The sequence below is a fragment of the Vreelandella janggokensis genome, assembly GCF_031451615.1.
Lineage (GTDB): Bacteria > Pseudomonadota > Gammaproteobacteria > Pseudomonadales > Halomonadaceae > Vreelandella > Vreelandella janggokensis.
On record NZ_JARWAJ010000007.1, the window covers coordinates 167222 to 224892 of the forward strand.

A 57671-nucleotide genomic window follows, 5' to 3' on the forward strand; every position below is an offset into this window, starting at 1 on the left:
CGGACCGGTCATCGAGCAGCGCTGGAACCTGCTACTGGTTGGCACCAACGAGCGGTTGTCGATGCCTGACACCCCGTTCTTTGAAATTAGCCGTGACGGTAGCGTGCGTGGCCACGATGGCTGCAATCGTTTTACCGGTGAAGCCACACTGGGTGGCAACCAGCGTATCGAGTTCAGCGAGCTGGCCACTACCCGTATGGCCTGTCCGCAAATGGGCGATGCAGAGAAGGTGACCGATATGCTGGAGACCGCTTATCGTTACCTGATCGACCATGACCGGCTGGTATTTTTCGGTCCGGACAGTCGCGTGCTGGGCGGCTGGCGCCAATCGAACTGATTTAATCAGTCCTCAAAAGGCGGGTTGAAGCGGCCGATAAAGCGCGCATCAATCCGCTTCTTCCAGTGCCATACCCACCTCCCGGAAACGCCCATGGCGCCCCGGCTGGCAATGGCCCGGCCACCACCGGTGCCGATCAGCGCCAGCACACGTTTGGGTGGCTGCCAGGCTGACAAGGTTTCTCCGCGGCATGCCGCACGCAGGTTACCTGCCAGGCGTGATCCCATACGTACTGCATAAACGCCCGCGTTGGGTAACGGCGGATCAAAGGCGGTGCAGTCGCCGGCCGCCAAGATGGTCGGGTGGCCGACCACTGCCAGGGTCTTTTCCACCTGAATAAACCCCTGCGTATCCAGCGGCAGTCGGGTATCAGAAAGCCAGCGGTGGCCGACAGCCCCGGTGGCCCAGAGCACGATATCCGCCTCGATGTGTTTGCCTTCGTGAGTCACTACGCCGCCGTCCACCAGCGCTTCGCCGCGTACGCGGGAGTGAATCCGAATGCCTGTCTTGGCTAACGCCCGTTGCATCAGCCAGCGTGGCAAGCGCCCAGCCTCGGGGAGCAGCTTTGGCGACGCGCTGAGCAGATGACCCTGCCAGCTAACGTCCGGGCGCTGATGGCGGAGTTGTTCCATCACGCTCATCAAGGTTTCGCAGCCCGCCGCGCCGCCGCCTACGCCTACCACCCGCTGGCTTGCGCCGGGGGGCAGCTGTTCGACATCATCGCGCAATGCCTGCCAGCGGTAATGGAGTGAGCTGAGCGGGCGCATGGCCAGCAGCTGGGGTAGGTGTTGGCCATGCTGCTCGGGGAGTGTCAGCGTCGACCCCACATTGAGCGAGGCCACGTCAAAGTGCAGTACATCGCCGTTGGCCAGGGTGACCTGACGTGCCGACGTGTCCAACGTCACCGCCGGAGAGTCGATAAAACGTGCCCCGGCCCGCTGGCAAAGTGCTGCCACGTCAATCTGTGTCTCGCGCAGTGTACATTCGCCAGCCAGCCAGGCCGGTACGCTACCGGAATAGGCCGCCAGCGGACTGTCGCTGACCACGGTGATGGCGAGCTCGGCTTCTGGCTGTTTGGCAAAGGCTTCCAGCACAAAGGCGTGGGCATGCCCCGCACCGATCAGTAAAAGATGCTGCATGCCAATGGCCCTCAAAACGCGAGTGTATTGAAACGATATGTTGTCTTAACAGATCATAACCTGATTTTTACCCGCTGTTTTAGCAAGATACATGCCCTTATCCACTCGCTCTAACAATTGACGGGGGCTCTCATCTGTTCGAATGGTCGTAAGCCCTGCACTGATGGTCACGGAATCCGGAATCGCAAACGAGTGTTGTTCGATATGACGGCGGAGTCGTTTGGCGATGCAAACCCCTTCGTTCAGTGTCACGTCAGCAATGATCACGATAAACTCTTCTCCGCCCCATCGGCCCAGGTGGTCGTTGCTGCGCAACGTTTGAGTCGCTAAACGTGCGATTTCTCGAAGTATGTCGTCTCCCGTGGGGTGGCCATAGGTATCGTTGATACGTTTGAAGTCATCAATATCAAACATCAACACCGCACAGGTCGCGTTGGAAGCGCACAATTCGTCAATAACGAACTCGGTATAGTAGCGATTCCAGCATCGAGTGAGCAGGTCGGTGTGAGCAAGGCTTTCCAGTCGCTGATTGGTTTTGCGCAACTGGCGGTTAACGTTTACGACGTCCAGGGCCGTAATCGCAACGGCCAGGTCATCGGCGAGCTCCAGCACCATGGACGCTTCAATCGGCAACCAGAAAGTGAGCTGGGCGATAGAGGTGACGTCACCGGGCGTCACCATGGCGTGTTGTCGGAAAATCAACAACCAACCCAGGTGGTTACTGGTCAGGTTTAAAGGGGCGGCAAGCCCTCCCTGGCAATCACCGTCTAATTCGATCGTGCTGTCCTGATCGGTTGTCGTATCCAGGTCCCCCAGTTGCTGAAAAATCTGCTGGCGATCTGGGCATTCCCCGAAATAATAAAGCTCGCCCTTGTGGGTCAAGGCGATACCGTTTGCTTGAAAGATGTCACACCAGCCGTGACCATGACGCTGTAAAAAATCGGCAAGGCTCGTTAGCCGTTTTATGTCACGAGACAGTAGACGGCGGCGAGCTTTGAGCCCAAGCTGACGCTCGGCCATGTGTTTTGCCTTCAGCAGGTTCAGCCGCTGAGCGGCGATATCGATAAGGACGGTTACCCACTGCAAGGCGTCTTCCGGTGGGGCAGTCGGGAGTCCTATGTAACCCCAGACGTCATGCTCGCCTTTTAATTCATAATGGTGATAGTGGGACGTCCGTAATTCATCCTGTGAGCGAAAGGTAAGCAGTTGCCCGTGAGACGCCATGGTACTGACTGCGGGGTAACAATAGGTCAGGCGAAGCTCTCCTGAATCTAATCGTCGGTAAAGCGCGATGGGTTGGTGGTCCGCCAACTCATGGAGCGTTTTAGTAAGCCTTTCAAAAAGCTCCTGAGGCGTTTTCGATGAGCTGATGAGGTCTAATGCGAGACACAGATCATCGAATGTACTGCCTGGTTTATTGGCTGGTGTAGAAGGTACGCCACTCATACGGAATGACTCCTAAAGCACGGTGCCCCCCTAACCGCCAGGTCGTGCCTTGGTATGGGTGAAACGATGGGCTGGAATTGAAGTATCGATTCAATCAAAAGGTTAACCGTTATTCAACTATTATTGAATAATCGCTTCACATTGGCGGCATGAATGAAAAACAGATGTTCGCCGAGCGATTGAAAAACGCCATGCAAGCTGCCGGGTACGATGTACGCTCCTCTGTTCTGGAGCGTGAATTCAACCTGCGCTATTGGGGAAAGCCGATTACGTATCAGGCGGTCAGACGCTGGCTGCGCGGCGATTCCATTCCCAGCCAGGAAAAACTTCAGGTATTGGCGCATTGGCTGGCCATTGATCCTCACCAATTACGCTATGGAGCTGGGGGACAAGCGTCCATCAAGGAGCCGTCTGGTGTTTGGGAGACTTCTTCCAGCAACGAAGAGCGGCGCTTATTAGCGTTATATCGCCGCTTGCCCTCCGAGCAACGTAAGGTCGTTCTAGAAGTGATGGATACGTTTGCGAAAGCCTATTCAACGACAGATAGCCCGACTAAATAGGTGGTGTCTTGAGCGATCTTCCGCTACGACTCACCGCGTCGCCAGTTGAAGTAGCGCTTTAACAAACTGAGCACCCGTTCGGGTTTGTGGGCGTTCTTCCACACGCCCGCCGTCGCCTTGGCGGCTTCGCCCAGGGTCGGGTAAGGGTGGATGGTGCCCAACAGCTTGTTTAGACCCAGGCCGTGTTTCATGGCGAGGGTGAACTCACCCAGCCATTCGCCGGCATTTTCGGCCACGATGGTCGCGCCAAGAATCCTGTCTCTGCCCGGCACGGTGAGCACCTTGATAAACCCCTGGGTGGCGCCTTCGGCAATCGCCCGGTCACTGTCTGCCATGGCGTAGCGGGTTACCTCGAAGGCGATGTTTTTCTCCCTGGCTTCCTTCTCGTTGAGGCCGACTCGCGCCACTTCGGGCTGGACGTAGGTGACGGCGGGCATAAAGCGGTAATCCACGGCAAAGCTTTTCAACTCGCCAAACAGCGCGTTTACCGCTGCGTGCCAGGCCTGGTGAGCGGCCGCGTGAGTCAACTGGTAGGGCCCGGCGAGATCCCCGCAGGCCCAGATATTCGGCAGTCGGGTTTGCAGTCGCTCGTTAAGCTCCAGTGTACCGGAAGGGGTTGTGGAGACGCCCAGTGCCTCAAGGCCCAGCCCTTCAATGTTGGCTTGGCGGCCGACACTCACCAGCAGATAGTCAAAGGCCAGTATCGAGCGCTCTCCCTGATGCTCCACGGCAAGCTGGTAGCCTGACGTGTCGTTGAGAACTTCCAGTGCCTTGGTGTCGGTCATCACCGTCACCCCTTCGTCCGTCAGGGTGTTTTCGACGGCTTCGCCGACCTCCTGGTCCTCCCGACCCAGCAACTGGTGCATGCCTTCTACCAGCGTGACCTGGCTGCCCAGGCGGGCGAAGCTCTGGCTAAGTTCACAGCCGATAGCGCCGCCACCGAGTACCACCAGGCGTTTAGGCAGTTCTGTCAGTGACCATAGGTTTTCAGAGGTGAGTACGGGCGCGTGCTCAATGCCCGGTAGCGGCGGCACCTTGGGGCGGGCGCCGGTGGCCAGCACGATATGGCGGGCAGTAACGGTTTGAGCACCGATTTGAACTTCCCAGGGCGACGTCAGAGTGGCGTGGTCCTGATACACCTCAACGCCCAGATCGGTATAGCGCTCGACGCTGTCGTGGGGTTCGATATCGCGAATAGCCTGATGCACATGCCCCATGACCTTGGCGAAATCAATCTGCGGTTCGCTTGACGTCACGCCAAAGCGTGGTGCAGTGCGAATCTCGTGGGCGGCGCGGGCGGCCCGAATCAGTGCCTTGGACGGTACGCAGCCAGTATTCAGGCAGTCGCCACCCATCTTGTGTTTTTCAACCAATGCCACCCTGGCGTTGACGGCGCTGGCGATATAGCTGGTCACCAGACCGGCCGAGCCGCCGCCAATCACGACAATGTCGTAGTCAAAATGTGCTGGCCGATTGAACTCTTTGTAGGCTTTTCGTTTCTGTACCAGCAGGACAATGCGCCGCGCGATCCAGGGAAAAATCGCCAGGAGTGCAAAGGACGCCAGCAGCGTTGGTGAAATAATGCCGCCGAGGCTCTCAAGCTCCCCCAACTGGCCGCCGGCATTGACGTAAATGGCAGTGCCGGGAAGCATGGCGACCTGGCTCACCCAATAAAACGTCACGGTCTTGATGCGCGTCAGGCCCATCACCAGGTTGATCATGAAAAACGGGAACACTGGCACCAGACGCAGGGTGAAAAGGTACAGGGCACCGTCCCGCTCGACCCCGCGGTTCACCGATTCGAACTGACGCGGAAAGCGCTTTTCAATCGCCTGGCGGAATAAAAAGCGCGACAGCAAAAACGCCAGCGTAGCGCCCAATGTGCTGGCAAATGAGATGATCAATAGCCCCCAGCCGAGCCCGAACAGCGTGCCACCCAGTAGTGTCAGCAGCGTTGCCCCGGGCAGCGACAGCGCGGTCATCACCACATACACGGCGAAAAAGATGCCCGCTACCTGCCAGGGGGATTGACTGAACGCCGCCTGAAAGTCGCTCTGGTAGGCTTTGAGGGTATCGAGGGTGAACCACTGGTGGGCACCGGTCAGAAAGAAAGCCCCGATGGCCACGATCAGTAAGGCTGCCATCAGTATACGTTGTCGGGTCACGGTCATCTCCAGGAAAGCGTTTCAGGGTAGAGGTCAGTGGGCGTGCAGCGTGTTTCCTTACACTGGCGCGCGGGTAGCTTGCCAGCGCTGCCAGTCTTCCGGTCGGTCAACGTCCCATACGGTGGCGGGGTAACTGGCGTGAAGGCCGAGTGCTTCAATCCGTTGCCGGGTCGCGCTAAGCACCCTGTCATTGCCCCAGGGAATCAACTCAAACAGCCCCGGATAGTCGCGGTGGGTGCCGATCAGCCCATAGCCGCCGTCCTCGGCGGGCAGCATGACCACGTCATGCGTGTGGAGCTGCTGCGCACAGGCCGTGATCAGATCGCTGGTGATGCTCGGGCAGTCACTGCCCATCACCATGGCGGGGCCTGACGCGCTGTTCAGTGCGTGACGGATGCGTGTCCCTAAATTGCCCTCCGGCTGGGGGGCGAGCGTCACGCCAAAGTGTTCGTAAAGCTCGCCAAACAGTGGGTGAGTATGGTCGAGTGCCGTCCACAGCGTGATGTGGTCAGCAGGTAGTGCTTTGCAGGCATTGGCCACACAGTGGCGGACCAGTTGTGCATGGGCATCCGCGGCACCCTCTGGGCCGAGCAACGGCGCCAGGCGTGTTTTAGCCCGCCCTGGCAGCGGCGCCTTGGCCAGCAGGTGCAGGTGGAGCGTTTCACCGGGCATCGCGATACTCCCTGGCCAGTTGGGTGGCGCTAACGCCGCGCCAGTAGCGATAGCGCAGCCGCCACATCAGGCGGATGGTCGACCAGGCACCGTGTTGGTCCCAGCGCCTGCCTGAGCTTATCACTTTGCTGCGTAGACAGGCAGGATGCGACAGCTGTTTGAGCCGTTTAGACAGCTCAATGTCTTCCATCAGCGGCTGATCGGGAAAACCGCCGACTGCCGTGAAGGTGCTCGCGCGCACAAAAATGCCTTGGTCGCCGGTGGCGATGCCAGTGAGCCGAGAACGCAGATTCATCATCGTGCTTACCACGGGCAGCCAGCGGCTGCGGCCTGAGAGGTTGATGGCGAAGTGTCCCCAGGCATGGCGGCCAAGCGCCTGGGTTATCTGCTCAACGGCGTTCCCGGGCAGTTGAGTATCTGCATGCAGGAACAGTAGCGCCGGGGCGCTGGCATGCTGTGCGCCGAGATTCATTTGCCGCGCCCGCCCCGGTTGACTGGCTATCACTCTATTCGCCAGCGGCCGGGCGATGTGAACGCTTGCGTCGCTACTGCCGCCATCGACGACGATGATTTCAACACCTTGTTCGCCAAGCGATGACAGTGCCGTTAAATGGTCCGCCAAAGAGGCTTCCTCGTTGAGCACTGGGATGACGATGCTGAGGCGAGCGGTTGGGTCAGCCGAGTTCAATGATCGGCCCTCCCGCGGCGTCGGCATCGGCGTGGTCGTGGGTGACCAGCAGCGCGGGGAGGCCTGCGTCGCGTAGCTGGCGGAATACCAACGAGCGCATTTCCTGGCGCAGGGCCATATCCAGCTTGGAAAATGGCTCGTCGAGCAGCACCGCGTGTGGCTGTGAGAGCAGCAGGCGCATCAAGGCCACGCGGGCTTGCTGACCGCCGGAAAGCGTTGCCGGGTCGCGCTCCTCATAGCCTGCGAGCCCCACCTGGTGAAGCGCCTGGGCCACCTTCGGCTGTTTGTTGGCGGTGTGTTGGGGAATGCCAAAGTGCAGATTGCCGCCCACGCTGAGGTGAGGAAACAGCAGTGGATCCTGAAATAACAGCCCGAGTCCGCGTTTTTCGGCAGGCAGGGTGTCCAGCCTTGTGTCGGCCAGAAAGATTTGCCCCTGGGCTTTGAAGGCAGGCGATATGAATCCTGCCAGGTAGGCCAGCAGGGTTGATTTACCCGAGCCGGAGGGGCCCATGACGGTGAGCACCTCGCCGGGGGCAATGGTCCGATCGATGGCCAGCAGCCTTTCGCCATTCAGGGTGATCTGTACCTGCTGAATGTGCAGCGTCGGGTTCAGTGTCATGCAACTCCTCGCATCTGGCGACGTTTGGCCCAGGCCAGGCGCGGTATCAGCAGCGCCAGACTAAAGCCGATAAAGGGGAGTAGTGCCTGGAGCAGCGCGAGGACGGCGATCAGCCGTCGGTTGCCCCCGGATGCCATGGCCACCGCTTCGGTGGTAATGGTGGGGACACGCCCGCCGCCGAGTAGCAGTGTGGGTAGGTACTGGCCGATACTCACGGCCAAACTGACCGCGCAGGCGGTGAGCAGTGGCGCCAGCAGCAGCGGCAGGCGTACCTGCCAAAAAGCCCGCCAAGGCGAGGCCCCCAGCGAATGGGCAACCTGCAGCCAGCGAGGGTCCAGGCGTCGATAGGCTTCCGAGAGTGACAGGTAGAGATAAGGCGCTACAAAAAGTAAATGGGCGGCCACCACTAGCGTTCGTTGCGGGCGAACGTTAATGCTTTCCGCCGCGACCACCAAGCCAAACAGAAAGGCGACCTGGGGAATGATCAGCGGTAGATACAGCAGCCACTGGGAGCGGCTGGCCGGAAGACGCTGGCGCACCTCATTCTCAAGGACAGCCACCACCAGCGCAGCGGCAATCAGCGTCGCCGCCAGCCCCACGCTTAAGGTATTCAACAGTGGCGTTGCCAGGCTGGGGAGAAGACGTTGCCAATGATCGAGCGTAAAGGTGCCGGGCAAGGCATCAGGAAAACGCCAGAAACCGGCCACTGAAAAGATCACCAGCCCCCCGATCGCGCTGATGGCCAAGAGTGTCGTGGTCGCCAGCAATAGTCGGCCACCCATGGCGATCGCCACCGACCCCGTACTTCTTGCGCCATTGACCAGCCAGCCTTGACTAACCCGCTTGACACACTGCTCGCCGAGCCACCAGGTCAACAGCGCGGCCAGGGTGACGCCAAGCTGAAGCACGGCGCCGGCAGACGCCATGAAACGACGGTTCAGGTCGGGGTCATTGAACCAGCTCAGAATCGAGACGCTCAGTGTAGGCGGTAAGGTCGGGCCAAGAATCATGGCCATATCAACCACCGACGTGGCGTAGGCAATCACCGCGTAAACGGGCAACCGAATCAGCGGGTAGAGCGCCGGGAAGACACTTTTCAGCCAGGCAATACTCGGGGCGTAACCCAGTGAGCGCGACAGCATGACACGCTGATCGGGTTGAAGCTGAGGCAGTGCGGCAAGACACATCAGCAGTAGAAAGGGGACTTCCTTGAGCACCAGCCCGGCCATCAATGTAAGCCCTATGGCGTCGTTGACGATGAGCCAGTCGGGAGGCCGCTCCCAGCCCGTCAGCCCGGGAGAGAGAAAACGTGCCAATAACCCGGAGGGCGCGATAAGGAAGGCAAGGCCAAACGCCACGGCCGCATGAGGGATCGCCAGCAAGGGTGAAACCAGCCGCCGGATGCCGCGATCAAGCCAGGTGCCGCGGCTGGCAGCCAGAAAAAGCACCACCACCACCAGTGCCATGAGGGTGCTCAGCAATCCGCTGGCAAAGCTCACCGCTATCGAACGACCAAGCCCGGGTTGGGCGAACAGGCTTTGCCAGGGGGCCATGCTCACGGTGTTGCCGCCCAATGCAGGCAGATAGCCAAAGGCGGGCAGCAATACCATCAACAGGCCTGCCCCAACGGGCAGGACCAGTAGGGCAATAAGCAGCGTCGGGGCCAGGCGCAGCATCGCCTAGTTCACGCCATAACGCTCAAGCCAAGCGTCCTGCAGTGCGGTCATCCAGCTTGGGTGCGGCTCGGGCAGCGTCTTGGACAGCGCATCGGCCGGCAGTTCTGAAGGATGCCGCTCGCCCTGTTCAAACAGCGCCTGGGCATCGGCCTCCAAGCGGTCGATATCCAGCACGCTACGGTCGCCCCACATCGAAAGCGACTGCTTCTGCGCCTGGGCTTCCGGCGATAGTAGGAAGTTGGCGAGTACCATGGCGCCGGCCTTGTGCGGCGAGTTGTAGGGAATGGCAACAAAGTGGACGTTGCCCAGAGTGCCGCCTTCCAGCACGTAACTGCGCACGCTCTCCGGCAGTTCGTACTCCATGACCGCGACGGCCGCATCGGTGGGGTAGAAGGAAAATGCCAGACTCAACTCGCCATCGCTCATCAGGGTGCGCAGGTTGGGGCCAGAGTCCGGGAAAGTACGTCCGCTGCGCCACAGGTGCGGGTGCAGCTCATCCAGGTAGGCCCACAACGGAGCCGTCACACGCTCGAAATCGGCGTCTTCCACGGGCTGGTAGAGGGCATCATCCTGGTCTGTGAGCTCGATCAGTGCCTGTTTCAAAAAGGTGCTGCCGGTGAAGTCAGGGATGCGTGGATAGCTGAACTGGCCAGGGTTGGCTTTGGCCCACTCAAGCAGTGCCGACATGTTCTGAGGCGGGGTATCGGTTAGGGCGCTGTCGTAATAGAAGGTGATCTGCGCCTTGCCCCAGGGCGACTCATACCCCTCGGTGGGCAGGGTGAAATCGGTCACCACTTCGGGGTTGTCGTTGGCGTTGGTGAGCGCAAAATTCGGCAGTGCCTCGGCAAAGGGACCGAACAGCAGATCGTTCTCGCGCATTGCGGCAAAGTTTTCGCCATTAATCCAGATCAGGTCGATGCTGCCCTCGTCATCGTTGCCCGCCTGCTTTTCAGCCAGCACCCGCGACACCGCACTGCTGGTGTCATCCAGTTTTACGTGAGCCACTTCAACATTGAACTGCGCCTGCATTTGCTCGGCCACCCAGTCGATATAGCGGTTGGTGCGTGAATCACCGCCCCAGGCGTTCCAGTAAACCGTTTGGCCTTCAGCTTCATCCAGCACGGCTGGCCAGTCGCTGGGGGCTGGCGCCGCCACCGCGGGAAGTGTCAGCGCCAGCAAGGGGGCGATCAGGGAGTATCGGCGTTTTAGCATGGGGTACCTCTGTCAAAATGAGCGGGCATTACTCAATCGCTGTCAATTAAAGTGTTGCGCGCAGGCGCTGCAGTTCGTCCTGAACGTGATCGATGATCGGCGGTGACAGGTAGTGTTCGACTCGATCGCGTACGTGATCAATGACCGCGCTGTCGGTAAGCTCCGCCGACCAGTCTTCGCCGCGCTGCTGGGCGTCCTTGGCGCGCAGGTGCTGGGCACGCCACTTGGCGCACCAGGTAAGCGACCACAGCCAGGTCGCTCGCCGGCAGGCAACTAAGGTTTCGGCGCTGGGTGATGTGCCCATGGCGGCCTGCCAGCGACGGTAAAACCCGACGACCTCATCCAATGACAGCACCGCCTGGCTATTCAGGTCCCAGGTAGTGGAGGTGTAGAGGCTGGTATGGGCCAGATCGATGCCCGGCAGACCATAGCGGCACTTCTCTAAATCCACCAGTACCGCGCGCCCCTGAGCATCGATCAGAAAGTTGCCCGGATGGGTATCAAAGCTGATCAGGCAGCGTTCGGCATCGGGAAGCGCCACCGGCAGAGCCGCCAGTTCATCTCGAATGCGCGCAACGACTTCAGCGCTCAAGTCGGCCTGTTCGAGCCATTCAGACTGGCGAGCCACTTCCTCGCGCATGGCTCGCCACGGGTCTGCTGGCGCTAGCAGTGGGGCAGGCGGGTCCGGCAGTGGCAGTCTGTGCAGGCTGGCAAGGGTTTCAGCGATGCGGGGTAAATCCTGCGGCAGTTGGGCCAGCTGACCTGCGATAGCATCCACCAGCAGGCCGCCGCGCGGCAAGCGATCGCTTACTTCCAGAAGGCCATGTAAACCGGGTACATGGCCACCCTGGCTGGCTCGCTGGTAGCAGGCGGCTTCGTAAGCCAGATTGTCGGCAGGGCCAAGGTTCATCTGGCTTTGCTTGGGAAGCCGTGCCACCCAGTCCGCCCCCTCACGGTGTAGCCACACGTGATCATGGGCAAGCCCCGTATCCGCCATCGGGGATAGCGATTGATAGCTGATATTGGCCTCTTGCAGCACTGCTTCCAGGGACTGCAGGCGCGCCTGTAAAGGTGTCGGCATGGCGTCATCCGTGTTGAGCAAGTCATCGTTGCCACTAAGTGGTTGTTCTAACGACAACCTTACACGGTTTATGGTTAAAAATGATGCAGGCACGGCGGAAAGGCGCGGTCATGCCGCCCGGGTGGAATATCAGCAGCCCTAGTTTTGCATGGGAATATCATCTTTCCAGCGAAAGCCGACGCCACCAGCTTTCCATACGCCGTCGCGATTGAAGGGGTGCGGGCCGGATAAGTTGATGTACTGGGGCAATTCGAAGTGCGGCGCCAGATTCTGCCTGGCCTTAATCGTCACGCGGTCCATGATTCTCAGCCCCTGCTCTTCTGCCGACATATGCGCTTCAGGCGCTGCCCGATGGGCCAGCGCCCAGTTATCAATATACAGAAGGTCGCCTGTGTCGTAGTGGTAGCGTATGCCGTAACCCTTTTCGAATGACGCATTCAGCAGATCGTTATAGTCGTTGAAAAGCTGCTTCATCTCGTCTTCGTTGAGCAAGCGAAGTTGCTCGGTGGAGGCGGGTGTCTGCTGCAGCTCATCAATGGCGACACCGTCTTCCGGTAGCCGCTCCAGCACCGCGCCGGTCATTCCCAGATGCAGCCATACGCTCTTGCGCCCAGAAATAGGATGTTTGTGGACGACGGGGTGACTCACGCCTGATGCCGAGTTGACAGACACCAGCCGTTCCCAGAAGGCCTGCTTGTCCTCGGGCAGAACATCAAAGGCGGCCCCTTGGTGGGCAAAGTGCGTGCCGCCGCCCTGCTCTGGGGCGCGCGCCATGTAGTAGGCGGAGTGGGAAAACGTCGCGGCTTCGAAACTACCATCGTTATGCCACTGTGGGCCTACGCCCAGGATGCCGTAGCGGTTGTCATTGGAGCAGCGGAAGATATCCCGGTTCATGCCAGGCGTCGCCGGGTGGACGCCATGAGTGGAGTGGATTTCACCCGCGCCCCACCATTTGCTCGCGTTGACCAACTCATCGGCCGAGAGATCTGCCTGGTGCTTAAACACGATGAAGCCACGGTTCGCCATTTCCACTTCCAGCGCCTCGATGACAGGCGCTGGGAGTCGGTGACGTACGTCAGCACCGTAAATTTCGACGCCAAGCGGCTCCAGCTGTTTGACCGTCAGGCCGGCTTCTTCAAACAGCGCGACACGGTCAGGGTCGAGCGGTGGTATGGTCGGTGGCGTGTTGCTGAACTTGTCGGAGGGTGTTCGCATGATGACGTGACCTCAATGGGTGAATTTTCTTCACTCAGCGAATGTCCGTGACAGGGTCCTGAGCGGCAGGAACAAACGGTCCAATGATATTGGTCAGGTTATGCTGCGTTTTGTTCCTGGTCCAATCTGTGTGCTACCGGTAGGGAAAAGCCCAACCGCTCCCTTTTCGGTGCCGCCAAGGGGGCGGGCGTTATAACCACCCATTTTGCAATCGCATATCACCTTCAATCCTGTGTCATCAGGGCCTCATGAAACAGGGCTTCGACGCGCTTCTGGGTACGCGCATACCAAGCCTCGTCCTTGGTCACTGCCCTTTGGGCGTTGATGGGGTGGGTGGGAATATGCAGGCGCATGTCCAGTCCAGTGTCGCGGTGGGTAGTGACCTGCATCGCGGCAGAGTGTCGCGCTGGGCCATAGGGAATATGCCGGGCCAGCGCCACTTGGCGCTCGCTGGTGGTGGCGAAACGGATAAACGCTCGGGCCGTCTCGGGGTTCGGGGCGCCGCGGGGGATCACCCATGTCTCGTGCTCCTGGAGCTGGCCGTCCCAGAGAATCTCGATAGGCAGATCGCGCTCCACCATGGCCGCGAAGAAGCGGCCATTGTAGCCTGACGCCATGACCACCTTGCCCTCTTCGAGCAGGCGCACCGGGGTGTCGCCGGCTTCCCACCAGTGGATATTGTCGATGCCTTGCAGCCGGGCGAAGGCCAGGTCCAGGCCACGGCGGGTACTGAGCAGGCGGTAAAGTTCTTCCCGGGGGACCCGGTAGGAGAGCAGCGCCCACTCCAGATTAGCCGCCGGCGTGCTTTGCAAGGCCCGAGGGCCAGGGAAGCGCTGTTGATCGAAGAGATCGGCGATGCGAGTGGGGCGCTCTCCGGGGAACGCATCACGGCGATAGGCCACGACAGTGGCAAAAATTGAATGGCTGATAAAACAGTGCCCCAGGGCACCAGAGAAGAAATCCTGGGGTGCCGGGGTGCCGTCCGGCGCGGGGGCCGCCAGTTCGGTGGGTAGCGGCTCCAGCAGCCCTTCCTCGCAGGCTGCCATGGCCTCGCTGCGGGTCATATCGATGACGTCCCAGGGGACATCGTTGTCCGCAACGGCCTGGCGCAGTTTCGTCAGGCCGCCGTTATAGCTATCCACGGCCACCGGTACGTCGTGAGCCTCCGTGAAAGGGGTGAAGAGGGCGCGGCGCTGGGCTTGCTCGTAGGCACCGCCCCAGCTCAGAACGGTCAGCGGGTTGGCGGCGTCAGGTACGTCCGCCCGGATGGGAGATGTCAGGGCAAGCAGCCCGGTCAGGAGTCCTGGGATCCATCGTCTAACCAGCACCGTGTTCCTCCCGTCGCAGGGCGTCGCTGTGATGCAAGAAGGCTCGAGCAATACTCGACTCATAGGCCACCCCAAGGAAGCGCCGTTCGTTATCGACAACGGCGATTGCCTCACCGGTGACCTTCTCCAATTGATGCATTGCGTCCCAAAGTGATGCGTGAGGATCCAGCACGGGGCGAGGCGTCTCGGGACAGTCGGCCAGGGTTGTCGCCTCGCTGCCTGCGCGGAGGGTCTCCAGGCTCGCCAACGTCACGCAGCCTTGGTACCGCCCTCGGTCGTCCACCCGGTAGGCTTCGCCATGACCTGCTGTGCTCAGGCACGAGATAGCCGCGTCCAGTGGGGTCGCAGGGGCCAGGGTGACGGCATCGTGGCTGATCAACTCGGTCAATCGGGTTTCCTGGAGCACGGCGCGACTGCGCCCCGCGGAGAGGTCCAGGCCACGGCGGGCCAGTTGAATATCGAAGAGCGAGCGGCCGAACAACTGGGCGGCCAGTGGATTGGCGAGCGTGACGCTGGCCAGGGCGGCGGTGGTCAAGGCATAGCTGCCGGTAAGTTCGAAGACGATCAGCAGAGTGGTAAGAGGCGCGCCGAGTACCGGAGCGGTGACCGCGACCATGCCGCACACGGCATAGAAGATGAACGTCTCCTGGCCGCCGCCCAGCTCGGCGACCAGGGTTCCGACCAGGGCGCCAAAAAGAGTACCGATCACCAGCGCTGGGCTGAAGACGCCACCGGCGAAGCCCAGCCCCAGACACAAAGCCGTCGCGGCCAGCTTGAGCAGCAGGACCATCAGCAGCTCGCCGCCGCCGTAGGCCCCCGGCAAGGTGGCGAAGCGCAGGGTTTCCTGGCCCATGCCCAGGATATCGGGTACCCACAGCGCGGTTAAGCCGAGCAAAGCCCCGGCCAGTGCGGGATGCAGGCTGGCAGGTAACGGTAGCCGCTTAGCTAGCTGCCCCATGGCAAGAATGGCATGCATATAGGCGCCCGCCACCAGGGCGCCCAGGCCACCCAGGCCCAGGAAAAGAGCGAATTCCCAGGGTTGGGGTACGCCAGGCTCGGTGATATGGAACAGCGCCCCTTGATCCAGCAACTGGGTGGCCAGCACATAGCCGACGATGGCGGCGGCGGCCACGGGAGCGAAGGCGCGCAGGGCATAGTGGCGAAGTACGACTTCGTGGGCGAAGACAATGCCTGCCAGGGGCGCATTGAAGGCGGCCGCAATGGCAGCAGCCACCCCGCAAGCGATCGTGATATTGTCTTCTGAGCGCCCCAGGTGCAGCAAGCGTGTGATCAGCGAGCCGAGCGTCGCGCCGAGATGGACCAGCGGCCCGTACTGACCCACCGAAGCACCGGCGCCCAACGACACCAGGCTGCTTAACCCCGATAGCGCACCCGCCTTGGCAGGCAGGCGACCCCGGCGGGTCTGGACAGCAGCGATGGCGTCAGTAGGTGTGTGGGGACGGCCCCCGGGAAGACCGCGATGTAGTTGACCAACGAGCAGCCCGCCCAGGGTCGGTATCAGCAGGGTGGCCAGGATCACAAGCGTGGTGTTAGCCGCCATCATCTGGCCCCGCGGGGAGATCAACAACAGGTCGTTGAGCCATAACACCGCATTGACAAAACCGACGGCGACCAGCGCCGCCACGCCCCCGACGATACTGCCCAATAGTACCAGACCAAGAAAACGCAACACCGCCAGGGGGTGTCGGGCCGAAACGCTGTCTTTGCTGGGCGAGTCCATCTCCCAGTTATAGGCGCTATTGGGTCGCCGGGCAAGGTAGCACGGGCGCCATGCGGTAAGAGCTGCCTGGCGCCGCGTGGCTTACAGCGCTGAGATTTTAGCCCGCTGCTCTTCCAGCAGCTGCTTGGCGGCCTGGAAGTCGGCGAGCTTGCCGCGTTCTTTTTCCACCACTGATTCCGGGGCTTTGGCGATAAAGCCTTCGTTGTCGAGTTTCTTCTCGATGCCGCCGATCAGCTTGTCCTGTTTTTCAATTTCCTTGGCCAGGCGTTTGAGCTCAGCGTCTTTGTCGATCAAGTCCGCCATTGGCACGAGTACTTCCATGTCGCCGACCAGCTGTGTGGCCGATAGCGGCGCATCATCGGGATTTTCAAGCCAGGTGGCGCTTTCCAGCTTGGCAAGCTTGGCGAGGAAGTGGCGGTAGTCTTCAAGCCGCTCGGCATCTTCCGGCTTGCCCTTGGTGAGTAGTACGTCGAGCGGCTTGCCGGGGGCGATGTTCATCTCGGCGCGGATGTTACGCACGGCGATGATCACGCCTTTCAGCCATTCGATGTCGCGGGTCGCCTGCTCGTCGATTTTGCTGTCGTCGGCTTGCGGCCAGGCCTGCAGCATTAAGGACGCGTCGTCGCCGACGTAAGTGCCTGCCAGCGGTGCGACACGTTGCCAGATCTCTTCGGTGATGTAGGGCATCATCGGGTGGGCGAGGCGCAGAACGGTTTCCAGCACCCGCACCAAGGTACGGCGTGTACCTCGCTTTGCCTCGGCACTGGCATTTTCGTCCCACAGTACCGGCTTGGATAGCTCCAGGTACCAGTCGCAGTATTCGTTCCAGACGAACTCGTACAACGCCTGGGAGGCGTGGTCAAAGCGGTATTCCTCCATCGCCCTGGTGACCTGGGCCTCGGTTTTCTGCAGTTGGGAAATAATCCAGCGGTCGGCCAGAGAAAGCTCGACATCGTTGACGCCTTCTCCTTCAAGTGAGGTGCCGCAGTCTTCGTCTTCGGCGTTCATCAGCACGTAGCGCGAGGCGTTCCACAACTTGTTGCAGAAGTTGCGGTAGCCGTCCAGGCGGTTCATGTCGAACTTGATATCCCGCCCGGTAGTGGCCTGGGAGAGGAACGTAAAGCGCAGCGCATCGGTACCGTGGGCTTCAATGCCGTCCTTGAATTCGTCGCGGGTCGCCTTGGCAATCGCCTTGGCTTTTTGCGGCTGCATCATGTTGCCGGTACGTTTTTCGAGTAGCGCGTCCAGGCTGATCCCGTCGATCAGGTCGATGGGATCCAGCACGTTGCCCTTGGATTTGGACATCTTCTGACCCTGGCCGTCGCGCACCAGGCCGTGTACATAGACTGTCTTGAAGGGGACTTCGCCGGTGAACTTGAGCGTCATCATGATCATCCGGGCGACCCAGAAGAAGATGATGTCAAAGCCCGTGACCAGCACGCTGGTCGGGTGGAAGGTTTCAAGCTCCGGTGTCTGTTCCGGCCACCCCAGGGTGCCGAAGGTCCACAGGCCGGAGCTGAACCAGGTGTCGAGGACGTCTTCGTCCTGGGTGAGCTCAATATCATCGCCCAGGCCGTGCTTCTCGCGGACTTCGGCTTCCGTGCGGGCTACGTAGACATTGCCCGCCTCGTCGTACCAGGCCGGAATGCGGTGACCCCACCACAACTGGCGGGAAATACACCAATCCTGCAGGTCGCGCATCCAGGCAAAGTACATGTTTTCGTAGTTCTTGGGCACGAACTGGATATCGCCGTTTTCCACCGCCTCGATGGCGGGTTTGGCGAGGGACTCGACAGCCACAAACCATTGGTCGGTGAGCAGCGGCTCGATCACGTCACCCGAGCGGTCGCCGTAGGGCATGGTGTTGTTGACGGCTTCCACCTGTTCCAGCAGGCCCAGCGCGTCCATGTCCGCGACGATCAGCTTGCGCGCTTCAAAGCGGTCCAGCCCGGCGTATTTGGCGGGCAGGCTGGCGTCTTCGTCAGGCTGCGGCTGGCCTTTCAGGTCATAGATCTCGGCGCGCTCAAGGATGGTGGCATCCTGGCTGAAGACGTTGATCAGCAGGTGATCCTGGCGCTTGCCGACTTCGTAGTCGTTGAAGTCGTGTGCCGGGGTGATCTTGACGCAGCCCGAGCCTTTTTCCATGTCGGCATGCTCGTCGGCGACGATGGGAATCCGACGGCCGACCAGCGGCAGCTCGATAAACTTGCCGACCAGCGAAGCATAGCGCGTGTCTTCCGGATTCACCGCCACGCCGGTATCCCCCAGCAGGGTCTCCGGGCGGGTGGTGGCGACCACAAGGTAGTCCTTGCCGTCAGCGGTTTTGACGCCGTCGGCCAGCGGGTAGCGGAAGTGCCAGAAGCTGCCCTGCTGCTCCTTGTTTTCCACTTCAAGGTCGGAAATCGCCGTGTGCAGGGTGGGATCCCAGTTGACCAGACGCTTGCCGCGATAAACCAGGCCTTCTTCATGCAGGCGCACGAAGACTTCCTGTACGGCCTTGTAGAAGCCGTCATCCATGGTGAAGCGCTCGCGGGACCAGTCAACGCTGGCGCCCATGCGGCGCAGCTGGCGGGTAATATGGTCGCCGGATTCCTCTTTCCACTCCCAGACCTTATCGATAAACGCCTCGCGGCCCAGGTCGTGGCGGGTTTTTCCTTCTTCGGCGGCAATTTTGCGTTCCACCAGCATTTGCGTGGCAATACCGGCGTGGTCGGTGCCTACCTGCCACAGGGTGTTGTTGCCCTGCATCCGCTTCCAGCGCGTCAGGGTATCCATGATGGTGTCCTGGAACGCGTGGCCCATGTGCAGACTGCCGGTCACATTGGGCGGTGGAATCATGATCGAAAACGGGGTTCCGCGGCCGGTCGGCGCGAAACGGTTGTCGGCTTCCCAACGCTCGTACCAGCGAGTTTCGATCTGTTCAGGTTGGTAGGTCTTTTCCATGGATTGGCTCACCGCAACGATGCTCCCCGCCGGGAAGCATGGAATTCATAAATGGGATCGAAAAAATGGCGTCAAGTATAGCGCGATTAAGGGTAGGGCGTCAGGCCCTGACCGAGTGACGATTCAGTCCGCGCATGGCGATCAACCCAAGTACCGGCCCCGGCAGCAGCCACCAGATCACTGCAAGGCCTTGGTCCGACCATAGGGCGGTGACCAGCGCAATCGAGGGTATTGTCAGCCCAAAGCCAATGGCGTTCATCATGGCGAGCGCCGCGCCTAGCCGCTCGGGTGGCGCGGTAGCGCTGGCCAGGGCGGAAAACTGTGCAGAATCGGCGATCACGCTAAAGCCCCAGAGAAGTAAAAGGGCGATCAGCAAAAGCGGTGGCGCCCCGCCGATCAGCGGATAGAGCAGGCATAAGGCGCCCGACGTGGCAAGTGCCACAAACGCGACTCGAGCGCTACCGTAATGGCGGCTCCAGCGGCCGGCCAGCACGCAGCCGGGCAGGCCGATGGCAATGATCAAAAAGCTGATCCAGGACTGGGCGCTGGTGGCCGCATTAAGGCGTTCCAGCTCGCGTGTGACCAAAAACGGCACCAGCGCCCACAGTGCATATAGTTCCCAGCAGTGGCCGAAGTAGCCCAGCGCCGCGGCCCGGAAGTCTTTGTGCTTAAACGCGGCCAGCCCCGCCCACGGCCGTCCGCCGGTTGCCTTGGCAGGCAGGTGCGGGCCAACGCCCAGTCGATAAATCAGCAGTGCGGCGGCCAGGGCCAGCAGCGACGCCAGCAGCAACGGCCATTGCCAGGGCAGGTGCAGGGTCAGCCCACGCAGCAGGTGCGGCGAGGCAATGCCCAGGGTCAACATGCCCACGAGCCAGCCGAGCGCCGCCCCGGCGTGACTGGGCGTCCAGCTAACTACCAGCTTCATGCCCAGTGGGTAGATGCCCGCCAGGCAAAGCCCCGTCGCGAAACGCGCGAACCCGGCGAGTGTGACGTTATCTGCCACGCCGATAAAGGCGGCGTTAACCAGCGCCCCGAGAACCGCCGAGATGGCAAACAGGTGGCTGGCGCGAACGCGGTCGGCCAACCCCGAGGTGGCAATGGCCAGGGTGCCGGTAATAAACCCGGCCTGTACGGCAATGGTGAGGAGTCCGAGATCGCCTTCACTCAGGCCGACGGCCTCCTGCAGCGCCAAACCAACGCCGTTAACGCTGAACCACAGCGAGGTGCCGAATAGTTGGGCAATAACGATCGTAACAAGCGGGTAGCGCGTGAGCACGTTTGCGTCTCCAGGAGTGTACAGGGCGTGGCAGGCCCCGCTTATGGTAATCAACAATTCGTTGTTACGACGAATTTTTTGAAAACAGCAGTGTCTGAATGCGAGAGTAGAACAAGGCCCGTCAGGATTGAGTCGGGTAGTCATTCATTTTGTACGCAATTGGAGTTTTTGATGCAGGTAGCCAAGCTTTTCGCGCCGGCAGTCGCCGCACTGGTGTTCAGTGCTCCCGCCATGGCCCAGCAAATGGGTGGTGGTACCCCCAGTATCGATGACCAGGTTAACCAGCTCGATGAAATGCTGGATCTGGATGACGCGCAAAAGGAAGAACTCAGCGGCCTTTTGACCCAGATGCAAGATGAAAGCAGTGCCAAGCAGCAGGAAGCCCGAGAGCTGCAACGGCAACTCAGCGAGCATGTCCAGCCCGATTACGATGAAGCGGCTATTCGCGCGGATGCTGAGCGTCTTGGTGACCTGACGGCCGAGATGACCGCTGACAGCGTTATCATGCAGTCTCAGATCGAAGACGTGTTCACCCAGGAACAGCGCGACCAACTGGATGAGGCCATGGCCCAGCGGCGGCAGCAGATGCAACAGATGCAGGAGCAGATGCAACAGCAGGGAGGCTAAGGCGAAGACGCAGTGATAGAGACTGTCTTCTCCCTTGATGACCCCGCCACGTGCGGGGTCACTCGTTTGTGGCAGATGATTTCAACGAACTCACCCTAACTTATGCGGTACGACCTCATGGCCGAGTTCTTTATAGCGCTGCCAGCAGGCGCGCTTGGCGACCAGTACTTGCTGGTGCTGGTTAATGATTTCGGCAATGCGGGTGTAGCGTTCTATGCCCTCGGGAATATCCGGGTGCAGGTTCAGCAGGGCGGTCTCTGCCGAAGGCACCGGTAACTGCTGCCAGCCTAGCGTGATCGGCACGCTGGCGGCCATGTCGCTGTCTTCCAGCGCGTGGGGCAGGTAGGCGTCGTCGCGAAACCCCCACAGGGCCTCGTCGGCCTGTTCAGCCAGGGCCTTATCCTCGCAGTGCAGATGCAGGCGATAGCCCTTGCGGTGGATGGTCTCGGCCAGCTTGCAGGCAAACTGGAGGCGGGCATCCAGCGTGGTGTCCGGCAGGATATAAAAGTCGATACGCGCCATGGCGGATTCCTGGCAGGGCGTCTCAAGGCAGCGCCGCCGCAGGCAATGCCGCGGCGACGCAATAAGGCTGGGGGTTATGCCAGCTTAGTGAGCCAGCCGTACTGGTCTTCGCTACGGCCGTATTGCAGATCCAGCAGTTTGGTGCGAATGCGCTTGGCGACCTCGTTGCTGCCGCCAGCCGTAAGACGAATGCGCTCGTCTTCGCTGACCAGCTCGCCCACCGGCGTGATGACTGCCGCCGTGCCGCAGGCGAAGACTTCGGTAATCTCGCCTGAGGCTGCGCCCTCACGCCATTCGTCGATGCTGATAGGGCGTTCTTCCGGGCTCAGGCCTTCGTCTTTGGCCAGGGTGAGTACCGAGTTGCGCGTGACGCCTTCGAGAATGGTGTCGGTCAGGCGAGGCGTCACCAGGCGACCGTCCTTGAAGACGAAAAACAGGTTCATGCCGCCCAGTTCCTCGATCCACTTGCTTTCTGCGGCATCCAGAAACGCCACCTGGCCGCAGCCGTTGGCGGCGGCTTCCTTTTGCGCTGCCAGTGAGGCCGCGTAGTTGCCGCCACACTTGGCAAAGCCGGTGCCGCCGGGCGCGGCGCGCTTGTAATGGGAAGACAGCCAGATGGAAACGGGTTCAATGCCGCCTTTGAAATAGGCGGCGGCCGGTGAGGCAATCACGTAGTAATCCACCTCATGGGCAGGGCGTACGCCCAGGAAAGCTTCCGTGGCAATCATGAAGGGACGCAGGTAGAGGCTGCACTCATCGGCATTGCTTGAGGGCGTGGGCACCCAGGCGTGATCCTGGGCGAGCAGGGCTTTCAGCGAGCCAATAAAGTCCTCGTCGGAAAGCTCTGGCAGTGCCAAACGCCGCGCGCTGCGACGAAAGCGCTCGGCGTTCTTCTCGGGGCGGAACGTCCAGACCGAGCCGTCGGCGTGACGATAAGCCTTGATGCCCTCGAAAATCTCCTGGCCGTAGTGCAGTACCGAAGCGGCGGGGTCAAGCGTCAAGGGGCCGTAAGGACGCACCTGGTGACCGTGCCAGTCGGCATCGATCGTCCAGCGAACGTGGGCCATGTGGTCGGTGAAGTACTGGCCAAAGCCGGGGCTTTCCAGAATGCTGTCGCGAATCTCGTCGTCTGTCGGCTGATTGGACGGCAACACATCAAAACGGGTATCAGAACTTGCAGTGGGCACGGCTGTGGGTCTCCGCTAGCAATACGCCTTGTCGGGCGAATACTGTATCAGTAAGAGGTATTAAAACAGGCGCACCGAGTCAGGCCCAGTACGCCTTGATGTGTTCAGGTTTAACGGTTGTGGCGCTTAAAGGCAACCGCTGGTTGTCTAGTCGTCGCCATTTTCAACCTGGACGTCGTTTTCCCGGTCCAGAAGGTACTGGGTGAGCAGGCCGACGGGGCGGCCGGTGGCACCTTTCTGCTTGCCGGAGTGCCAGGCGGTGCCGGCAATGTCCAGGTGTGCCCAGGGGAAACGGTCGGCAAAACGCGACAGGAAACACGCCGCGGTAATCGTGCCCGCAGGGCGGCCACCGATATTGGCCAGGTCGGCGAAGTTGGAGTCGAGCTGTTCCTGATATTCATCCCACAGCGGTAGGTGCCAGGCACGATCCCAGGCGCCTTCGCCTGCATCCAGCAGGTCAAGGGCGAGGTCATCATCATTGGAGAGCAGACCGGTGGCATGATGGCCCAGCGCGATGATGGCTGCACCTGTGAGCGTGGCAATATCGACCACGCTTGCCGGCTTGAAGCGCTCGGCATAGGTCAGCGCGTCGCACAGCACCAGACGGCCTTCGGCGTCGGTATTGAGCACCTCAACGGTCAGCCCCTTGAGCGTGGTAATGATGTCGCCGGGTTTGGTGGCGGCGCCGTCCGGCATGTTTTCCGCTGCGGCGACGATAAACACCAGGTTCAGCTTGGGCTTGATCGTGAGGAGCGCTTTGACCGTGCCAAAGACGCTGGCCGCCCCGCCCATGTCGAACTTCATCTCGTCCATGCCTTCGCCAGCCTTGAGCGAAATGCCGCCTGTGTCGAAGGTGATACCCTTGCCGATCAAGACATGGGGGGCTTCTTCCGCATTGTCGGCCCCTTTATAGTGCATGACGATCAGGCGACTTGGCTCTCGACTGCCACGCCCGACCGATAGCAGGGCGCCCGCGCCCAATTCGGCAAGCGCCTCTTCGTCCAGAATATCGACGGCCAAAGCGCCTTGGGATTCGCGTCCAAGCTGTTCCGCCTGGTCGGCCAAGTAGCTCGGCGTGCAGACATTTCCCGGCAGATTGCCTAGCGTACGCGTATAGTTGATGCCCTGACCGATGGCGCTACCCTGGTGGGCGCCCTGTCGAGCCCTTTCGGCATCGGCGGCATTGCTGATCATCAGGTTCAATTGCGTCAGGCTTGCCGCTGGCGCCGGGTTGCGCTTGAACTGATCAAACCGGTAGTTCGCGCGTTCGATACTTTCGAGCACTTTGCGCGCTTTCCAGCCCGTATCGCGATCGGCAAGCGGCACTTCGGTCAGCATGACGCTGGCATTATCGATGGGAAGTTTGATCAGCGCCGCCATGGCAGCATCCAGCGCCTTCAGATACGCCGTTTCATGACATTTTTCGCGTTCGCCAAGGCCAACAATCAGCAGGCGCTCGGCACCCAGACCTGGGGCATACGGCAATAGCTGAACGTTTGCGAGGCTGGCATCAATGTCGCCACTGGCGACAAGCTGGCCGATCAACTGTTCGCTGGCATCGTCGAGTTTGGCAACGGCGGGTAATAAGTCGCTACTTTTGTGGTCAGGTACCTTGTAAACAGGAACGACCAGGCAGGCCGTTTCTATTTTGGCAGGGTTAGCCGTTTGAACGGAAAATTCCATGACGTCTCCAACAAGACAAGCATCGAGGTATTCAGGATAATGTCCCAGTGTACCCAAGCACTGCAGGTGTTGCATAACATCCTGCACGACTAGCCGGAGAGCGCGTTGATCTTATTTCGCTATTTAACACGAGAAGTTCTGGTCACCATGTCCGCTGTAGCGGGCATTTTGTTGTTGGTGATCATGGGCAGCCGCTTTATCCGCTATTTTTCCGACGCCGCGGAGGGAGACTTTCCGGTCAATATCCTGGGTAGCTTGATGGTCTATCACCTGCCGGGGTTCATGGAGCTTATCCTGCCGCTTTCGTTTTTTCTGGGCATATTGCTGGCTTATGGCCAGTTGTACATGAACAGCGAAATTACCGTTATGGTGGCCTGTGGCATGAGCCCCAAGCGGCTTCTCAAGGTGACGTTATTGCCCGCTTCGGCGGTGGCGATAGTGGTAGGCGTTTGCAGCCTGTGGCTGACACCGGCGGGGGCCCTCCAGACCGCTGCCATCATAGAAGAACAGGAAAGCCGCTTGGACGTTTCAGTCCTGGCCCCCGGCCGCTTTCAGGAGTTTGGCGGTGGGCGTACCGCCTATATCAGCGGTTTCAATGATGATGGAAGCGAAATGCAGGATGTGTTGGTTCATGAACAGCGTCAGCCTGGTGATGATGCCGAACACAACTATGTCACGCGTGCAGTGTCGGGTTATCAGGAAACGCGGATGGATACCGGTAGCCGCTTTCTGGTGCTTAATGACGGTGAGCGTTACGGCGTGACCCCGGGGCAGCGAAACGCCGAACGCTTGACGTTTGAGCGCTACACGTTGCGGCTTGGCCTGAGCCGCGACCGCCAGGAACTGGATTCGCTGGAGTACGCCACGACGTTGGCACTTTGGCAGGATGACAATGATCGTGCCCAGGCCCAATGGCAGTGGCGGGCGGGGTTGCCGCTGATGGTCTTTATTCTGGCGATCATGGCGCAGCCGCTCTCGCGGGTTAACCCCCGACAGGGGCGGTTTGCCAAGTTGCTTCCCGCGGTCTTTTTATACGTTGCGTACCTGAGCTTATTGCTGGCGGCTGTCGATGCGGTGGGTAGCGGGGCGTGGTCCACTAGCGTGGGCATATGGCCCGTCCATGGGCTGTTTCTAGCCTTGGGGCTCTTGCTGATCTGGCACTCGCAACGCAAGGGGATGCGCTGATGATCGTTGATCGACTCGACCGCTATATTGCTCGCAATGTGCTGGCGGCCATTGTGGTGGTGCAGTTTGTTCTGCTCGGATTGGATATCACCATCGCCTACATCGACGATCTGGGTGATGTGCAGGAAGGCTATTCGGCACTGGATGCACTGTTCTATCTACTGATGCGGACTCCCTGGCGGTTTTACCAATATGCGCCGGTCGCGGTGCTGATAGGTGCGCTGATCGGCCTGGGCAGCATGGCGTCAAGTAATGAACTGACCGTGATGCGAGCGGCGGGCCGTTCACTGGGACGTATTGTCTGGAGCGTGATGAAGCCTGTGCTGGTCGTCGTCGTGGTCGTACTGATGGTGGCCGAGTATGTCAGCCCGCGCACCGAACAATATGCCGAAGCGTGGCGGCTTGAACAGCTTCAGGGTGAGGGGGCCATGTTAACCAGCCGCAGCGGCTGGCAGGTCGAAGGAGACAGTGTTTACCGCTTCGGGGCTATCCGGGCGGACAATGTGGTGCTCGACCTGACGCGTTACCGGTTTGACGAGGAACGTCTCGTCGAAGCGACCCATGCGCAACGCGCTATCTGGGACGATGGCGGGTGGCAACTGGAAGATGTCGCCACCACGCAGATTTTTGATGACCACACCGAGTCTGAGCAAGCTCAAACCTTGCGCTGGGAAACCGACTTCACCCCGCTTCAGTTGGAGCGCCTGTTGCGTTCGGTAGAAAGTCAGGCACCCAGCGAACTTTGGGCTTACGCGCGCTTCCTTGAAGAGCAAGGCATGCAGGCGGACCAGCCGTTGCTGTATTTCTGGCAAAAAATGTTAATGCCGCTGACCATGGGGTCGCTGGTCTTGATTGCCGCTTCGTTCGTGTTTGGTCCGCTGCGCACCGTGGCGGCGGGCACGCGGGTGTTTTACGGCGTGGTGACCGGGCTGGTCTTTAAATACGTTCAGGACTTGCTGGCACCGGCCTCGACACTCTTTGGTTTCTCCCCTGTCTGGGCAGTACTGGTCCCGACGCTGGCGTGCGCCGTGGTGGGAGTGTATTTCCTGCGGCGCAACGGTTAATCCAGATGCCGAGGAGTCCCATGACCAAGCGACGTTTTCCGCAACCGGCCAATACCCGGCCCGCGGGATTGCCATCGCGCCTGGGCGCGATGCTCTACGATGGCCTGTTGGTGACAGCCATCTGGATCGCCGTGACTGTCGCTCACTTGGTGTTTTTCAGGTTCGTGCTAGGTCAGAAGGCAGAAGAGATTGGCATCCAGGGCGTCGATATTTGGAGTTTGCGGCTTTTGCTGGTGCTGATCACGACGCTGTTTTTTGTTTTCTTCTGGCAGCGCGGAGGCATGACGCTGGGCATGCAGGCGTGGCGGCTGCGTGTGCAAACCCTCGATGGAGAGAGCATTTCACTCAAGCAAAGTCTGGTGCGCTGCCTCATGGCCTGGCTTTCCCTGGCAGCGCTGGGAATAGGTTACTGGTGGGTGTTGTTTGATAGCCAGTGCCGCAGCTGGCCAGACATCGCTTCTGGCACCCAGACCGTGAAATTGCCCAAACATTAATTTTTCTTTGCAAGTGGATGAAATGTCGTTCCCGACAATCAGTTACATGCACCCTCACGTTACTTAAGACGAATCGATACTAAAGGTCATGCATTTTTACTTGCAAAGATGTATGCGACTCATTTACATTCACCTTATGAACTTTATGAGGTGCAGCCATGTACGTGTGTGTGTGCAAGGGAGTAACTGACCATCAGATCCGCCAGCAGGTGAGCGACGGCGCGCGTAGCTGGCAGGAAGTCCGTGAAGCAACCGGCTGTGCCACCCAATGCGGCAAGTGTGCATGCTTCGCCAAGTCGGTGACCCGCGAAGCGGTTCATGAGGCGCGCCTGGAAGCCAATGCTGGCTTGGCATATGCCGTTTGACGCGAATCACTATTGTTAGGGTTATCTTTAGCAAATATATGATTTGCTTGAATTTTTAGTCCTCATCTCTATACTCCCAGTAAGGCTGGGAGTACGCCTTTTATGGCCAATACTCCTCCATTAACGTAACTGCTTGATAGAGCCTGCTAAACTATCAGCATTACAGCAAAAAGGTGACGTCATGAAAGGTGATCCGAAAGTAATTGAGCATCTCAATATTGCACTTGGCAACGAGCTGGTGGCCATCAATCAGTACTTTTTGCATGCCAAGATGTACAAGGACTGGGGCCTGCAAGCGCTGGCCAAGTGGGAATACGACGAATCCATCGAAGAGATGCAGCACGCCGATAAACTTATCGAGCGTATCCTGTTCCTTGAAGGCATTCCCAACCTGCAGGATCTCGGCAAGCTGTATATCGGCGAAAATGTCAAAGAGATGCTCGAAAGCGATCTGAAGATCGAGCACGATGGCCGCAACGATTACATCGAAGCCATTACCTATTGCGAGAGCGTTAAAGATTACGTTACCCGCGATTTGCTGCGCGACCTGCTCGCCGACGAAGAAGATCATATCGACCACATCGAAACCGAGCTTGGCTTGATCGACAAGGTGGGTATTCAGAATTATATGCAGCGCCAGATGCAGATGGCAGGCGACGAGTAATCGCTTGAGTTGAGCCAGCTTAACAGCTGAGCCAATCGCACAACGCAAAACGGGCAGCCATCATTGGCTGCCCGTTTTGTTTTTGGCTGTCTCTAAGCGTTATTCACTGTCGTCAGAGGCTTCTACGATGCCACAGCCCACGCGGCTTCCGCCGCCACCCAGTGCTTCAGGGTCATCCGAATAGTTATCGCCGCCTTCGTGAATCATGATGCTGCGGCCTTTTACATCCTCGACACTCAAGCGCGGCGCGAGGACAGGTAGAGTGGCGTTGCCGTCTTCATCGACGATAAGCACGGGTAAATCGCCCAGGTGGCCGTCGTCGTAGGGCCCTTTGTGGCTGCCTGTTTCTTCCGGGTCATAATGGCCCCCGGCATAAAGCCCCGCGGTCATGTGCCCGCTGTCGTTTTCCTGAGCCTCGCAGCTTGGGTTCTGGTGTACATGAAAGCCATGGGGGCCAGTCTCCAGATCGCTGAGGTCAGGCGTCAACAGCAGGCCATGTTCAGTGTCTTCCAGCGTGATGCTGCCGATGGACTCGCCGACGCCTTCGGCGCTGATTTTATGCATTCCTACATCCATGCTGTTGTTAGCCTGAGCAGCAGAGACGAGCAGTAGAGAGGCGGAAAGACCGCCGATTATTGCTGCATGACGCATGATGATGTCTCCTTTCCTTGTCCATGGAAATTTCGCGATAAGGTACTTCCTTAAAGTAGCTGCATGAGGGCTAAACTGCCAATCGTTCGTCCCGCGCTTTTCCCATCGCGTGGGTGACAACGCCGCGCCAAGCCGCGACAATGGCACTCTGCCATAGTGACTCGTTATGATTACCCAGGAGCGTTATGACGCCACTCAACATCCTCTATCAGGATGAGCATCTGGTTGCGGTACATAAGCCGTCAGGGCTTTTAGTCCACCGTTCGGCGCTGGCGCGTGGAGAAACTGAATTTCTCCTTCAACGGCTGCGTAATCAGCTTGGCAAACGCGTCTACCCGGTGCATCGGTTAGACCGGCCCACCTCAGGCGTGATGGTGTTTGGTTTATCCTCAGAGGTCGCTGCTCTGCTCAGCGACGCCTTTAGCGAACGTCAGGTCGAAAAGCGCTACCTGGCCGTGGTGCGCGGTAAAGCCCCGGAAAGTGAGCGCTTGGATTACCCGCTCCGGGAAGAGGATGGCACGCGCCCCAAGGCGGAAATGCCCGCGATGCCAGCGATGACGGATATTCGCCGCCTGGACAGTGCTGAGCTACCTGTCCAGGTCGACCGCTACCCCGTGGCGCGCTACTCGCTGGTCGAGGCGCGGCCACTGACCGGGCGGCGCCATCAGATTCGCCGCCATCTTTCGCGGCGTGGCTACCCCATCATTGGTGATGCCAAACATGGCAAAAGCGTCCACAATCGCTTTTTTGCCGAACAGCTAAGTGCTCCCCGGTTACTGCTGGCCGCGACCTATCTGGCGTTTGACCATCCGCTGTTCGACAAGCGCATTCAGCTTAGCTGTGCCCTGGATGACACCATGAGCACGCTGCTTGATTACCTGGGCTGGTCTGGCCACTTGCCGCTGGACAGCGTGCGGACGCCGCCTGTCGGCACGCCATCCGCCCTTTTAACATGAGCCTGGGAGATACTATGTCGTCTGCGGACTACGATTTTCGCTTCGGCGGGATTCGCCGCCTCTATGGTCAGCGTGCCGCGGATGTATTTCGCCATGCCCACGTGGTGGTCGTCGGCGTTGGTGGGGTAGGGAGCTGGACAGTCGAGGCGCTGGCGCGCTCGGGCATTGGCAAGCTGACGCTGATCGACCTGGATGATGTCTGTGTCTCCAACGTCAACCGGCAGCTTCACGCGCTGGATGGCACCATCGGCAAGCCCAAGGTCGACGTACTGGCTGAGCGCTGCCGCCTGATTGCCCCCGAGATTGAGATTGTCGCTGATACCGCCTTCGTCACGCCCGCCAATCTTGCCGAGCGCATCCCCGATGACGCAGATCATGTGGTGGATGCCATCGACAGCGTGATCGCCAAGGCCGCGCTCATCGCCTGGTGCAAACGGCGCAAAATCCCGATTACCGTGACGGGGGCGGCGGGTGGGCAAACCGACCCGACACGCATTCAAGTGTCGGATTTAACCCGCACCGAGCACGATCCGCTTCTATCAAAGGTCCGCTCGCGGCTGCGCCGGGACTACGGCTTCTCCCGCAACCCCAAACGGCGTTTCTCGGTGGAATGCGTCTACTCCGATGAACAGCTCATCTACCCCAGCGGCGACGGCGAAGTCTGCCTGCAAAAGCCCGGTAGCGGTGACGCCACGCGGTTGGACTGCGCTTCAGGCTTTGGCGCCGCCACTTTTTTAACCGGCACTTTTGGTTTTGTTGCTGCCTCAAAAGTGCTTGAGCGACTTGCCAAAAAAGCCAACCAGCCAGCGACTCAAAAGGAAGCTTTATGACCGCTCCCGTCCCCGGTATTTACCGCCATTACAAAGGCAGCCTTTACGAAGTTCTCGGGACTGCCCAGCACAGCGAAAGTGAAGAGCCGCTGGTTGTGTATCGTGCCCTGTATGGCGACTACGGTCTCTGGGTGCGCCCGCTTGAGATGTTTATGGAGACAGTCAGCAAAGAGGGCCAGACCCAGCCCCGTTTTGCGCTGGAAAAAGCGTTTTCGTGAGTGCTATTGCTTATATTCTTTAATCAGCTATCTTTATAACCTTTATTGAATGGCGTCAACATTGAGGATATAAGCATGAAGACCTTCGCGCTTTCCCAGCACAAGGGAGAAGGCACGCCGGATGTCGCCGGTTTTTTTGATCCACGCACCTTCAGCGTTCAGTACGTAGTGAGCGACCCTGCTACCCAGCAGTGCGCGATTATTGACCCGGTGCTGGATTACGATGAGAAGTCTGGCGCGACGGCGACCTTTAATGCGGACGAGTTACTGGCTTATATAGAGCAAGCAGGGCTTTCGGTCGCCTGGATTCTGGATACCCATCCCCACGCTGACCACTTCTCGGCGGCCCACTATTTACAAGAAAAAACCGGCGCGCCCACCGCCATTGGCCAGCACGTCACTCAAGTGCAGGCGCTGTGGAAGGATATCTATCACTGGCCGGAAATGCCCACCGACGGCCGTCAGTGGGACACGCTGTTTGCGGAAGGCGACACGTTTAAAATCGGTAAGCTGGACGCCCGCGTGCTGTATTCGCCAGGCCACACACTGGCCTCGATTACTTATGTGGTCGGCGATACGGCTTTCGTTCATGACACCCTTTTTCAGCCTGATTTTGGTACCGCCAGGGCGGACTTTCCCGGTGGAAGTGCCAAAGCGCTATGGGATTCCATCCAGCAGATTCTCTCCCTGCCCGACCATACTCGCTTGTTCACCGGCCACGATTATATGCCTGATGATCGAGAGCCCCAGTGGCAAAGCAGCGTCGCCGAACAGCGGGCGCACAACCCGCACTTGGTGGGCAAAAGCCAGGATGACTACATTGCGCTGCGCCAAAAGCGTGACAGCGAGCTCCCCATGCCTAAGCTGATTCTCCACGCGCTACAGGTCAATACCCAAGGCGGTCGCCTCCCGGAACCAGAGGCCAACGGCAAGCGCTACCTGAAAATTCCGCTGGATGCACTGGAAGGTGCGGCCTGGGAGTAACGCCCACGGATAGTCTGATGGGTACGTTTTACGGTAGGCTGTTGGCCAACTGTTTTACTTTTCCGCCAAGGAACGGTCATGTCCCCGATATCGCCGCAACAAACGCTCAAGGACGTCTTCGGCTTTGACGACTTTCGCGGTGGCCAGCAGGCGGTAGTGTCAAGGGTGCTGGATGGGTACACCACGGCGGCGATTTTTGCCACCGGTGCAGGGAAGTCGCTCTGCTATCAGTTGCCAGCGATTCACCTTCCGCACTTGACCCTGGTGGTGTCGCCGCTGCTGGCGCTAATGCAGGATCAGCTTTCCTTTCTGGCCCGTCATGGTGTGGCCGCAGCGAGTATTGATTCCACCCAAGACCGTGACACCACCCGTGACGTCATGGAGCGAGCCAAAAGCGGCGAGCTGAAAATCCTCATGGTCTCGGTGGAGCGGCTCAAGAACGAGCGTTTTCGGCACTTTCTACGCCAGGTGCGTATTTCTCTTATGGTGGTCGACGAAGCCCACTGCCTCTCTGAATGGGGGCATAACTTCCGCCCCGATTACCTCAAACTGCCGGACTACCAGCGTGAGTTTGCCATTCCCCAGGTGCTGTTGCTCACCGCCACGGCAACGCCCGCCGTTATCGCCGATATGCGTGAGAAGTTTGCCATCGCGCCGGATAACGTCATCACCACCGGCTTCTATCGTCCCAATCTTGAGTTGCTGGTGGCACCTGCCCTGGAGGATCGCCAGCAGCAGTTGATTGGGTGGCTGACACCGCAGATGCAGCCGGGCTTTGAGGCGCCGACGATTATCTATGTCACCCTGCAGCAAACTGCAGAGCAGGTGGCGAAAGCGCTGACGGCTCAAGGCATTGCCGCCCAGGCATATCATGCCGGGCTCGATTCGCAGCGGCGGGATGAGATTCAGGGGCAGTTCATGCGCGGGGAATCGCCCTGCATCGTGGCCACCATTGCCTTTGGCATGGGCATCGACAAGGGCAATATCCGCAACGTCGTTCACTATGACCTGCCCAAATCCATCGAAAACTACAGCCAGGAGATCGGCCGGGCGGGGCGCGACGGCCGGCCTTCCACCTGCCTGACCATGGCGGGACGCGATGGCTTGCGGGTGCTGGAAAATTTCGTTTACGGCGATACCCCCGAATACGCCGGCATTGTCCGCTTGCTGGAAGAGATCGCGGCAGCAGGTGGCCAGCCCGACCGCCAGTGGGAAGTGTTGGTTTTCACGCTTTCCCGCGACACCAATATCCGTTCGCTGCCATTGAAAACTCTATTAGTGCGGTTGGAAATGCACGGCATTATCGCCCCGCGCTTTGCGTTTCTCGCCGAGTATCGGCTGCGCTATCACATCGAACCCGCGGAACTGGTGAGCCGCTTTGAGGGCGAACGCGCGGCCTTTGTGCGCCTTATTGTCGATAACATCCCCATCGCCCGGACCTGGGGAACGGTGGATTTTGAGCGCCTGCACAGTGCGGGGCAGGCCCAGCAGATTGACGCCTCCCGTGCCCGCGTGATTGCTGCGCTTGAGTACTTTCAGGATAAAGGCTGGCTGACCCTGGAAGGCAAGCGGATGACCGACGTGTACGAGGTGCTTCAGCCGAATTTTGCCATTGAAGCGCTGGCGAGTCAGTTAATTGACGAATGCCGACATCGGGAACGAATTGAGATTGAGCGGCTACAGGCCATGCTGGCGCTGTTTGAATCGGAAAGTTGTCTGACGCGGCGGCTGGCCGAACACTTTGGCGATAGCACTTTTGAAGCACCACCCGAGACCGAGCAGGGCCGCTGCGGGCACTGCTCGGTGTGTTATGGCCACCCCGTGCGACTGCCGGATGCGCCGCCGCTGCCCGCGCTAAGCGATGCTGATTTTGCGCGCTATGCCAGGCCGCTGATTGAGCGCCACACCGAACAGTTTGGTAAGCCGCCTAACGCGCAGCGGCTGGCGCACTTTCTGTGCGGCCTCACCATGCCGATATTCACACCGCTCAAAGCTCGTGGCCTTAACGGCTTCGCGGTTTTCGAACAGCGGCCCTACCCGGACGTGCGCCAGTGGGCTGAAAGGCATTTAGGCAATGCCGACCACTAACGACATGTCATTCCCAAGCAGGGAAGGGGTCGGGTAGCGTCTTCCACGCTTCCATGCCTTCGAGTAACTCTGCTTCACTCAGCAGGCAATCATCCAGCGCTGCGCGCATTTTGGCTTGATCCAGACTCTGGCCGATAAATACCAGTTCCTGGCGCATGTCGCCAAACGGTTCTTGCCACTTGTCCATAATAAACTGTCGTGTTTCTGGGTCGTCCGGCCATTGGTCTTCAGGAATGGCTTTCCAGAATACGCCGGCCATACCGTGGTGGGCGATACCGCCTGCCTGGCTCCACTGGCCCGCGTAGCGCGGGCGGGTCGCCAGCCAGAAGAAGCCTTTCGAGCGTAGCAGGCCGTTACCGAACCACTCCTGATTCAGCAGGTCGTGAAATTTTTGGGGATGGAAGGGGCGGCGGGCATGGTAGGCAAAGCTGCCGATGCCGTACTCTTCGGTTTCGGGCACGTGCTCACCGCGCATCTCTTTCAGCCAGCCGGGTGCCAGTTGTGCGCGCTCAAAGTTGAACTTGTCGGTGTCGAGCACCTTATCCAGCGGCACGTCGCCCTGGGTAATCGGCACCAGTTCAGCATCGGGGTTCAGCGAGCGCAGAATGGCTTTTAGAGCGTCCAGCTCTTTGTCGCTAATCAGATCGGTCTTGCTGATCAGCAAGACGTCGCAAAACTCAACTTGATCGACCAGCAGGTCGGCCACGTTGCGTTCATCCTCTTCACCCATACTTTCGCCTGCTTCGGCCAGGCTTTGCGCTTCGCGGTACTGCTCCAGAAAATTTGCCCCGTCGACCACAGTGACCAGCGTATCCAGCCGCGCTAGGTGGGAAAGGCTCTGGCCGCTTTCATCTTCGAACGTGAAGGTTTCCGCCACGGGCAACGGCTCGGAAATGCCGGTGGACTCAATCACTAGATAATCGAACTTGCCTTCCCGGGCCAGTTGGCTGACCTCTTCCAGCAAGTCTTCACGCAGGGTGCAGCAGATGCAGCCATTGCTCATCTCGACCAGCCGTTCCTCACTGCGATTAAGCGCCACCTCGCCATCCAGCGTCGACTGGCCAGGGCCGCCGCGCACCAGCGCGCCGTCGATATTGACCTCGCTCATATCGTTGACGATGACCGCCACACGGCGACCTTCACGGTTGGCAAGAATATGATTGAGCACGGTGGTTTTGCCAGCACCCAGAAAACCCGAGAGCACTGTCACGGGTAAAGGAGAAAGCGCAGTCATTACCAGGTCACCTCTAAATGATAGTATGTTATGTAATAATATAACAAAAAAGAGGTGGCAACAGAAAGATATGTTTCTCTGGCGTCTACATGAAGCTCTTCATGAGCAGCAATCAGCGCTTATATTGCGTTGGGCAGTAGCCGCGTAGGACATCCGGTGAGCGCAGAGCGGTATGTTTCGTCGCGCGGCCGGTGACCCGTTTGCGCCAGAGGCGAAATGAAGCCGGTTTCAGCTGGTGGCGCATTACCTCGATTACATCGGGTTCGGCAAGACCATAGAGCGTTGCAATGGCTTCAAATGGCGTGCGGTCTTCCCAGGCCATTTCGATGATGCGTGACTGTTCATCGTCAGGTAGGCGGCGAAACCGTTTGACGGCAGCTTTGGGCATGGCGATACCTTTTTGAGTTTAGGGAAAATGTAAGTGCGTACACGCGACGAGTGGCGGCGTTTTATGGCGATCCAGCGCAGAACCTGGAAAAGAGCGTCAGCCCGTATGGTAGGCGAGGGTGTTGGATGGCACCAGTCCAACCGGGCGACATAGCGTCGCAATATAAGGTGTCATTCGGGTTTGGCGGCCAACAGGGCACGAAACAAGCCGTTCATCAGGACCGGTTCGTCGTGGCGGATCTGGAATCCGGCCTGGGTAAGCAACGGCTCTGCTTGGCGGGTAATATCGGTTGCGAGTGCAGACGTCACTATATTGACAAGACGTCGACTAGCACCTGCTGGCTGGCCGTCAGGCTGGAACTTGTCCATCACGCATAACTGACCGCCAGGCCTGAGTACGCGGTAAGCTTCAGCCAGACCTTGCTGGGGGTTGGGCATGACAGCGAGCAGTAAATGCATGATCACAACGTCGAAATGCTCGTCCGGATAGGTTAGCGCTTCAGCATCCATTACGTGGCAAGTGACATCGCGCTGATAGCGATGAGCACGAGTCTTGGCGCGCGTGACCATGGCGGGTGTCAGGTCGGTTAAATGAATCTCCAGCTCACGAGGTATAAAAGGAAGGTCTAACCCAGTGCCAGCCCCCACCAGCAAGACGCGCATTCCAGGTTCCCAGTCCACCTGACCCAGCGCCACCCGCCGAGGCCTGCGAAAAGCACGACTCGCAATGGCATCGTATAGTGGCGCATAGGCGGTATAGCGTATACGGTTCCAAACGGTGGTGTTGAGCATCAATGCCCTCACTGGCATGCAGCGTTGATCAATCATCTATAGCACGAATGAGTAAAGGTCACCAACAAGGGTGGGGCTTCGGGAAGGCTCGATCTTGCTTTAATTTTATGAGGTCATTGTTTAAAGGCTGATGGTCAGTTTGTTTTTTTAATATAGTTTTATGAAGCTTTTCTTATTTTTAATCGGCTTTAATTTATTTTTTATGATTAAAACGGTTGGTTAGATTCTCGAGAATATCGAGTAACAGCTGGCGGTCACTTGTATCGAGTGGTGCCAGAAGTTGCTTTACCCGACTGGACTGGTCGTCCAGGTGAAAGCTGGCTTGCCCTAATAACAATGCGGCCTCGCAGTTGAAGATTTCTGCCAGTTCCAGCAGCCGAACGATGTTGGGGATCACCCTGCCACGCTCTATCCGCGACACGGCCTCATTGCCAATGCCCAAGCGTTCAGCCACTTCTTCCTGGGTAAGTTGACTGCGAATCCGCTGCTTGGCAATTGCTCTGCCAATGTTGCTAGCTAGCCGTTTCTGTTCAGTTTTGTTCACAGTGCCCTCCGTATAGACCTAAATGGTTGAGGATCAACCTATTGACATGAAGGACTGTTTGGGTTGAATATCAACTTTTTAGGTTGATGTACAGCAGGATAGAGAGTTTTTGATAGCAACGTCTGCAGGGGAAATAGGCAGATGAAAAATTTAATTTCTTTGATCATTTAATTAAAAGTAAGTTGGGTGTTTTTAGTTGGTTTTTTTAGGGGTGAGTTGAAGCTATTTTCGCGTTTTCATAAATGGAAGTAGTTGATTAGGTGGGCCTTAGCTGATGCCAAATTAAAGGCAGATTTAGACGCACAGCGGGTGTAGGCCCTGCCGTTGGAAGCGGCGGGTCGTGGTTTATAACGTAATACATGAAATTATTTACTCTACTAGCGAATGGTTCAGGGATGATCACACTGCAGCCTTATACAGCCTTTGGCGAGCAGACGTGGCGTACCTGTCGGATTTCAAGGCGTTAATATCATGTCTTCTACTAAGGCTCCAGTGGTTTTTGGGCAGTTGGCTGACAGCTTGACCTCTGTCACTGAAAACGGGTTTTTTTATCACTTGGTAAAAGCGCTCTCGGACATCCTGTGCGTTGACCATGTGCTATTGGCACGCTTTGATTCTGAGCGTGGTATCGCAACCCCTTTGGCCTTCTGGACCCATGGGGCGCCCAGCGAGCTGGATACTTACGCTGTAAAGGACACACCCTGCGAACAGGTCGTTATGCTAACCCGCTGGCGCACCCTGTCGGGTGTAAGCGACCACTTCCCTAATGACGCACGGCTGGGTGAGCTATCGGCGGAAGGCTATTGGGGCATGGCGCTACAAGCACCCGACGGCACCTGCATGGGGGTGCTTGCCATCATGCACTCGTCACCTCTGGTGCTGCCTGCCTACGCTGAAGAGATCTTGCGAGTCATCGCGATACTGGGGGGAACCGAACTTGCCCGCCAACTCACCCAGGATAATGTTCAAGCACGGTTACGCAGAAAGAAAAGAGCACTGCAGCTAATGAATCGGCGTCACGATTTATTAATGCATACCGGTAGCGAACAACATTTGTTGCAGTCAGCGTGCTGCCTGGCGGTGGGCATCGGCGGGTACGCTGGCGCCTGGGTTACCGCGTTAACGCCTGATGCGGGATCAGAGGAGGTTTTATCCATAGAGGCGATGGCGGATGAAGACGGTGAGGCCGCTTCCTGGTTGAGCCCCGCTCAGCTCTTTATTTCACGTTACTGCAAAGGGCTGGCCGAGAGAGCGCTGCAGCTTAATCGTCCTGTCGTCATTGAGCGCCCCAATGATGAAACATTGCCTTTGGGGGTTAATCAGGCCCTCAGCGTGCTGGGAGCCGAACAGGTGGTTGCCTTGCCGCTTCAGTATGCCGATAAGCAGTACGGTGTAATGACGCTTTATCATCGACAGTCTGACAGGCTTAACGTCGAAGAAATGCAGTTGCTGGAAGAACTGGTCGATGAACTATCATTAGGGATCTATAGCCGTCGGCAAAAACAAGCGGAAGCACGTATCCAGCATGCGGTCACCAGAATTGCGACGGCCGTCTCCGCCAGTAGCGGCGAGGCGTTTCTTCATCAACTCACGGTACACATGGCCGAGGCCTTATCGGCAGAAGTCGGGTTTATTGCGCTGCTGGATGAGCAAGATACTGATTTCGCATGTACATTAACGCTGTACGTAGAAGGCCAGCTTCAGGATAATTTTACCTACTACCTGCCTGGGGTGCCTTGCCACAAGGTGATGGTCCAACAGGAATGCATTGTTCATAAAGATGCTGCCTTCATGCTTCCCGGTGAAACGAAGGGGGCGCTGAGTTGGGTAAATGGGTATGTAGGGAGGCGCTTGGATAATAGCCATGGTCAACCCATGGGGCTTGTTGGCGTGATGTTCAAAGAGCCGCTGGCCGAGGTGGAGATTGTACGTAATGTGCTGCAGATATTTGCAGCCCGTGCTGCGTCAGAGCTGGAGCGCCAGGAAGATGAAAGCCGTATAAGGCAACTGGCCTTTAATGACACGGGTACCCAATTACCCAACCGAGCGGCTTTCATGCGCCACTTAAAGCATGTGCTCACCGATATACCGGCTCCGGGCCTGGCACTGTTAATTCTGGACCTTAATCATTTCAAAGAGATCAATGACACCGCCGGGCACGATTTGGGGGATCTCGTCCTTAAAGAAGTGGCCAGCCGCTTGGCGGCATCATTGACGCACAACGAGTATCTGGCACGGTTGGGCGGAGATGAGTTTGTTGTGGTCTGCCCTGCTCGCGATGAAGCCGAAGCCCTGGCAAATGCACGGCGATTGTGCAAGTGCATCGAGGATCCTTTCAGCATCTACCAGCAATCCTTCGAACTCACGGTCAGTGTCGGCATATCGCTCTCCCCTCGGCATGCAACAACGCCTTTGGACCTTCTTAAGGATGCCGACATTGCCATCTACCAAGCCAAGCGCCAAAAGCTGCCTGTTTGTGTCTTTGAACCGTGGATGGAGTGCGAAGTCGCTGAGCAGTTGCAGATAGCCAAACGGCTGTCCAATGCCATTACAGAAAAACAACTGCGTCTGCATTTTCAGCCACAGGTCGACCTTCGGAATGGAAAGTTAATCGGCGCTGAGGCGTTATGCCGTTGGCACGATGAGGAACTTGGTGTCGTGTCACCTGGCAAGTTTATTCCCATTGCCGAAGACCGTGGCATGATGGTGGCGCTGGGCAACTGGGTTATAGAAGAAGCCTGTCGGCATCTGGCGCAATGGCACCAACAGGGCCTGTGGCTACCGGGGCAGTTGGCGATCAACATTGCGGCCGACCAGTTTGAAGACGGTGATCTGGTAAGGTCACTATTGGACTACTGCCAGCAGTTTCAGGTGGAAGCCTCAATGCTCAGCCTGGAAATCACCGAAAGCGGTATCATGGTGAATCCCGAAAAGGCCATAGCCATGACCAAAACCCTGAAAGGAAAAGGGTTGGGATTGGCGATTGATGACTTTGGTACAGGGTATTCGTCGTTGGCCTATTTAAAGCGTTTTGCCGCCGATAAAATCAAGATTGATATTTCATTCGTTCGCGACATGCTCACCAGCGACAATGACCGCGTTATAGTCGAGACAATTATTGCCATGGCCACCACCTTGGGGCTCGCAACGATCGCGGAAGGTATTGAACATGCCTCCCAGGCGGAAGCACTGCTGGCGATGGGGTGTACCCAGGCGCAAGGCTACTATTTTGATCGGCCGCTACCCGCCGACCAGTTTGCTGAACGCTGGCTTGTGGGCGCTCAGCGTTTGTGAGGGACATTCACCAAACTGTTGCTTGTAGTCATGGGCGAACTGACCCAGATGCCAGAACCCCCAATAAGTGGCAATCTCGGTCACCGACTGATCAGGGGCTGCGGCCCGCAATGCCCGTCGAACCCGGTTGAGCCGGGTAAGGCGCAGAAACTGCAGCGGGCTGATGCCAAGAATGGTGGTAAAGCTGTATTGCAGCGTGCGCCTGCTGACATGGGTCAGTTCGCACAGTGCCTCCATGGTGACCGGTCCTTCCAGATGTTCGTCGACGTAACGCTTAACGCGGTCGACGACTTCTTTTCGATGCGCATAGCTGGGTGGTGCTTCCTGGCAAGGCTTTTCCGCCTGCAGTAATTCAAGCAGAGCCATCAAAAAAATATCTCGATGCAGTCGTTCGGCAATGGTGCCTTTCGGGTTAACCACTAACTTTTCCAGCAAAAACGTAACGGCACTCAGCGTGTCATGCGCCACATGGCGGCGTGGTACTTGCTGCCATCGCTCATCCAGCTTAATACCCTGTTGCGCTGCGGCGGCGTTCAGCGTGGGCAAGTCAACCACCAAACCATAAATATCAAACGCATCTGGGGTGACGAGTTCAAAGTCGTGGCCGCCTGGTCGACACATGACCTCATCGACATTCAGCGCTTGTCCGTTAATGCGTGATCCTTGTGTTAATGGCGGTATGCCAATCCACAGCGAGTTGGGCCACACGCAGCAGTCTTGACGCAGCGCTTGGCCGGTGTGCTCTTTAAACACCTGCATACCGGTCAGCTCGATTTCATCCAGCCGACCGTAGAATCGGCCAGGGCTTAACTGGTCGTATTGCTGTTGCCAGCGCGTCAGGTTGTTGGCGTGCTCATCAGCATCAAACGCTTCCTGAATGCATCTTTTTGGTGCATGAGCGCTGCCAGACACGTCCATGATCAACTCCTTTGTGGCTGCTTAAGGACGTTAATTGCCCTGTTTTTTACGTACCTGTTTGTTTTTGTTTGGATTATCGAGAGTGTGGTGAGTTTGCCAAAACTCGATACTTCCCATTAAGGGTTAGCGCTAAGGTAGAAACAAGCAAGTATTGTACCTTGGCGCTTTTTTATAGCGCCTCATTCCGCCAAAAGGAACGCTTTATGGCACAAGCCTATCACTCCACGGTGGGGAGCCGCAGCTACCGCTTTGCAAGCCTGGCCGAGTTAATGGCCAAAGCCACGCCGCCCCGTTCCGGTGATCGCTTGGCCGGGGTGATGGCGGAGAGTGCCGAAGAGCGCGTAGTTGCCCAAATGGTGTTGGCCGAGCTGCCACTCAACACCTTTTTGAACGAGGCGTTGGTCCCCTATGAAGAGGACGAAATCACCCGGCTGATTGTCGATGACCACAACGCCGACGCTTTCGCGCCTATCAGTCACCTGACCGTGGGCGACTTTCGCAACTGGCTGCTCTCCGACCACGCCACCAGTGAGGTGCTAACAGAAGTACGCGCAGGCATTACTCCTGAAATGGCCGCCGCTGTCAGCAAGCTGATGCGCAACCAGGATCTGATTCTGGTCGCCAAAAAGTGCCGGGTCACCACGGCTTTTCGTAACACCATCGGCCTGCCGGGTCGGCTCTCGACAAGGCTCCAGCCAAACCACCCCACCGACGATGTCACCGGCATTGCCGCCAGTATTCTCGACGGGCTGCTCTACGGCAGCGGCGACGCGGTGATCGGCATCAATCCGGCCACTGATAACGTCGCCCAGAGCGTCAAGCTGATGCGCCTGATGGACGAAGTCATTCAGAAATATCAGATCCCTACCCAGTCCTGCGTGCTTACCCACGTCACCAATACGCTGGAGGCGATTGAGCAGGGTGCCCCGGTTGATTTGGTGTTTCAGTCAATAGGCGGCACCGAGGCGACTAACCGCAGCTTTGGTTTTGACTTGAGCACCCTGGCGGAAGCGGAAGCGGCGGCGCAGTCGCTTAACCGCGGCACGGTGGGGCGCAACGTGATGTATTTTGAAACCGGCCAGGGCAGCTCGCTCTCCGCCGATGCCCATCACGGGCTTGACCAGCAAACCTGCGAGGCCCGCGCCTACGCGGTGGCCCGCAAGTTTAATCCGCTGTTGGTCAATACCGTGGTGGGCTTTATCGGCCCTGAATACCTGTTCGACGGCAAGGAGATCACCCGGGCGGGGTTGGAAGACCACTTCTGCGGCAAGTTGCTGGGCGTGCCCATGGGCTGCGACGTTTGCTATACCAACCACGCCGAGGCCGATCAGAACGATATGGATAACCTGCTCACGCTGCTCGGCGTGGCGGGCTGCAACTTCATCATGGGCATCCCCGGTTCTGACGACATTATGCTCAATTACCAGACCACCTCCTTTCACGACGCGCTCTACGCGAGGCGGGTGCTGGGGCTAAAAGCGGCGCCGGAGTTCGAGCGCTGGCTTGAAGACATGCAGATTTTCCAGGATGTCAGCACCCACCGGCTCAACGACCAGTTGCCTGCCGCCTTTGCCAATAGCCTGCGCCACCTGCCACAGGAGCCGCGACATGGTTGATAAGCCGACAGCGCCCATCGTCGTCGACAACCCCTGGGAGCGCCTGAATGCGTTTACCGACGCGCGAATTGGACTGGGGCGCGCGGGTGTCAGCCTGCCGACCAGCAAGCTGCTGGCCTTTCAGCTCGCCCACGCGCAGGCCCAGGACGCCGTTCATACCCCGCTGGATGTTGATGCGCTTGCCACTGAGTTAACAACCACACCTGAGGTGTCAGAGGCGCCCATACGCTTACATAGCCATGCCCAGGATCGCGCCATGTATCTGCAGCGGCCTGACTATGGCCGCCGTCTCAACGATGAGACCCGTGCGCAATTACAGCAGGCCGCCGCCTCTCAGCAGCGCTATGACCTCGCGGTAGTGATTGTCGATGGACTCTCTGCGCTGGCCGTGCAGCAGAACAGCGTGCCGTTTCTCAGCACGCTGTATCAGATGTTCAACAGCGATGTTGCGGATTGGCAGCTAGCGCCGTTGACCATTGTCGAGCAGGGGCGGGTGGCGATTGGCGATGAGATTGGTGCGCTACTGAACGCTGACGCCGTTCTGGTGATGATCGGTGAACGGCCAGGGTTAAGCTCGCCGGATAGCCTGGGATTGTATATGACCTGGGCGCCGGAACCGGGACTAAAAGATGACCGGCGTAACTGTATTTCCAACGTGCGCCCGGCGGGTTTGCAGATCGAGGAGGCCGCCCGGCGCTTCTTTCTACTTTTTAAAGAGGCCCGTCAGCTCAAGGTGTCGGGGGTTAAGTTGAAAGATCGTAGTGAAGACGATGTGCTGGAAGGTGACGCCGCATCGGGTTCAATACGCAACTTTCTGGTCGCTGATTAACGACCTTGACGAACGGCAGCAGCCGTATAACAGCAGACGTATCACAACAACGACGTAATCATTCTCCAATAACAATATGGAACGCAGTAAGCAGCACATAGCAAAGCACGCCGCTGACGACACTTTCGTTCCACACCATGAGGGCAAAACGATGACACAACCATCAGTTGATCAGGCGTATTTGGCAAAACGTCAACTGCGTAAAGGCACCGCCGGCTGGATGCTGCTGGCGGGGTTAGGGGTTTCCTATGTTATTTCCGGTGACTTTGCAGGCTGGAACTTCGGTATCGGCGAAGCGGGCTGGGGTGGTTTTGCGATTGCCGCCTGCTTGATGGCGTTGATGTATCTTGCGCTGGTGTTATCGCTTGCGGAAATGTCCGCCGCGATACCCGCAGCGGGTGGCGGTTACAGCTTTGCCCGCCAGGCCATGGGGCCGGCCGGTGGTTATCTCACCGGGCTTGCGGTATTGATCGAATACGCTCTGGCCCCGGCGGCGATCGTGATTTTCATCGGTGCCGCGGTGGAGTCATTACTGGGCATTAACGGTCCGCTGGTGTATCTGCTGTTTTACGCCGTGTTTATCGGTATTCACCTGGCCGGGGTGGGTGAAGCGCTGAAAGTCATGATGGTGATCAGCGGCTTGGCGGTTTTCGCCATCATTGCCACCGCCGTGGCGCTGATCGGCAATTTTGACGCCGCCAACCTGTTTGATATCGCCCCCACCGATGCGGCGGGCGCGAGTACCTTTATGCCGTTTGGCTGGTACGGTATCTGGGCGGCGCTGCCCTTCGGCATGTGGCTGTTCCTGGCGGTGGAAGGTGTGCCGCTGGCAGCGGAGGAAGCCAAAGACCCCGCTCGGGATATGCCCAAGGGTATTATCGGCGCGATGCTGTTTCTGCTGTTCACCGCCTTGTTGGTCGTGGTGCTGCTCGCCGGTGCGGCGGGCGCCGAGATGATCGGCCAAAGCGGGGTGCCACTGGTCGATGCCCTGAATGCAGCGGGCAACCCAATGCTTGCCACCCTGGTTAACATATTGGGACTGGCCGGTCTGATCGCTTCCTTCTTCTCGATTATCTACGGCTATAGCCGTCTGGTATTCGCGCTTTCCCGTGCAGGCTATATTCCTAAACCGCTATCGCTTACCAGCGAACGCAAAGTGCCCTATCTGGCGCTGATTGTGCCCGGTGTGTTTGGCTTCTTGGTATCACTCAGCGGCGAAGGCGATCTGATTCTTGGCATGGCAGTGGTGGGAGCGACAATCTCTTACGCGCTGATGGCGCTGAGCCATATCATGCTGCGAGTCAAACAACCGGATCTGCCGCGGCCTTATAAAACCCCTGGCGGCGTAGTGACCTCGGGCATTGCATTGGTGCTCTCGCTTGTGGCGCTCACTGGCGTATACGCCTTCGATCCCCGCGCGTTCAACTACACCATTGTGCTCTTCATTGCCGGGGCGGCCTACTATTTCCTCTACAGTAAAAATCATCTGGTCGCGAAAACCGCGGAGGAGGAATTTGCGCTGGTATCCGCATCACCTGAGGAACTGGACGCAGACGAACCCGCACCGGTGGCTGCTGCCAAGCTGTAAGCAAACCAGCGATTAAGCTACTGTAACCAAGGCCCCTGGCGGTATGACGCCAGGGGCTTTTTCTTACTCACGAGCCGTTGAGAGGTGATCGTATGACGCTGACCTTTAATGATCCCAGTGAACAGCAGCGCTGGTACGCCGTCGATGATGGCGTGATGGGCGGCAAATCCCGGAGTCAGTTCAGTGTTGTTGACGGTGAGGGGCGCTTTCATGGCGAGGTATCGCTGGAAAACGGCGGCGGTTTTGCCTCCGTTCGCCGCGAGCCCCACGATTTTGAATCAACGCTGGCGGATGCCCGTGGCATAACGCTAACCGTGCGCGGCGATGGACGCACCTATCAACTGCGCCTTAAAAGTAACTCCCTGGGCGATGCGTCCGCTTACCGGGTGACGTTTATGCCGCCTCAGGACCACCTCGAGATACTGCACTTTCCATGGTCCGCCTTTGAAGCCGTGCGGCGTGGAACGCGGTTAAGCGACGCGCCATCCCTTAAGCCATCGGACCTCACCCAGGTGGGCTTCTTGATCGCCGACCGAACCGCAGGGCCTTTCTGCTTGCAGGTGACGCAAATGACGGCATTACTCGATGAGCACTAAATGGGGGCGCCGTCATTAAATAGTATTAGTTGATTGCCTTGGGTGGCGGATACTGCTAGCTTCAAGGCTCCGCATACAATTCTTGTATATGTTTTGTAGGGTGCGTGGTGAATCGACATACATTCGAAGCGTTCAATCTGGAGGTGTAGTGATGGCAATGGAAATGGTTCGGTTTGGTGGCGATGATATTGAAAACTCGCTGGCGAAGATGGATGACAAAAAACTGGATGAATTAGCCTTCGGCGCCATTCAGTTGGATGCCAGCGGCAAGATTATTCAATACAACGCCGCAGAAGGTGGCATTACCGGTCGCGACCCCAAAAGCGTTATCGGCAAGAACTTTTTTACCGACGTGGCGCCCTGCACGCAAAGCAAAGAATTCCAGGGACGCTTCAAGGAAGGAGTCAAAAACGGTGACCTGAACACCATGTTCGAATACGTGTTCGATTACCAGATGACCCCCACCAAGGTAAAAGTGCATATGAAGAAAGCCATTTCAGGCGACACTTACTGGATCTTCGTCAAGCGCCTGTAACCCTTCCGAAAGCCGCCTTCATGTCGTCAAGCGCTCAGGCGGCTTTATAACAAGCAAACCGGACGCTACTGGCGTTGTTAAGGATTCTCAAGATGCCTCAGTGGCTGAACGAAGCCGATTGCAAAGCTGTCCTGCAATCATTGCTGAGCGCGGAGTTGGCTGCCTATCGAGGCTCCCCCGCACCGGACTGGCAGTCTCCTCCCGCGATTGATTCACTCGAACGGCTACACCTGGCTGCCTGCGTCAATGAATTCTTCTGTCTACACGAAACGGGCGTTGAAGATCGCCTACTGATGACCCAGCACGTAGATGATTGGGCCTCTTTGGTGGCCCAGGCTGTTTCCGACACCTCGGGGCTGACGTTCAGAACCTCGGGCAGCACCGGGGCGCCCTCTGCCCATCTACATCGCTGGGACGCCATCGAGGCGGAGGCGCATGCCCTGGCGCAGCGCCTTGTCTCGCAGGGGACTCTTAACCGCGTGATTCGCTGGCTGCCCTTGCATCACCTCTATGGTTTCATGCTCGGCGTGGCGTTGCCGGGGGTGGTGGGTGTGCCGCGCATCAGCGTTGATGCTAACGCATTGCCCTCGCTATCGCCTGGCGATCTGGTGGTTACCGTTCCACCCCGCTGGGACTACCTGGCCGTCTCGCGGCGCGCCTGGCCGGACGCGGTTGTCGGCGTCTCGTCCACCGCGCCGCTGGCTGCCGAGACCCCCGAGACGCTGCTCCAAAACGGGCTAAGTGAGCTGCTGGATATCTACGGCAGCACCGAAACTGGCGGAGTGGCGACCCGCTGGTATCCGGAAGACGCCTACCAGTTGCTAGCCCATTGGCAGCGCCTTGATGCCAACCACATTCAGCGCCTGGGTGGCCAAACCGCCACGCCGCTGCTGGACCACACTCGCTGGCTAGACGATAACACCTTCACGCTGCAGGGACGCCATGACGATGTCGTGGCGATTGGCGGCGTCAACGTTAGCCCTGGCCACGTCGCCGGACGTCTGCGCGGTCTGGCAAGCGTGGCTGACTGCGCCGTTCGCGCTACGGAGTCCTCTGGAAGGCGGCGTTTGAAAGCCTTTGTGGTGCCGGTGGAAGACGAGAAACACGCCGCCTCCGAGATCGCCCAGGCCATCAGCCAATGGCCTGCCGCCGAGCGCCCCGTGGCTGTTACTTATGGCGATGTCTTACCCACCAATGCGATGGGCAAGCCCAGGGACTGGTAATTCCGCCAGAAAGGCTTCATCACAGGACATATGACTATGGACAACGGACGTCGCTCGCTTGAAGAGATTGAAAAGATCGCCCTGGGGCGTCGGTCGCTTGCTATATCGCCACAGGAAGAGCGCGCGGTAGCCAAGGCCCACGCGTTCCTGTGCGAGGCTATCGACCAGCGGCGTCGAATCTACGGAGTGACAACCGGGTACGGGCCGTTAGCCACCACCAACGTCGATCCCAGGCAGTCTGCCTTGTTGCAGCAGAACCTGGTTTATCACCTGTGCAGCGGGGTGGGCGAGCCGCTATCTCACCAACATGTGCGGGCAATGATGGTGGCGCGATTGACCAGCCTGGTGCAGGGGCACTCTGGCGCCAACCCTGTGCTCATCGGCCGGCTGCAAGCATGGCTGGAGGTCGATATGGTGCCTGAGGTGCCCGCGCAGGGCACCGTTGGCGCTAGCGGTGACCTGACTCCGCTGGCGCATTTGGCGCGGGCGCTCAGTGGAGAGGGGCGTGTAAGCCTTCGTGGCGGACGCTGGGTAGCCAGCAGCGATGCCCATAACCAATTAGGCTGGAAGCCATTAGTGCTACAGGGAAAAGATGCCATTGCTCTGGTTAATGGCACTTCGGCCACGGCGGGTATTGCCGCTATGAATGCCGTGGCGTCCCAGCGGGCTTTAAAGCTCAGCACGTTGCTGGTCCTGCTTTATGCCGAGCTGCTGGCAGGGCACCGTGAGGCTTTTCATCCCGCCATCGGAGAGCTGCGTCCCCACCCGGGCCAGAGTCAGTTGCATCGCTGGCTATGGTCGCTTTCGTCAGACAGTGGCGCTTTGACTCCCTGGCAGCCGAGGCCCGAGTTGCTGCCGGACATGCCCGGCAGTATTGAACAGCATCGCCCGTTACCTCAGGATGCCTATACACTGCGTTGCGCCCCGCAGGCCTTGGGAGCGGTCTGGGACGTGGTCGAACAACACGCTCAAACGACGCGTATCGAACTGGAGGCCGTCACCGATAACCCGCTACTTTTCGCCGAGGAAGATATCGTGCTGCATGGCGGTAATTTCTTCGGTCAGCAGTTGGCGTTTGCCAGCGATCATCTCAACAACGCCATCATCCAGATGGCGCTGTACAGTGAGCGGCGCATTGCCAGAATAACCAACCCCTTGACGAATAAAGGGTTGCCTGCGTTTATGCAGCCGCTGGATACCGGGTTGCACAGCGGCTTCATGGGAGCTCAGGTCAGTGCGACAGCGCTGGTTGCCGAGCTACGCAGCCAGGCTATGCCCGCCTCGATCCAGTCGATTCCCACCAACGCCGATAACCAGGATATTGTCCCGCTGGGGACTATTGCCGCGCGGCGTGCGAGCACTAGCCTGGAACAGCTTTATCAGGTGCTGGCGATTGAGGCGTTGGTGATGGTGCAGGGCGCCGAGTTGAAGAACATGTCGTCGCTCAGCTTGGCTTCCCGGTCCCTGTGTGAATGGGTTCGTGAGCTTGCGGCACCGCTCGAACAGGATCGACCGCTTGCGGAAGACATTGCCAGGTTGGCAAAGGCGCTGGCTGACCCGGATCAGGTGGCTCCGCTGACAGCGCTTCTGGATACCGAGGGCTAGTCACACCAAGGTCGCCTCGCATGTAGTATCCGGTTACGCCAAGCTGGTCAAAACGAACAGGAGTCTAGCCGTGAAACTATCTCCCGCGTATCGCCTAGCGGCCACTATTCTGCACGGCTTTGACGAGTACCGTGCGCGCTTCAAACAGATTACCTTCGACGCCAGCCGCCGCTTTCGCGAGGCGGCATGGCGCGATGCCCAGCAGGCTTCGGCGTCGCGTATCAATCTCTACGGCGAAAAGGTGGAGGATACCCTCGGGCGTTTGCGGCGTACTTTCCCCCAAGATGTACTGGTTCACTGTGAAACCTGGGGCGAAGCGCGTCACCACTATGCGGAATTGATCAGCCAGCGGCTCGATTACGAATTGGCCGAAACCTTTTTCAACTCACTGTTCTGCTCGATTTTCCAGCACCGCCACATCCGCAATGAATGGATGTTTGTGTACAGCTCCCGCGACGATGCTGCGCATCGCTCGGGCATTGAGCTCTGCCGTCGCTACCCGGTGAATGGTGACTGGCCAAGTGCCCTGAGGTGGGCGCTGGAAGAAGCTCCGTTCGATAACCCCTTTGCCGATCTGGAGCTGGATGTCGAGCTTGGGACAGCGTTACTGGAAGCCCAACTGCCCGCGGCGATATGGCAGGCCGACGATGCTCAGATCGAGCTTTTGAAAAGTGTGTTCTATCGCAACAAAGGGGCTTATCTGGTCGGTCGTATCCTGGGCGGCGGCGAGCAGGTGCCGCTGGTGTTGCCGATCCTCCACGGCGAGGGCTTTGGCGAGCAGCAGGGCGGCGACCCTTGCCTTCATCTGGATACGGTGCTGACGGAAACCGATGAAGTCTCGATCATCTTCTCGTTTACCCGGGCCTATTTTCAGGTGGATGTGCCGGTACCAGGGGAGTTCGTCCAGTACCTGAAACAGCTGATGCCCCACAAGCCGGCGGGAGAACTCTACGCCGCCATCGGTTTCTTCAAGCATGGCAAGACCGAGTTTTTCCGGGCGCTCAATCAGCAGGTGGCCAAGCGCGAGGACCAGTTTATTATTGCCCCCGGGGTGCGCGGCATGGTGATGGCGGTGTTCGTGCTGCCTACCTTCCGTACGGTATTCAAGATCATCAAAGACAAGTTCGATCCGGCCAAAGACGTGACCCACGCCGTGGTGCGCGAGAAGTATCGGCTGGTCAAACGGCACGACCGGGTCGGCCGTATGGCGGATACCCAGGAGTTCTCCAATTTCATCGTGCGCAAGGATCATTTCGATCCGGCGTGCCTGGAACATCTGCTGGAAGTGGCGCCCTCGACGGTCTCGCTAAAGGACGACAAGGTCATCATCAAGCACTGCTATACCGAGCGCATGATGACGCCACTGAATATTTACCTGGAGGAGTGCAGCGAGGACGAGCGGGCCACGGTGCTCAAGGATTATGGCAATGCCATCAAGCAAATGGCAGCGGCGAATATTTTCCCCGGGGATATGCTGCTCAAGAATTTTGGGGTGACCCGTCACGGTCGGGTGATTTTTTACGATTACGATGAGGTGTGCTACATCACCGAGTGCCGGTTTCGGCACATGCCGAAAGGCCAGGGGGTTGATGCATCCAGCTTATCGATCGGCCCCAACGATATTTTTCCCGAGGAGTTTGGCCCCTTCATGTTTGCCAATAAAGTGCTGCGCGATATGTTCATGGACCAACACCCCGAGCTCTTCGACCCCGACTACTGGCTGGAAGTACAAAAAGCGATTCGCGATGGCCGGGTCATTGATGTCTATCCGTATCGCAACAAGCAGCGTTTCGCGGGTACCGTGGGCCAGCTGGTATATTAGAAAGAACACACTAGTCAATCACGACGAGGACACTATGGCAGACGCCCCACACTTGGTGGTATTCACAGGTTCAGGTATCAGCGTCGAGAGTGGAATAAAAACCTTCCGCGCCAGCGACGGCCTGTGGGAAGAGCATCCAGTAGAGGAGGTGGCGACGCCGGAAGGTTGGCGGCATGACCCCGAGCGGGTGCTGGGGTTTTATAATCAGCGCCGGGAACAGATTCGCCGCGCCAAACCGAATGCTGCCCATAAAGCGCTGGCGGTGCTTGAGCAGGAGGGCTTCAAGGTCAGCGTGATTACCCAAAACATTGATGATCTCCACGAGCGCGCGGGGTCGCGCCATGTATTGCACCTGCATGGAGAAATCCTGAAGGCGCGTTCCTCGGTGGATCCACGGCTGCGTTATCCGCTGCCCAAAGGTGGCATTGAGCTGGGCGATATCTGCGACAAGGGCAGCCAGTTACGCCCGGACGTTGTCTGGTTTGGCGAATCGGTACCGCTGTTTGAAGATGCCTGCGAGATCGCAAGCCAAGCGGATTTTTTCCTGGTAGTGGGCACATCGCTTGCCGTGATGCCTGCCGCGTCGCTGCTGTCCTACATTGAGCTGGAGACGCCCTGCGCGCTGGTCGACCCCGATGCAGATGCGCTAACCCCGCCGGGCGTGCTGGCGATTAACACCACCGCCGGTGAAGGTGTGCCCGCGCTGGTCAACCAGTGGCGCAAGCAGGGTAATCTAATGTTGCCCTGAGCTTTCCAAAAACCACGCCTTCATGACGTCGGTGACCTGTACCATCTCCGTTTCAGAGGTAATGTAGGCGGGCATGGTGTAAAGCCAGCGGCCGATGGGGCGCAACCAGACGCCGCGTTCGCGGGCGAAGCCTGCAACGCCTTTCAGTGCTTCAGCGGAGTGGGTTTCGATCACCGCCGTGGCGCCGAGGACCCGGACGTCGGCCACCGCTGGATGCGCGTTGAGCGCGGGGTCTTCCAGCAGCTCGCGGCGCAGTAATTGGTTGAGCGTGGTGATCTTGCCAAGGTAATCCTCTTCCTCGAATACCCGCAGGCTTTCCAGCGCCACGCGACAGGCCAGCGGGTTGCCCATGAACGTCGGTCCGTGCATAAAGGCGTGGTGCTCGCTGTCGCCGATAAAGGCGTCGTGCACACGGTTTGTAGCAAGCGTCGCGGCGTGGCCCAGGTAACCGCCGGTCAAGCCTTTGGAGAGCACCATGATGTCCGGCGTGATGTCTGCGTGGTCGGCGGCAAACAGCTTGCCGGTGCGGCCGAAGCCAGTGGCCACTTCGTCAAAGATCAGCAGTACCCCAAATTCATCACATAGCGCCCGCGCGCCGCGCAGGTAGTCCGGCGAGGTCATATTGAGCCCGCCAGCGGCTTGCAACAGCGGCTCCATCAGCAGCGCGGCGATCTCATCATGGTGGCGTTCAAGCACCTCACGCAGGGCGCTCAGGTCGTGTTCCACCTGCTCGGGAGTGGCGTCATAAGGGGCGGTGGGCGCCGGGGCAAAATAGTGCCGGGGTAGCAGCCCTGTAAACAGCCCGTGCATGCCTTCTTCCGGGTCGCATACCGCCATGCAGCCAGTGGTATCGCCATGATAAGCCTTCATCAGCGAGAGCATCCTGCGCTTGCCGGGATTGCCGGTGAGTACCTGGTACTGCAAGGCCATTTTCATCGCCACTTCCATGCCCACCGAGCCACTGTCGGAGTAGAACACATGGTCAAGGCCGGTGGGCGTAATGCGTACCAGCTCGCGGGCCAGGCGGTCGGCGGGCTCATGGGTGAGGCCACCGAGCATCACGTGGCAAAGCTCACCGGCCTGCTCGCGGATGGCCGCCACCAGGCGCGGGTGGCCGTAGCCGTGAATCATGCACCACCAGGAACAGGTGGCATCCAGAAGGCGTTCACCGCTCTCAAGTACAAAGTGAGCGCCGTCACCGCCCACCACTTTGGGCGCAGGCGATTGATGCTTGAGATCCGCATAGGGATGCCAGACAGGCGAGGTCATAGGGTCTCCAGTGTGGGTAACGGCGGCAGGGAAAGGTAGGGCTTTGCAGCTTCAGGCGAAGGCGCTTCGAGATACGGGATAACACCCAGGCAGGGGGCCGGTAAGGTTCGCTTGAGTATCTCAAGGTTGTCAGCAAAGCGGGCCGACTCAGCGGCAAAGGCCGGGTCGACCACGCTGCCCACCCAGCCCGCAAGCGTTAGCCCGTCGGCGGCAATGGCTTCGGCGCTGAGTCTGGCATGGTTGAGGCAGCCCAGCTTCAGGCCGACCACAAGAATCACCGGCAGGTGCATGGCATGGGGAAGATCGCAAATATCCTCGCGGTCGTTGAGCGGTACCCGCCAACCGCCTGCACCCTCGATCAGGGTCAGGTCCCGCGGCGTTTGTGCAAGGGTGGTGCCAAGTGTCGCCACCATATTGCTGACTTTAAGCACTTGCCCCGCCTCGCTGGCGGCTAAGTGCGGCGCAATGGCGGGCTCAAAGGCCCAGGGGTTGACCGTTGCATAACTCACCGGCGGCATGCTTTGCACCTGCAGTGCCAGGGCATCACTGTTGCGCAGCCCCTCGGGCGTGACACGACTGCCCGAGGCGATCGGCTTCAAGCCCAGCGTGGTGAGTCCCTGAGCACTGGCCGTTGCTAGCAGTGTGCTGGTCACCAGCGTTTTGCCGGCATCGGTGTCGGTGCCGGTAACGAAGAATACGCTCATAACGGTTTGTCCAATTGCAGGGTAAAACACTGGTAGCTCACCGGCAGGCCTGGGGGCTCACGGAGCGTTTCAAAACGCTCGCGGGCTGCCTTCAATTCGCGACGGGTCAGCCGGGCGTTGGGCCTTGAGACCTGCGCGCCGACGCCCTTGATGGAGGCCATCACGGCGTTCAGGTCAGGGTAGTGGAAAGTGCGTCGCTCGACATGCTGATGAATGGGCGTCAGGCCGCTGTGATCAATGGCGCGCGCCAGTTCATTCCGGTCGGGCGTCTGCAATAGCGCCTCCGGGCGCTGCCAGGCATGGGCGACTTCGGCCAGCGTCCCGGGCAGTAGTGTCGTGAGATGTGCCTGGCCTCCGGGGGCAAGCACCCGGTGGAGATCGTTCATCACCGCGCCGATATCGCGACACCACTGAATTGCCAGGTTGGAAAACACCAGGTCAAACGTTTCGGCGGCAAAGGGGAGCGACTCGGCGTTGCCCAACTGCCAACGAATATGGTTGCCGAAGCGGGCCTGGGCTTCGGCGAGCATGCCGGGCGCAATATCCAGCCCGGTAATGCGAGCATTGGGGTAGCGCACGGCAAGCCGCTGGGTCCAGTAACCGGTGCCGCAGCCCATATCCAAAAGTCTCAGCCCAGCGGTATCAGGTAAGGTGGACCAGAGCGTTTCGCCGATATGTCGCTGGGCGTTGGCCAGCGCGTCGTAGCGAGGGGCTGCGCGGGAAAACGCATGCGCGACGCTGGCTTGCCAGTTGGTTGGGGGCGGTGAAGTGGCAGTCGTGCTCATGGTCGCTCCTTGACGGCAAGCATCGCCTTTGCTGCCAGTGATTCAGCCAACTGGGCAGGCTGGGAAAGCATGGGGCAATGCCCGGCATGGGCAAGTATTGATGCCTTTTCGCGGGCCAGGCTGCCGACCAGTGGGTCGTTCTCACCGATCAGGCGCATGACCGGGCAAGGAGCTTGATGTAAACGTTGGGCATTATCGAGAGTGGCAAGCCAGTCAAGCCCCTGGGCGAGCACGCGGTGGTTCGCGTCGGGGAGATCACCCAGTAGCCCGCGCAGCTGTTGATGGGCCTGGCGGGCGTTGGGCTCGCCGCGCGCTTGCCAGCGTAAAAAGTGTCGCCAGGTGGCATTGGGGTCACGGGCAAAGGCGCGACGAAAACTGGCAAGTTCTGATGGAGTAACGCCATCATCGCTATAAAACCGCTCGCCTGCGCCGAGCAATATGAGGCCCCGCGGCGGCGGGAGGTGATCAAGCAGCGCTGCCGCCAATAGCCCACCCAGTGACCAGCCGACCCAAATGGCGTCGCTGGGCAATTGTCTGGCCATGGTGCTGGCCAACTGATCCAGCGTGGCGTTGTCGGGTAGGGCAGGCGTATCGCCGTAGCCCGGCCAGTCAATGGCGAGGGCTTCAATAGGCGCAGGCCAATAGCCCTCAAGCGTCTGCCAGATGCGCCGGTCCACCCCCCAACCCGATAACAACACTAAGCGTGACAAGTAGCCTCCGCGCGCTGGCAGGCGTTTAAACCTTCCAGCAAACGATCAATGTCGCGGCGGCCATGGCGGGCGCTAAGTGTGATACGTAGACGCGCCTCACCGTTGGGCACCGTGGGAGGGCGAATCGCGCCGACCTGTAAGCCATGTTTGGCAAGCGTTGCCGCCCAGCCGAGGGTACGATCTTCGCTGCCCAGCAGCAGTGGCTGAATCGGGGTTGTCGATGTGCTCAGCGGCAGCCCAAGTTGCAACGCCCCGCGGCGGAAGTAGGCGATGTTGGCGTTGAGGTGGTCGCGGTGTTCGGGTTCACCCTGAACGATCTCCAGTGCTTTAAGCGTCGCGGCGGCAATGCTGGGTGGCTGGGCGGTGGTGTACACATAGCTGCGGGCAAACTGGGTGATATGCTCGATCAGCGCGGCATCCCCGGCGACAAAGGCACCGGCGGTGCCGAGCGCTTTGCCCAGTGTGCCGACCAGGACAGGTACATCAGCGCTGCCCCAACGAGTGCCCACACAACCGCTGCCATTATCGCCCAGCACGCCGACACCATGGGCATCGTCGATCATCAGCCAGGCGCGGTGTCGCTGGCTCACCTGGGCCAGCGTGGCAATATCCGCCCCATCGCCATCCATGCTGAACACGCCGTCGCTGACCACGAGCTTATGCGAGCATTGACTGCGATCTATCAGGCGGTTCAGGTCGTTGGCGTCGCGGTGATGAAAACGCCGCGAACGGGCGCCGCTGAGTGTGGCACCATCCAGGAGAGAGGCATGGTTGAGACGGTCCTGAAATATTGCCGTGTCGGCGTTGGCTAACGCCTGCAAAACGCCAAGGTTGGCCATATAGCCAGTGGAAAATAGCAGGGCGCGCTGCCGGCCCGTCCAGCGTGCCAAAGCGTTCTCCAGGGCCTCGTGAATCTCCAGATGGCCGCTGACCAGATGCGATGCGCCGGCGCCGGATCCGAATCGGCGCGCGCCTTCCGCCTGGGCCTCGCTGACGCGAGGGTCCTGGGCCAGGCCCAGGTAGTCGTTACCGGCAAAGTCGAGCGTACCCGCCGCCACGACTCCTCTGGTCCGCCAGCGTTGGGTCTGCTGGCGGCTCAAGCGGGCCTGGGCTAATCGCTGATGCCACGCGTCAGACACTGGCATCGACCGCCAGCTCGGCCACGCGCTCTGCGCGTGCGTTTTGCTCGGCCTGCTGTGCCAGGCGTTGAGCGTGAGTCGCGTCATCTTCGCAGGTTTCCCGGCGCTCCGGATGAAGGCCGAGCTTGTCGAAGAGCGCACGGTCGATTTCGGCTTGAGGGTTGCCGGTGGTCAGCAATGTGTCGCCGTAGAAGATCGAGTTGGCACCCGCCAGGAACGCCAGCGCCTGGGTCGATTCGCTCATTTGCTCGCGACCGGCAGAGAGACGCACGTGGCTTTGGGGCATCATGATGCGCGCCACGGCAATAGCACGGATAAACTCGATAGGATCCAGATCCTCAACGTTTTCCAGCGGCGTGCCGGGCACCTTGACCAGCATGTTAATGGGGACAGACTCGGGGTGCGGGGACAGCCTGGCCAACTGCTGCAACAGGGCGCTACGATCCTGGGCGTCTTCACCCATGCCGAGAATACCGCCGGAGCAGACTTTCATGCCCGCCTCGCGCACGGTGGCCAGGGTATCCAGCCGGTCGCCAAAGGTGCGGGTGGTGATGATCTCGCCGTAATAGTCGGGCGAGGTGTCCAGATTATGGTTGTAGTAATCGAGCCCCGCCGTAGCCAGGCGGCTAGCCTGATCACTATCGACCATGCCCAGTGTCATGCAGGTTTCCAGGCCCAGGGCTTTGACCTGGCGGACCATCTCTTCCACCAGCACCAGATCCTTATCCCGCGGGCTTCGCCACGCCGCGCCCATGCAGAAACGACTGGCGCCCGCTTCTTTGGCCGCCTTGGCCTGTTCGACCACTTTTTCAACTTCCAGCAGCTTCTCTTTTTCCAACTGGGTATTGTAGTGGCCGGACTGGGGGCAGTACTTGCAATCTTCCGGGCAGGCGCCGGTCTTGATCGACAGCAGGGTCGAAATCTGCACCGCATTGGCGTCGAAATGCGCGCGATGCACCTGCTGGGCTCGGAACAGCAGGTCATTGAAGGGCAGCGCAAACAGCGCGTTGATCTCGTCCAGCGTCCAGTCGTGGCGGGCGGCGTCAGTCGGGGTATTGGCGGCAGTGGCGGTCACGGGTAAACCTATATTCTTTTGAAAGTTGACGAGACTTTATCGGCGACCCGGCTCAGGTGTCAACTAAGAAGAATATCCAGGTTTACAGCGGCGAGCATAGGGGGAGGGATCCAACTGAGAGGGGTTCGTTTTGCGTGGGGACCTGCTTTATACTCGGCGCCCCTTGCCAATCGTGGGAGCGCAGATGTCAGTCTCTGAGTCCGGTACGCACAATGCTGATGCCGTCAGCCCAAACGTCGAGAGAGATCCGGCGACGGGGCATCCGCGTCCGCCCAGGCGGGAATTCAAGGCGCGGGGCAGCTTTGTCAGACGCTGTGAGGGCTGCAACCTGCCCGAGCTCAATTGCCTCTGCCCCTACCAGGTCAAGGCCGAAAGCCATGCCCAGGTGTGGTTGCTGACCCATCCTCTGGAGCACTATAAGCCAACCAACACGGGTCGCCTGATCGGCGACGTGCTGTCGCAAACCAAGGTGTTTACCTGGTATCGCACGGCGCCCGATGAGCAGTTGATGGCGCTGCTGGACGACCCGCGCTACGCGCCCTTTGTAATATTTCCCGATGATCAGCCCGACTATGCTGACCGCGTGGTGTCGTTGGCGGCGGTGAGTGACGCAAGGCACAGCGGCAAGATTCCGGTGTATAT

Annotated in this window: 53 protein-coding genes (2 of these 53 running past the window's edge); 24 read left to right on the forward strand and 29 right to left on the reverse strand. The window is 59.0% G+C overall.

Annotation, left to right across the window (positions count from 1 at the left end):
- On the forward strand, positions 1–337 hold the 3' portion of the coding sequence (locus QC816_RS17080; RefSeq protein ID WP_309783585.1) for an META domain-containing protein. It extends 125 nt beyond the left edge of the window; the window shows 337 of its 462 coding nt (coding positions 126–462); its start codon lies off the left edge, out of view; it ends in the stop codon at positions 335–337.
- A 5-nt stretch (positions 338–342) separates the two neighbouring features.
- Here QC816_RS17080 and QC816_RS17085 read toward each other — a convergent pair whose 3' ends face one another.
- Together QC816_RS17085 and QC816_RS17090 are read right to left on the reverse strand one after the other, a co-directional pair.
- Complete coding sequence (locus QC816_RS17085) at positions 343–1476, reverse strand: FAD-dependent oxidoreductase (protein ID WP_309783587.1); 1134 nt, start codon at positions 1474–1476, stop codon at positions 343–345.
- A 45-nt stretch (positions 1477–1521) separates the two neighbouring features.
- Entirely contained in the window at positions 1522–2700 is a 1179-nt protein-coding gene (locus QC816_RS17090) for a GGDEF domain-containing protein (protein ID WP_309783588.1), read from the reverse strand.
- Positions 2701–3086: 386 nt separating this feature from the next.
- Between QC816_RS17090 and QC816_RS17095 the strand changes: the two genes are divergently transcribed.
- The gene (locus QC816_RS17095) at positions 3087–3482 is read left to right on the forward strand and encodes a transcriptional regulator (RefSeq protein ID WP_309783590.1); all 396 of its coding nucleotides are present in this window, start codon (positions 3087–3089) and stop codon (positions 3480–3482) included.
- Between the two features lie 23 nt (positions 3483–3505).
- Here QC816_RS17095 and QC816_RS17100 read toward each other — a convergent pair whose 3' ends face one another.
- From QC816_RS17100 to QC816_RS17155, 12 genes are all read right to left on the reverse strand, one after another.
- A complete protein-coding gene (locus tag QC816_RS17100; RefSeq protein ID WP_309783591.1) occupies positions 3506–5647 on the reverse strand; it encodes an FAD-dependent oxidoreductase in 2142 nt (713 codons plus the stop codon).
- A 57-nt stretch (positions 5648–5704) separates the two neighbouring features.
- Positions 5705–6319, reverse strand: coding sequence for a TIGR04282 family arsenosugar biosynthesis glycosyltransferase (locus QC816_RS17105; RefSeq protein ID WP_268901162.1), 615 nt, complete (start codon positions 6317–6319; stop codon positions 5705–5707).
- Entirely contained in the window at positions 6309–7007 is a 699-nt protein-coding gene (locus tag QC816_RS17110) for a TIGR04283 family arsenosugar biosynthesis glycosyltransferase (protein ID WP_309783594.1), read from the reverse strand. The genes QC816_RS17105 and QC816_RS17110 overlap by 11 nt, the downstream gene beginning before the upstream one ends.
- The gene (locus QC816_RS17115) at positions 6994–7626 is read right to left on the reverse strand and encodes an ATP-binding cassette domain-containing protein (protein ID WP_085918369.1); all 633 of its coding nucleotides are present in this window, start codon (positions 7624–7626) and stop codon (positions 6994–6996) included. The genes QC816_RS17110 and QC816_RS17115 overlap by 14 nt, the downstream gene beginning before the upstream one ends.
- Positions 7623–9302 carry an ABC transporter permease gene (locus QC816_RS17120; protein WP_309783597.1) on the reverse strand — a complete coding sequence of 560 codons (1680 nt, stop codon included), beginning with the start codon at positions 9300–9302 and terminating at the stop codon, positions 7623–7625. Before QC816_RS17120 ends, QC816_RS17115 begins: the two co-directional genes overlap by 4 nt.
- A 3-nt stretch (positions 9303–9305) precedes the next feature.
- Positions 9306–10514, reverse strand: coding sequence for an ABC transporter substrate-binding protein (locus tag QC816_RS17125; RefSeq protein WP_199284609.1), 1209 nt, complete (start codon positions 10512–10514; stop codon positions 9306–9308).
- A gap of 46 nt (positions 10515–10560) precedes the next feature.
- Entirely contained in the window at positions 10561–11595 is a 1035-nt protein-coding gene (locus tag QC816_RS17130; RefSeq protein WP_264824561.1) for an aminoglycoside phosphotransferase family protein, read from the reverse strand.
- A 138-nt stretch (positions 11596–11733) separates the two neighbouring features.
- The gene (locus tag QC816_RS17135; RefSeq protein ID WP_264824560.1) at positions 11734–12810 is read right to left on the reverse strand and encodes a TauD/TfdA dioxygenase family protein; all 1077 of its coding nucleotides are present in this window, start codon (positions 12808–12810) and stop codon (positions 11734–11736) included.
- A 224-nt stretch (positions 12811–13034) separates the two neighbouring features.
- The gene (locus QC816_RS17140; protein WP_309783601.1) at positions 13035–14138 is read right to left on the reverse strand and encodes an ABC transporter substrate-binding protein; all 1104 of its coding nucleotides are present in this window, start codon (positions 14136–14138) and stop codon (positions 13035–13037) included.
- Positions 14128–15879, reverse strand: coding sequence for a chloride channel protein (locus QC816_RS17145; RefSeq protein WP_309783603.1), 1752 nt, complete (start codon positions 15877–15879; stop codon positions 14128–14130). The genes QC816_RS17140 and QC816_RS17145 overlap by 11 nt, the downstream gene beginning before the upstream one ends.
- An 81-nt stretch (positions 15880–15960) precedes the next feature.
- The gene (locus QC816_RS17150; protein ID WP_309783605.1) at positions 15961–18822 is read right to left on the reverse strand and encodes a valine--tRNA ligase; all 2862 of its coding nucleotides are present in this window, start codon (positions 18820–18822) and stop codon (positions 15961–15963) included.
- A gap of 100 nt (positions 18823–18922) precedes the next feature.
- Positions 18923–20098, reverse strand: coding sequence for an MFS transporter (locus QC816_RS17155; RefSeq protein ID WP_309783608.1), 1176 nt, complete (start codon positions 20096–20098; stop codon positions 18923–18925).
- 171 nt (positions 20099–20269) lie between these two features.
- Between QC816_RS17155 and QC816_RS17160 the strand changes: the two genes are divergently transcribed.
- Entirely contained in the window at positions 20270–20725 is a 456-nt protein-coding gene (locus QC816_RS17160) for a Spy/CpxP family protein refolding chaperone (RefSeq protein WP_085918378.1), read from the forward strand.
- 90 nt (positions 20726–20815) lie between these two features.
- Here the strand turns inward: QC816_RS17160 and QC816_RS17165 are convergent, their stop codons facing one another.
- From QC816_RS17165 to QC816_RS17175, 3 genes are all read right to left on the reverse strand, one after another.
- Complete coding sequence (locus QC816_RS17165; protein ID WP_309783611.1) at positions 20816–21247, reverse strand: DNA polymerase III subunit chi; 432 nt, start codon at positions 21245–21247, stop codon at positions 20816–20818.
- A gap of 74 nt (positions 21248–21321) precedes the next feature.
- Complete coding sequence (locus QC816_RS17170; RefSeq protein WP_309783613.1) at positions 21322–22434, reverse strand: branched-chain amino acid aminotransferase; 1113 nt, start codon at positions 22432–22434, stop codon at positions 21322–21324.
- A 147-nt stretch (positions 22435–22581) separates the two neighbouring features.
- Positions 22582–24117 (reverse strand): leucyl aminopeptidase, encoded by a 1536-nt coding sequence (locus tag QC816_RS17175; RefSeq protein ID WP_309783616.1) that lies wholly within the window; start codon positions 24115–24117, stop codon positions 22582–22584.
- Between the two features lie 105 nt (positions 24118–24222).
- Between QC816_RS17175 and lptF the strand changes: the two genes are divergently transcribed.
- From lptF to bfr, 5 genes are all read left to right on the forward strand, one after another.
- Entirely contained in the window at positions 24223–25302 is a 1080-nt protein-coding gene (lptF, locus tag QC816_RS17180; protein WP_085918382.1) for an LPS export ABC transporter permease LptF, read from the forward strand.
- Entirely contained in the window at positions 25302–26366 is a 1065-nt protein-coding gene (gene lptG, locus QC816_RS17185; RefSeq protein WP_199284616.1) for an LPS export ABC transporter permease LptG, read from the forward strand. The genes lptF and lptG overlap by 1 nt, the downstream gene beginning before the upstream one ends.
- 20 nt (positions 26367–26386) lie before the next feature.
- Positions 26387–26860, forward strand: a complete 474-nt coding sequence (locus QC816_RS17190) for an RDD family protein (RefSeq protein WP_199284617.1) — start codon at positions 26387–26389, stop codon at positions 26858–26860.
- Between the two features lie 158 nt (positions 26861–27018).
- On the forward strand, positions 27019–27225 hold the full coding sequence (locus QC816_RS17195; protein ID WP_085918385.1) for a (2Fe-2S)-binding protein: 207 nt from the start codon (positions 27019–27021) through the stop codon (positions 27223–27225).
- A gap of 181 nt (positions 27226–27406) precedes the next feature.
- Entirely contained in the window at positions 27407–27889 is a 483-nt protein-coding gene (gene bfr, locus QC816_RS17200; RefSeq protein WP_085918386.1) for a bacterioferritin, read from the forward strand.
- 99 nt (positions 27890–27988) lie between these two features.
- Here the strand turns inward: bfr and sodC are convergent, their stop codons facing one another.
- Positions 27989–28540 carry a superoxide dismutase family protein gene (gene sodC, locus QC816_RS17205; protein ID WP_085918387.1) on the reverse strand — a complete coding sequence of 184 codons (552 nt, stop codon included), beginning with the start codon at positions 28538–28540 and terminating at the stop codon, positions 27989–27991.
- A gap of 185 nt (positions 28541–28725) precedes the next feature.
- On the opposite strand from sodC, the gene QC816_RS17210 reads away from it, so the two are divergent.
- From QC816_RS17210 to QC816_RS17230, 5 genes are all read left to right on the forward strand, one after another.
- Entirely contained in the window at positions 28726–29496 is a 771-nt protein-coding gene (locus QC816_RS17210) for a pseudouridine synthase (protein ID WP_085918388.1), read from the forward strand.
- A gap of 14 nt (positions 29497–29510) precedes the next feature.
- The gene (tcdA, locus tag QC816_RS17215; protein ID WP_268901150.1) at positions 29511–30326 is read left to right on the forward strand and encodes a tRNA cyclic N6-threonylcarbamoyladenosine(37) synthase TcdA; all 816 of its coding nucleotides are present in this window, start codon (positions 29511–29513) and stop codon (positions 30324–30326) included.
- The gene (locus QC816_RS17220; RefSeq protein ID WP_085918390.1) at positions 30323–30544 is read left to right on the forward strand and encodes a DUF1653 domain-containing protein; all 222 of its coding nucleotides are present in this window, start codon (positions 30323–30325) and stop codon (positions 30542–30544) included. The genes tcdA and QC816_RS17220 overlap by 4 nt, the downstream gene beginning before the upstream one ends.
- A 75-nt stretch (positions 30545–30619) precedes the next feature.
- Positions 30620–31528, forward strand: coding sequence for an MBL fold metallo-hydrolase (locus tag QC816_RS17225; RefSeq protein WP_085918391.1), 909 nt, complete (start codon positions 30620–30622; stop codon positions 31526–31528).
- A gap of 78 nt (positions 31529–31606) precedes the next feature.
- Positions 31607–33616 carry a RecQ family ATP-dependent DNA helicase gene (locus tag QC816_RS17230; protein WP_264824549.1) on the forward strand — a complete coding sequence of 670 codons (2010 nt, stop codon included), beginning with the start codon at positions 31607–31609 and terminating at the stop codon, positions 33614–33616.
- A 7-nt stretch (positions 33617–33623) separates the two neighbouring features.
- Here the strand turns inward: QC816_RS17230 and zigA are convergent, their stop codons facing one another.
- The 4 genes from zigA to QC816_RS17250 form a co-directional block, all read right to left on the reverse strand.
- Positions 33624–34850, reverse strand: a complete 1227-nt coding sequence (gene zigA, locus QC816_RS17235) for a zinc metallochaperone GTPase ZigA (protein ID WP_309783626.1) — start codon at positions 34848–34850, stop codon at positions 33624–33626.
- A gap of 112 nt (positions 34851–34962) precedes the next feature.
- A complete protein-coding gene (locus QC816_RS17240) occupies positions 34963–35238 on the reverse strand; it encodes a TIGR03643 family protein (protein ID WP_085918394.1) in 276 nt (91 codons plus the stop codon).
- 170 nt (positions 35239–35408) lie between these two features.
- On the reverse strand, positions 35409–36029 hold the full coding sequence (locus QC816_RS17245; protein ID WP_085918395.1) for a class I SAM-dependent methyltransferase: 621 nt from the start codon (positions 36027–36029) through the stop codon (positions 35409–35411).
- 193 nt (positions 36030–36222) lie between these two features.
- Complete coding sequence (locus QC816_RS17250; protein WP_085918396.1) at positions 36223–36573, reverse strand: helix-turn-helix domain-containing protein; 351 nt, start codon at positions 36571–36573, stop codon at positions 36223–36225.
- Positions 36574–37044: 471 nt separating this feature from the next.
- Here QC816_RS17250 and QC816_RS17255 point away from each other — a divergent pair, with 471 nt between their 5' ends.
- A complete protein-coding gene (locus QC816_RS17255) occupies positions 37045–39867 on the forward strand; it encodes a bifunctional diguanylate cyclase/phosphodiesterase (RefSeq protein WP_309783630.1) in 2823 nt (940 codons plus the stop codon).
- Here QC816_RS17255 and QC816_RS17260 read toward each other — a convergent pair.
- Positions 39814–40785, reverse strand: coding sequence for a helix-turn-helix domain-containing protein (locus QC816_RS17260; RefSeq protein WP_309783632.1), 972 nt, complete (start codon positions 40783–40785; stop codon positions 39814–39816). The two genes, QC816_RS17255 and QC816_RS17260, sit on opposite strands and share 54 nt — an antisense overlap.
- A 203-nt stretch (positions 40786–40988) precedes the next feature.
- On the opposite strand from QC816_RS17260, the gene QC816_RS17265 reads away from it, so the two are divergent.
- From QC816_RS17265 to QC816_RS17305, 9 genes are all read left to right on the forward strand, one after another.
- Positions 40989–42401, forward strand: coding sequence for an ethanolamine ammonia-lyase subunit EutB (locus QC816_RS17265; protein ID WP_309783636.1), 1413 nt, complete (start codon positions 40989–40991; stop codon positions 42399–42401).
- Complete coding sequence (gene eutC, locus QC816_RS17270; RefSeq protein WP_264824545.1) at positions 42394–43230, forward strand: ethanolamine ammonia-lyase subunit EutC; 837 nt, start codon at positions 42394–42396, stop codon at positions 43228–43230. The genes QC816_RS17265 and eutC overlap by 8 nt, the downstream gene beginning before the upstream one ends.
- A gap of 151 nt (positions 43231–43381) precedes the next feature.
- Positions 43382–44818 (forward strand): ethanolamine permease, encoded by a 1437-nt coding sequence (gene eat, locus QC816_RS17275; RefSeq protein ID WP_085918400.1) that lies wholly within the window; start codon positions 43382–43384, stop codon positions 44816–44818.
- A 92-nt stretch (positions 44819–44910) separates the two neighbouring features.
- A complete protein-coding gene (locus QC816_RS17280; RefSeq protein ID WP_199284622.1) occupies positions 44911–45414 on the forward strand; it encodes a CIA30 family protein in 504 nt (167 codons plus the stop codon).
- A 151-nt stretch (positions 45415–45565) separates the two neighbouring features.
- Positions 45566–45949, forward strand: coding sequence for a photoactive yellow protein (gene pyp, locus QC816_RS17285; RefSeq protein ID WP_199284623.1), 384 nt, complete (start codon positions 45566–45568; stop codon positions 45947–45949).
- Positions 45950–46041: 92 nt separating this feature from the next.
- On the forward strand, positions 46042–47172 hold the full coding sequence (locus QC816_RS17290; protein WP_309783638.1) for an AMP-binding protein: 1131 nt from the start codon (positions 46042–46044) through the stop codon (positions 47170–47172).
- Between the two features lie 36 nt (positions 47173–47208).
- Positions 47209–48777, forward strand: a complete 1569-nt coding sequence (locus QC816_RS17295; protein ID WP_309783640.1) for an HAL/PAL/TAL family ammonia-lyase — start codon at positions 47209–47211, stop codon at positions 48775–48777.
- 70 nt (positions 48778–48847) lie between these two features.
- Positions 48848–50599, forward strand: a complete 1752-nt coding sequence (aceK, locus tag QC816_RS17300; RefSeq protein WP_309783641.1) for a bifunctional isocitrate dehydrogenase kinase/phosphatase — start codon at positions 48848–48850, stop codon at positions 50597–50599.
- A gap of 34 nt (positions 50600–50633) precedes the next feature.
- A complete protein-coding gene (locus QC816_RS17305) occupies positions 50634–51347 on the forward strand; it encodes an SIR2 family NAD-dependent protein deacylase (RefSeq protein WP_085918403.1) in 714 nt (237 codons plus the stop codon).
- Here QC816_RS17305 and bioA read toward each other — a convergent pair.
- The 6 genes from bioA to bioB are packed head-to-tail and all read right to left on the reverse strand — an operon-like array spanning position 51333 to position 57029.
- Complete coding sequence (gene bioA / locus QC816_RS17310; protein WP_264824541.1) at positions 51333–52616, reverse strand: adenosylmethionine--8-amino-7-oxononanoate transaminase; 1284 nt, start codon at positions 52614–52616, stop codon at positions 51333–51335. The two genes, QC816_RS17305 and bioA, sit on opposite strands and share 15 nt — an antisense overlap.
- On the reverse strand, positions 52613–53320 hold the full coding sequence (gene bioD, locus QC816_RS17315) for a dethiobiotin synthase (RefSeq protein ID WP_309783644.1): 708 nt from the start codon (positions 53318–53320) through the stop codon (positions 52613–52615). Before bioD ends, bioA begins: the two co-directional genes overlap by 4 nt.
- The gene (locus QC816_RS17320; protein ID WP_309783646.1) at positions 53317–54105 is read right to left on the reverse strand and encodes a methyltransferase domain-containing protein; all 789 of its coding nucleotides are present in this window, start codon (positions 54103–54105) and stop codon (positions 53317–53319) included. The genes bioD and QC816_RS17320 overlap by 4 nt, the downstream gene beginning before the upstream one ends.
- Complete coding sequence (locus QC816_RS17325) at positions 54102–54815, reverse strand: alpha/beta fold hydrolase (protein WP_309783648.1); 714 nt, start codon at positions 54813–54815, stop codon at positions 54102–54104. The genes QC816_RS17320 and QC816_RS17325 overlap by 4 nt, the downstream gene beginning before the upstream one ends.
- On the reverse strand, positions 54803–55960 hold the full coding sequence (gene bioF / locus QC816_RS17330) for an 8-amino-7-oxononanoate synthase (RefSeq protein WP_085918408.1): 1158 nt from the start codon (positions 55958–55960) through the stop codon (positions 54803–54805). Before bioF ends, QC816_RS17325 begins: the two co-directional genes overlap by 13 nt.
- Positions 55947–57029, reverse strand: coding sequence for a biotin synthase BioB (gene bioB / locus QC816_RS17335; RefSeq protein WP_309783651.1), 1083 nt, complete (start codon positions 57027–57029; stop codon positions 55947–55949). Before bioB ends, bioF begins: the two co-directional genes overlap by 14 nt.
- A 184-nt stretch (positions 57030–57213) precedes the next feature.
- Here bioB and QC816_RS17340 point away from each other — a divergent pair, with 184 nt between their 5' ends.
- On the forward strand, positions 57214–57671 hold the 5' portion of the coding sequence (locus tag QC816_RS17340; RefSeq protein WP_085918410.1) for a tRNA-uridine aminocarboxypropyltransferase. The gene runs 313 nt beyond the window's last position; only the first 458 of its 771 coding nucleotides appear in the window; its start codon is at positions 57214–57216; its stop codon lies off the right edge, out of view.

Coding starts and splice junctions, on each gene's coding strand:
- bioA (WP_264824541.1), bottom strand. CDS start 52,616: ATGACCTCGCCTGTCTGGCATCCCTATGCGGATCTCAAGCATCAATCG.
- QC816_RS17305 (WP_085918403.1), top strand. CDS start 50,634: ATGGCAGACGCCCCACACTTGGTGGTATTCACAGGTTCAGGTATCAGC.
- QC816_RS17225 (WP_085918391.1), top strand. CDS start 30,620: ATGAAGACCTTCGCGCTTTCCCAGCACAAGGGAGAAGGCACGCCGGAT.
- QC816_RS17240 (WP_085918394.1), bottom strand. CDS start 35,238: ATGCCCAAAGCTGCCGTCAAACGGTTTCGCCGCCTACCTGACGATGAA.
- QC816_RS17090 (WP_309783588.1), bottom strand. CDS start 2,700: ATGGCGTCTCACGGGCAACTGCTTACCTTTCGCTCACAGGATGAATTA.
- QC816_RS17255 (WP_309783630.1), top strand. CDS start 37,045: ATGTCTTCTACTAAGGCTCCAGTGGTTTTTGGGCAGTTGGCTGACAGC.
- bioF (WP_085918408.1), bottom strand. CDS start 55,960: ATGCCAGTGTCTGACGCGTGGCATCAGCGATTAGCCCAGGCCCGCTTG.
- lptG (WP_199284616.1), top strand. CDS start 25,302: ATGATCGTTGATCGACTCGACCGCTATATTGCTCGCAATGTGCTGGCG.
- QC816_RS17220 (WP_085918390.1), top strand. CDS start 30,323: ATGACCGCTCCCGTCCCCGGTATTTACCGCCATTACAAAGGCAGCCTT.
- tcdA (WP_268901150.1), top strand. CDS start 29,511: ATGTCGTCTGCGGACTACGATTTTCGCTTCGGCGGGATTCGCCGCCTC.
- QC816_RS17105 (WP_268901162.1), bottom strand. CDS start 6,319: ATGCCCGGTGAAACGCTCCACCTGCACCTGCTGGCCAAGGCGCCGCTG.
- QC816_RS17265 (WP_309783636.1), top strand. CDS start 40,989: ATGGCACAAGCCTATCACTCCACGGTGGGGAGCCGCAGCTACCGCTTT.
- QC816_RS17190 (WP_199284617.1), top strand. CDS start 26,387: ATGACCAAGCGACGTTTTCCGCAACCGGCCAATACCCGGCCCGCGGGA.
- QC816_RS17160 (WP_085918378.1), top strand. CDS start 20,270: ATGCAGGTAGCCAAGCTTTTCGCGCCGGCAGTCGCCGCACTGGTGTTC.
- QC816_RS17245 (WP_085918395.1), bottom strand. CDS start 36,029: ATGCTCAACACCACCGTTTGGAACCGTATACGCTATACCGCCTATGCG.
- sodC (WP_085918387.1), bottom strand. CDS start 28,540: ATGCGTCATGCAGCAATAATCGGCGGTCTTTCCGCCTCTCTACTGCTC.
- QC816_RS17135 (WP_264824560.1), bottom strand. CDS start 12,810: ATGCGAACACCCTCCGACAAGTTCAGCAACACGCCACCGACCATACCA.
- QC816_RS17125 (WP_199284609.1), bottom strand. CDS start 10,514: ATGCTAAAACGCCGATACTCCCTGATCGCCCCCTTGCTGGCGCTGACA.
- QC816_RS17165 (WP_309783611.1), bottom strand. CDS start 21,247: ATGGCGCGTATCGACTTTTATATCCTGCCGGACACCACGCTGGATGCC.
- QC816_RS17150 (WP_309783605.1), bottom strand. CDS start 18,822: ATGGAAAAGACCTACCAACCTGAACAGATCGAAACTCGCTGGTACGAG.
- QC816_RS17195 (WP_085918385.1), top strand. CDS start 27,019: ATGTACGTGTGTGTGTGCAAGGGAGTAACTGACCATCAGATCCGCCAG.
- QC816_RS17130 (WP_264824561.1), bottom strand. CDS start 11,595: ATGCCGACACCTTTACAGGCGCGCCTGCAGTCCCTGGAAGCAGTGCTG.
- QC816_RS17295 (WP_309783640.1), top strand. CDS start 47,209: ATGGACAACGGACGTCGCTCGCTTGAAGAGATTGAAAAGATCGCCCTG.
- QC816_RS17085 (WP_309783587.1), bottom strand. CDS start 1,476: ATGCAGCATCTTTTACTGATCGGTGCGGGGCATGCCCACGCCTTTGTG.
- eat (WP_085918400.1), top strand. CDS start 43,382: ATGACACAACCATCAGTTGATCAGGCGTATTTGGCAAAACGTCAACTG.
- QC816_RS17280 (WP_199284622.1), top strand. CDS start 44,911: ATGACGCTGACCTTTAATGATCCCAGTGAACAGCAGCGCTGGTACGCC.
- QC816_RS17260 (WP_309783632.1), bottom strand. CDS start 40,785: ATGGACGTGTCTGGCAGCGCTCATGCACCAAAAAGATGCATTCAGGAA.
- zigA (WP_309783626.1), bottom strand. CDS start 34,850: ATGACTGCGCTTTCTCCTTTACCCGTGACAGTGCTCTCGGGTTTTCTG.
- QC816_RS17145 (WP_309783603.1), bottom strand. CDS start 15,879: ATGGACTCGCCCAGCAAAGACAGCGTTTCGGCCCGACACCCCCTGGCG.
- QC816_RS17095 (WP_309783590.1), top strand. CDS start 3,087: ATGTTCGCCGAGCGATTGAAAAACGCCATGCAAGCTGCCGGGTACGAT.
- QC816_RS17230 (WP_264824549.1), top strand. CDS start 31,607: ATGTCCCCGATATCGCCGCAACAAACGCTCAAGGACGTCTTCGGCTTT.
- QC816_RS17290 (WP_309783638.1), top strand. CDS start 46,042: ATGCCTCAGTGGCTGAACGAAGCCGATTGCAAAGCTGTCCTGCAATCA.
- bioD (WP_309783644.1), bottom strand. CDS start 53,320: ATGAGCGTATTCTTCGTTACCGGCACCGACACCGATGCCGGCAAAACG.
- pyp (WP_199284623.1), top strand. CDS start 45,566: ATGGCAATGGAAATGGTTCGGTTTGGTGGCGATGATATTGAAAACTCG.
- QC816_RS17320 (WP_309783646.1), bottom strand. CDS start 54,105: ATGAGCACGACTGCCACTTCACCGCCCCCAACCAACTGGCAAGCCAGC.
- QC816_RS17175 (WP_309783616.1), bottom strand. CDS start 24,117: ATGGAATTTTCCGTTCAAACGGCTAACCCTGCCAAAATAGAAACGGCC.
- QC816_RS17115 (WP_085918369.1), bottom strand. CDS start 7,626: ATGACACTGAACCCGACGCTGCACATTCAGCAGGTACAGATCACCCTG.
- QC816_RS17210 (WP_085918388.1), top strand. CDS start 28,726: ATGACGCCACTCAACATCCTCTATCAGGATGAGCATCTGGTTGCGGTA.
- bfr (WP_085918386.1), top strand. CDS start 27,407: ATGAAAGGTGATCCGAAAGTAATTGAGCATCTCAATATTGCACTTGGC.
- eutC (WP_264824545.1), top strand. CDS start 42,394: ATGGTTGATAAGCCGACAGCGCCCATCGTCGTCGACAACCCCTGGGAG.
- QC816_RS17120 (WP_309783597.1), bottom strand. CDS start 9,302: ATGCTGCGCCTGGCCCCGACGCTGCTTATTGCCCTACTGGTCCTGCCC.